53 protein-coding genes, 1 pseudogene and 1 riboswitch (2 of these 55 only partly in view) are annotated in these 55802 nt (G+C 66.8%); of the genes and pseudogenes, 24 read left to right on the top strand and 30 right to left on the bottom strand.

Annotated elements, in window-relative coordinates; translation table 11 throughout:
* Positions 1-25: the 5' end (the start) of a heavy metal translocating P-type ATPase gene (locus tag AC1DVA_RS09165; RefSeq protein ID WP_476805680.1), read on the bottom strand. The gene continues 2357 nt to the left of window position 1, outside the view; only the first 25 of its 2382 coding nucleotides appear in the window; the start codon lies at positions 23-25; its stop codon lies off the left edge, out of view.
* 248 nt (positions 26-273) lie between these two features.
* On the opposite strand from AC1DVA_RS09165, the gene AC1DVA_RS09160 reads away from it, so the two are divergent.
* A complete protein-coding gene (locus tag AC1DVA_RS09160; RefSeq protein WP_476805679.1) occupies positions 274-1467 on the top strand; it encodes a CaiB/BaiF CoA transferase family protein in 1194 nt (397 codons plus the stop codon).
* A 12-nt stretch (positions 1468-1479) separates the two neighbouring features.
* Entirely contained in the window at positions 1480-2265 is a 786-nt protein-coding gene (locus AC1DVA_RS09155) for an enoyl-CoA hydratase/isomerase family protein (RefSeq protein ID WP_476805678.1), read from the top strand.
* A gap of 24 nt (positions 2266-2289) precedes the next feature.
* On the opposite strand, the gene AC1DVA_RS09150 is transcribed toward AC1DVA_RS09155, so the two are convergent.
* On the bottom strand, positions 2290-3615 hold the full coding sequence (locus AC1DVA_RS09150; protein WP_265053667.1) for an MFS transporter: 1326 nt from the start codon (positions 3613-3615) through the stop codon (positions 2290-2292).
* Positions 3616-3815: 200 nt separating this feature from the next.
* Between AC1DVA_RS09150 and cyoA the strand changes: the two genes are divergently transcribed.
* The 5 genes from cyoA (at position 3816) to AC1DVA_RS09125 (ending at position 8901) form a co-directional block, all read left to right on the top strand.
* Positions 3816-4946, top strand: a complete 1131-nt coding sequence (cyoA, locus tag AC1DVA_RS09145; RefSeq protein ID WP_476805677.1) for a ubiquinol oxidase subunit II — start codon at positions 3816-3818, stop codon at positions 4944-4946.
* A 31-nt stretch (positions 4947-4977) separates the two neighbouring features.
* Positions 4978-6978, top strand: a complete 2001-nt coding sequence (gene cyoB, locus AC1DVA_RS09140) for a cytochrome o ubiquinol oxidase subunit I (RefSeq protein WP_476805676.1) — start codon at positions 4978-4980, stop codon at positions 6976-6978.
* 9 nt (positions 6979-6987) lie between these two features.
* Positions 6988-7623: a cytochrome o ubiquinol oxidase subunit III gene (cyoC, locus tag AC1DVA_RS09135; RefSeq protein ID WP_476805675.1), complete on the top strand. Its 636-nt coding sequence runs from the start codon at positions 6988-6990 to the stop codon at positions 7621-7623.
* Positions 7620-7997 carry a cytochrome o ubiquinol oxidase subunit IV gene (gene cyoD, locus AC1DVA_RS09130; protein ID WP_265053663.1) on the top strand — a complete coding sequence of 126 codons (378 nt, stop codon included), beginning with the start codon at positions 7620-7622 and terminating at the stop codon, positions 7995-7997. The genes cyoC and cyoD overlap by 4 nt, the downstream gene beginning before the upstream one ends.
* A gap of 154 nt (positions 7998-8151) precedes the next feature.
* The gene (locus AC1DVA_RS09125) at positions 8152-8901 is read left to right on the top strand and encodes an SURF1 family protein (RefSeq protein WP_476805674.1); all 750 of its coding nucleotides are present in this window, start codon (positions 8152-8154) and stop codon (positions 8899-8901) included.
* A 145-nt stretch (positions 8902-9046) separates the two neighbouring features.
* On the opposite strand, the gene AC1DVA_RS09120 is transcribed toward AC1DVA_RS09125, so the two are convergent.
* The 6 genes and pseudogenes from AC1DVA_RS09120 to AC1DVA_RS09095 all read right to left on the bottom strand — a co-directional run bounded on the left by AC1DVA_RS09120 (position 9047) and on the right by AC1DVA_RS09095 (position 16253).
* The gene (locus tag AC1DVA_RS09120; RefSeq protein WP_476805673.1) at positions 9047-10426 is read right to left on the bottom strand and encodes a M20/M25/M40 family metallo-hydrolase; all 1380 of its coding nucleotides are present in this window, start codon (positions 10424-10426) and stop codon (positions 9047-9049) included.
* 186 nt (positions 10427-10612) lie between these two features.
* Entirely contained in the window at positions 10613-11623 is a 1011-nt protein-coding gene (locus tag AC1DVA_RS09115) for a DUF6925 family protein (RefSeq protein ID WP_476805672.1), read from the bottom strand.
* A pseudogene (locus tag AC1DVA_RS09110) lies at positions 11613-12344 on the bottom strand (ABC transporter ATP-binding protein); the annotation flags it as partial. The gene AC1DVA_RS09115 and the pseudogene AC1DVA_RS09110, both read right to left, overlap by 11 nt.
* 65 nt (positions 12345-12409) lie before the next feature.
* On the bottom strand, positions 12410-13420 hold the full coding sequence (locus AC1DVA_RS09105; RefSeq protein WP_476805671.1) for a FecCD family ABC transporter permease: 1011 nt from the start codon (positions 13418-13420) through the stop codon (positions 12410-12412).
* Positions 13417-14280, bottom strand: coding sequence for an ABC transporter substrate-binding protein (locus tag AC1DVA_RS09100; RefSeq protein WP_476805670.1), 864 nt, complete (start codon positions 14278-14280; stop codon positions 13417-13419). The genes AC1DVA_RS09105 and AC1DVA_RS09100 overlap by 4 nt, the downstream gene beginning before the upstream one ends.
* Complete coding sequence (locus tag AC1DVA_RS09095) at positions 14277-16253, bottom strand: TonB-dependent receptor plug domain-containing protein (protein ID WP_476805669.1); 1977 nt, start codon at positions 16251-16253, stop codon at positions 14277-14279. The genes AC1DVA_RS09100 and AC1DVA_RS09095 overlap by 4 nt, the downstream gene beginning before the upstream one ends.
* Positions 16254-16341: 88 nt before the next feature.
* A riboswitch (cobalamin riboswitch) is annotated at positions 16342-16539 on the bottom strand.
* A gap of 214 nt (positions 16540-16753) precedes the next feature.
* Between AC1DVA_RS09095 and AC1DVA_RS09090 the strand changes: the two genes are divergently transcribed.
* Entirely contained in the window at positions 16754-17938 is a 1185-nt protein-coding gene (locus tag AC1DVA_RS09090; RefSeq protein WP_476805668.1) for a MalY/PatB family protein, read from the top strand.
* A gap of 143 nt (positions 17939-18081) precedes the next feature.
* A complete protein-coding gene (locus tag AC1DVA_RS09085) occupies positions 18082-19368 on the top strand; it encodes an NAD(P)/FAD-dependent oxidoreductase (protein ID WP_476805667.1) in 1287 nt (428 codons plus the stop codon).
* Positions 19369-19386: 18 nt separating this feature from the next.
* On the opposite strand, the gene AC1DVA_RS09080 is transcribed toward AC1DVA_RS09085, so the two are convergent.
* The 6 genes from AC1DVA_RS09080 to AC1DVA_RS09055 are packed head-to-tail and all read right to left on the bottom strand — an operon-like array spanning position 19387 to position 26871.
* Positions 19387-20865 carry an NAD(P)-binding domain-containing protein gene (locus AC1DVA_RS09080; protein ID WP_476805666.1) on the bottom strand — a complete coding sequence of 493 codons (1479 nt, stop codon included), beginning with the start codon at positions 20863-20865 and terminating at the stop codon, positions 19387-19389.
* Positions 20865-22499: an ABC transporter ATP-binding protein gene (locus AC1DVA_RS09075; protein ID WP_476805665.1), complete on the bottom strand. Its 1635-nt coding sequence runs from the start codon at positions 22497-22499 to the stop codon at positions 20865-20867. Before AC1DVA_RS09075 ends, AC1DVA_RS09080 begins: the two co-directional genes overlap by 1 nt.
* Positions 22496-23326 (bottom strand): ABC transporter permease, encoded by an 831-nt coding sequence (locus tag AC1DVA_RS09070; protein WP_265053651.1) that lies wholly within the window; start codon positions 23324-23326, stop codon positions 22496-22498. Before AC1DVA_RS09070 ends, AC1DVA_RS09075 begins: the two co-directional genes overlap by 4 nt.
* A gap of 4 nt (positions 23327-23330) precedes the next feature.
* Positions 23331-24305: an ABC transporter permease gene (locus AC1DVA_RS09065; protein WP_476805664.1), complete on the bottom strand. Its 975-nt coding sequence runs from the start codon at positions 24303-24305 to the stop codon at positions 23331-23333.
* A gap of 56 nt (positions 24306-24361) precedes the next feature.
* Positions 24362-25966: an ABC transporter substrate-binding protein gene (locus tag AC1DVA_RS09060; RefSeq protein ID WP_476805663.1), complete on the bottom strand. Its 1605-nt coding sequence runs from the start codon at positions 25964-25966 to the stop codon at positions 24362-24364.
* A gap of 59 nt (positions 25967-26025) precedes the next feature.
* Complete coding sequence (locus AC1DVA_RS09055) at positions 26026-26871, bottom strand: VOC family protein (RefSeq protein WP_476805662.1); 846 nt, start codon at positions 26869-26871, stop codon at positions 26026-26028.
* Positions 26872-27141: 270 nt separating this feature from the next.
* Between AC1DVA_RS09055 and AC1DVA_RS09050 the strand changes: the two genes are divergently transcribed.
* From AC1DVA_RS09050 to AC1DVA_RS09040, 3 genes are read left to right on the top strand one after another with little or no spacing between them, the layout of a single operon-like run.
* Complete coding sequence (locus AC1DVA_RS09050; protein WP_476805661.1) at positions 27142-27504, top strand: MarR family winged helix-turn-helix transcriptional regulator; 363 nt, start codon at positions 27142-27144, stop codon at positions 27502-27504.
* A gap of 45 nt (positions 27505-27549) precedes the next feature.
* Complete coding sequence (locus AC1DVA_RS09045) at positions 27550-28866, top strand: MFS transporter (protein WP_265053646.1); 1317 nt, start codon at positions 27550-27552, stop codon at positions 28864-28866.
* Positions 28867-28909: 43 nt separating this feature from the next.
* A complete protein-coding gene (locus AC1DVA_RS09040; protein ID WP_476805660.1) occupies positions 28910-30379 on the top strand; it encodes a protein adenylyltransferase SelO in 1470 nt (489 codons plus the stop codon).
* Between the two features lie 46 nt (positions 30380-30425).
* Here AC1DVA_RS09040 and AC1DVA_RS09035 read toward each other — a convergent pair whose 3' ends face one another.
* The gene (locus AC1DVA_RS09035) at positions 30426-31685 is read right to left on the bottom strand and encodes a flavin monoamine oxidase family protein (protein ID WP_476805659.1); all 1260 of its coding nucleotides are present in this window, start codon (positions 31683-31685) and stop codon (positions 30426-30428) included.
* Entirely contained in the window at positions 31682-33226 is a 1545-nt protein-coding gene (locus AC1DVA_RS09030; protein WP_476805658.1) for a cation:proton antiporter, read from the bottom strand. The genes AC1DVA_RS09035 and AC1DVA_RS09030 overlap by 4 nt, the downstream gene beginning before the upstream one ends.
* A gap of 152 nt (positions 33227-33378) precedes the next feature.
* Between AC1DVA_RS09030 and AC1DVA_RS09025 the strand changes: the two genes are divergently transcribed.
* The 8 genes from AC1DVA_RS09025 (at position 33379) to AC1DVA_RS08990 (ending at position 39444) form a co-directional block, all read left to right on the top strand.
* The gene (locus tag AC1DVA_RS09025) at positions 33379-34128 is read left to right on the top strand and encodes a FadR/GntR family transcriptional regulator (protein WP_476805657.1); all 750 of its coding nucleotides are present in this window, start codon (positions 33379-33381) and stop codon (positions 34126-34128) included.
* A 41-nt stretch (positions 34129-34169) separates the two neighbouring features.
* Positions 34170-35063 carry an NAD(P)-dependent oxidoreductase gene (locus tag AC1DVA_RS09020; RefSeq protein WP_476805656.1) on the top strand — a complete coding sequence of 298 codons (894 nt, stop codon included), beginning with the start codon at positions 34170-34172 and terminating at the stop codon, positions 35061-35063.
* 8 nt (positions 35064-35071) lie between these two features.
* Positions 35072-35755: an amino acid ABC transporter permease gene (locus tag AC1DVA_RS09015; protein ID WP_476805655.1), complete on the top strand. Its 684-nt coding sequence runs from the start codon at positions 35072-35074 to the stop codon at positions 35753-35755.
* A gap of 9 nt (positions 35756-35764) precedes the next feature.
* Positions 35765-36433, top strand: coding sequence for an amino acid ABC transporter permease (locus AC1DVA_RS09010; protein WP_265053639.1), 669 nt, complete (start codon positions 35765-35767; stop codon positions 36431-36433).
* Positions 36434-36448: 15 nt separating this feature from the next.
* Positions 36449-37201 carry an amino acid ABC transporter ATP-binding protein gene (locus AC1DVA_RS09005; RefSeq protein WP_476805654.1) on the top strand — a complete coding sequence of 251 codons (753 nt, stop codon included), beginning with the start codon at positions 36449-36451 and terminating at the stop codon, positions 37199-37201.
* Between the two features lie 27 nt (positions 37202-37228).
* Complete coding sequence (locus AC1DVA_RS09000) at positions 37229-38017, top strand: transporter substrate-binding domain-containing protein (protein WP_476805653.1); 789 nt, start codon at positions 37229-37231, stop codon at positions 38015-38017.
* A 65-nt stretch (positions 38018-38082) separates the two neighbouring features.
* Positions 38083-38529 (top strand): ribose 5-phosphate isomerase B, encoded by a 447-nt coding sequence (rpiB, locus tag AC1DVA_RS08995; RefSeq protein ID WP_149128891.1) that lies wholly within the window; start codon positions 38083-38085, stop codon positions 38527-38529.
* Positions 38530-38547: 18 nt separating this feature from the next.
* A complete protein-coding gene (locus AC1DVA_RS08990) occupies positions 38548-39444 on the top strand; it encodes a ribokinase (protein WP_476805652.1) in 897 nt (298 codons plus the stop codon).
* Positions 39445-39454: 10 nt separating this feature from the next.
* Here AC1DVA_RS08990 and AC1DVA_RS08985 read toward each other — a convergent pair whose 3' ends face one another.
* Complete coding sequence (locus AC1DVA_RS08985) at positions 39455-39760, bottom strand: hypothetical protein (RefSeq protein ID WP_265053635.1); 306 nt, start codon at positions 39758-39760, stop codon at positions 39455-39457.
* A gap of 120 nt (positions 39761-39880) precedes the next feature.
* Here AC1DVA_RS08985 and AC1DVA_RS08980 point away from each other — a divergent pair, with 120 nt between their 5' ends.
* Positions 39881-40039, top strand: coding sequence for a hypothetical protein (locus AC1DVA_RS08980; protein ID WP_265053634.1), 159 nt, complete (start codon positions 39881-39883; stop codon positions 40037-40039).
* A gap of 8 nt (positions 40040-40047) precedes the next feature.
* The gene (locus tag AC1DVA_RS08975) at positions 40048-40260 is read left to right on the top strand and encodes a hypothetical protein (RefSeq protein WP_265053633.1); all 213 of its coding nucleotides are present in this window, start codon (positions 40048-40050) and stop codon (positions 40258-40260) included.
* Positions 40261-40265: 5 nt separating this feature from the next.
* Here AC1DVA_RS08975 and AC1DVA_RS08970 read toward each other — a convergent pair whose 3' ends face one another.
* The 8 genes from AC1DVA_RS08970 to AC1DVA_RS08935 all read right to left on the bottom strand — a co-directional run bounded on the left by AC1DVA_RS08970 (position 40266) and on the right by AC1DVA_RS08935 (position 48486).
* Entirely contained in the window at positions 40266-40703 is a 438-nt protein-coding gene (locus AC1DVA_RS08970; RefSeq protein WP_476805651.1) for an MgtC/SapB family protein, read from the bottom strand.
* A 163-nt stretch (positions 40704-40866) separates the two neighbouring features.
* Positions 40867-41889, bottom strand: coding sequence for an amino acid ABC transporter substrate-binding protein (locus AC1DVA_RS08965; protein WP_476805650.1), 1023 nt, complete (start codon positions 41887-41889; stop codon positions 40867-40869).
* A 94-nt stretch (positions 41890-41983) separates the two neighbouring features.
* Positions 41984-43168 carry a cystathionine beta-lyase gene (gene metC / locus AC1DVA_RS08960; RefSeq protein ID WP_476805649.1) on the bottom strand — a complete coding sequence of 395 codons (1185 nt, stop codon included), beginning with the start codon at positions 43166-43168 and terminating at the stop codon, positions 41984-41986.
* 124 nt (positions 43169-43292) lie between these two features.
* Positions 43293-44171 (bottom strand): LysR substrate-binding domain-containing protein, encoded by an 879-nt coding sequence (locus AC1DVA_RS08955; RefSeq protein WP_476805648.1) that lies wholly within the window; start codon positions 44169-44171, stop codon positions 43293-43295.
* A 142-nt stretch (positions 44172-44313) separates the two neighbouring features.
* Positions 44314-45267, bottom strand: coding sequence for an HAD family hydrolase (locus tag AC1DVA_RS08950; protein ID WP_476805726.1), 954 nt, complete (start codon positions 45265-45267; stop codon positions 44314-44316).
* A 192-nt stretch (positions 45268-45459) separates the two neighbouring features.
* Positions 45460-46527, bottom strand: coding sequence for a histidine kinase dimerization/phosphoacceptor domain -containing protein (locus AC1DVA_RS08945; protein ID WP_476805647.1), 1068 nt, complete (start codon positions 46525-46527; stop codon positions 45460-45462).
* Between the two features lie 22 nt (positions 46528-46549).
* Positions 46550-46963, bottom strand: coding sequence for a response regulator (locus AC1DVA_RS08940; RefSeq protein WP_476805725.1), 414 nt, complete (start codon positions 46961-46963; stop codon positions 46550-46552).
* 26 nt (positions 46964-46989) lie between these two features.
* Positions 46990-48486 carry a sensor histidine kinase gene (locus tag AC1DVA_RS08935; RefSeq protein ID WP_476805646.1) on the bottom strand — a complete coding sequence of 499 codons (1497 nt, stop codon included), beginning with the start codon at positions 48484-48486 and terminating at the stop codon, positions 46990-46992.
* A 252-nt stretch (positions 48487-48738) separates the two neighbouring features.
* Here AC1DVA_RS08935 and AC1DVA_RS08930 point away from each other — a divergent pair, with 252 nt between their 5' ends.
* Positions 48739-51288, top strand: a complete 2550-nt coding sequence (locus tag AC1DVA_RS08930; RefSeq protein WP_476805645.1) for a bifunctional acetate--CoA ligase family protein/GNAT family N-acetyltransferase — start codon at positions 48739-48741, stop codon at positions 51286-51288.
* 63 nt (positions 51289-51351) lie between these two features.
* Here AC1DVA_RS08930 and AC1DVA_RS08925 read toward each other — a convergent pair whose 3' ends face one another.
* The 4 genes from AC1DVA_RS08925 to AC1DVA_RS08910 all read right to left on the bottom strand — a co-directional run bounded on the left by AC1DVA_RS08925 (position 51352) and on the right by AC1DVA_RS08910 (position 54175).
* The gene (locus AC1DVA_RS08925; RefSeq protein ID WP_476805644.1) at positions 51352-51981 is read right to left on the bottom strand and encodes an outer membrane protein; all 630 of its coding nucleotides are present in this window, start codon (positions 51979-51981) and stop codon (positions 51352-51354) included.
* Between the two features lie 159 nt (positions 51982-52140).
* Positions 52141-53046: a sensor histidine kinase gene (locus AC1DVA_RS08920; protein WP_476805643.1), complete on the bottom strand. Its 906-nt coding sequence runs from the start codon at positions 53044-53046 to the stop codon at positions 52141-52143.
* Positions 53043-53504 (bottom strand): hypothetical protein, encoded by a 462-nt coding sequence (locus AC1DVA_RS08915; protein ID WP_476805642.1) that lies wholly within the window; start codon positions 53502-53504, stop codon positions 53043-53045. The genes AC1DVA_RS08920 and AC1DVA_RS08915 overlap by 4 nt, the downstream gene beginning before the upstream one ends.
* On the bottom strand, positions 53501-54175 hold the full coding sequence (locus AC1DVA_RS08910; protein WP_476805641.1) for a response regulator transcription factor: 675 nt from the start codon (positions 54173-54175) through the stop codon (positions 53501-53503). Before AC1DVA_RS08910 ends, AC1DVA_RS08915 begins: the two co-directional genes overlap by 4 nt.
* Before the next feature lie 359 nt (positions 54176-54534).
* Between AC1DVA_RS08910 and AC1DVA_RS08905 the strand changes: the two genes are divergently transcribed.
* Complete coding sequence (locus tag AC1DVA_RS08905; RefSeq protein WP_476805640.1) at positions 54535-55509, top strand: aldo/keto reductase; 975 nt, start codon at positions 54535-54537, stop codon at positions 55507-55509.
* A gap of 33 nt (positions 55510-55542) precedes the next feature.
* Here AC1DVA_RS08905 and AC1DVA_RS08900 read toward each other — a convergent pair whose 3' ends face one another.
* Positions 55543-55802: the 3' portion of a YcbK family protein gene (locus AC1DVA_RS08900; RefSeq protein WP_476805639.1), read on the bottom strand. Its footprint extends 451 nt past the window's final position; the window shows 260 of its 711 coding nt (coding positions 452-711); its start codon lies beyond the right edge, outside the window; the stop codon is at positions 55543-55545.

The following is a 55802-nucleotide window of genomic DNA, read 5'->3' as shown; positions in this document are numbered from 1 at the left end:
GCTCGGTCTCGGGATGGGCGGCCATGGCGTGTCTCCGTCTCGCTTCGCTACGGACACACTCTCTACAAGCTGTAGCCACTTCAGGTTCAAGAGGGAAATTTGGGTTTTTGCATGAGACTGGTTCGGGGCTGGTGAGAGGAAATGCGGCGTAGGTCGACACGCTTGACGCACGCTCCGCCATGCGCCTCATGACTGCATGCAGTATGCAAGTGATGATTGACGGTCCGGGCGAGGGGGCCGGATAGTTCGCTCCGGGGAAGGAGCGAACAAGAGATGGCACAGCCACGAGCGTCCACCGCCCTGGCAGGGCTCAAGGTGCTGGATCTGACGCGTGTGCGGGCCGGGCCGACCTGTGTGCGCGTCTTCGCCGATTTCGGAGCCGACGTGATCAAGGTCGAGAGCCCGCCTGGGCTCGACCCGAACGAGAACATGAGCGGGCCGCGCCTCGGCTACGACATGCAGAATCTGCATCGCAACAAGCGCTCGCTGGCGATCAACCTGAAGACGCCCGAAGGCAAGGCGATCCTGATGAAGCTGGTCGACGAGGCCGATCTGCTCGTCGAGAACTTCCGGCCGGACGTGAAGGAGCGGCTCGGCCTCGATTTCGAGACGCTACATGCGCGCAACCCGCGGCTGATCCTGGTCTCGATCTCCGGCTTCGGCCAGTCCGGTCCGTACCGGACGCGCGCCGGCTTCGACCAGATCGCGCAGGGCATGGGCGGGATGATGTCGGTGACCGGCCTTCCGGGGCAGGGGCCGGTCAGGGCCGGCATCGCGCTCGCCGATTCCTCGGCCGGGCTCTATGGCGCCGTCGGCGCGCTGGTCGCGCTGCAGGAGCGCGCCGTCTCCGGCAAGGGACAGTGGGTGCAGACCTCGCTGCTCGAAGCCCAGATCGCGATGATGGATTTCCAGGCGGCGCGCTATCTCGTCGAGGGCTCGGTGCCGCCGCAGGCCGGCAACGACCACCCCTACCAGACGCCGATGGGCGTCTACCGGACGCGGGACGGCGCGATCAATCTCGGGGTCGGCGGCGAGGAGCAATGGCGCTCCTTCTGCCGGGCGATCGAACGGCCCGAATGGGGCACGGATGCCCGCTACGACAGCACGGAGAAGCGCTTCGAGCGCCGGCCGGAGCTGCGCGAGCTGATCGAGGAGCGGCTTGGCGAGGCTGACAGTGCCGACTGGCTGGCCGTGATGGAGCGCCACAGCGTGCCGGCCGGGCCGATCTATGCGGTCGACGAGATGTTCGAGGATCCCCAGGTCTGCCATCTCGGCATCGCCAAACCGGTGAAGCATCCGGAACTCGGCGATATCCGCCTCGTCGGTCAGCCGGTGACGCTCTCGCGCACGCCGGCCGACGTCGTGACGCCGACGCCGGCGGCCGGCGCGCATAACGACGAGATCCTGGCCGAACTCGGCTATGACGAAGCGGGGCTCGCGCATCTGCGGGCCGCAGGCGTGATCTGACGGAGGCCCGGAGTGAGCGACGACGAAATCCTGTATGCGGTCGAGAACGGGGTCGGGACGATCACGCTCAACCGGCCGCAGGCGCGCAATGCGCTGACCTTCGCCATGTATGAGCGCATCGCCGAGATCTGCCGGAAGCCGGCTGATCATGGCGACCCGCGCGTGATCATCATGACCGGGGCAGGGGAAAAGGCCTTCGGCGCCGGCACCGACATCTCGCAGTTCCGCGCTTTCGAGAGCGCCGAGGATGCGCTCGCCTATGAGGAGCGCATCGAGACGGTGATCGGGACGATCGAGCGCTGTGCGGTGCCGACTCTTGCCGCGATTTCCGGTGCGGTGACCGGCGGCGGGGCGGCGATCGCTCTGGCTTGCGATCTTCGGATCGCGAGCGTGACGGCGCGTTTCGGCTTCCCGATCGCGCGCACGCTCGGCAATTGCCTGTCGATGGAGAATTATGCGCGGCTCTACGCCATGCTCGGTCCGGCGCGGGTCAAGGACATCGTGTTCACGGCGCGGCTGGTCGAGGCGGAGGAGGGGCAGCGCTTCGGCCTCTACAGCGAATTGCTGCCGGACCATGCCGCGCTGATGCGGCGGGCTGGCGAGCTGGCGCAAATCATCGCCGGCCACGCGCCGCTGACGATGCGCGCGACGAAGGAGGCGATGCGCCGCCTGACCGCTGCTGCCGCCGACGGCTTGGAGGGCAAGGATCTCGTGACGCTCTGCTATACGAGCGCCGATTTCCGCGAGGGCATGGAAGCCTTCCTCGCCAAGCGCACGCCCAACTGGACGGGGCGCTGATCAGAGAAAACGGGCCGCTACGGTTCAGCCGTAGCGGCTCTCCAGCCTGCGATCGAGCGACAATGCGACCAGCGTGCAGAGCGCGCCGGACAGCAGGTAGACGCCGACCCAGGCGAGGCCGAAGGTGCTCGATACCGTGAGCGCCACCAGCGGCGCGAAACCGGCGCCGAGCAACCAGGCGAGGTCGGAGGTCAGCGCCGCGCCGGTGTAGCGGTACTGCGTGCCGAAGCTCGACGCCACGGCGCCGGCCGTCTGGCCGTAGGAGAGGCCGAGCAGGCCGAAGCCGATGATGACGTAGATCGTCTGGCCGGCGAGGCTGTCGCCGAAGAGCAGCGGCGCGACGATGCTCGACAGGCTGAACAGGGCGATCATCGCGCCCGAGAGGAGCAGCGTGTTGCGACGCCCGATCTGGTCGGCGATCAGGCCGGAGGTGACGATCGCGCCGGCGCCGACCACGCCACCGGCGGCCTGCACCAGCAGGAACTCCGAGACCGAGCGATCGGTGAAGAGATTGATCCAGCTCACCGGGAAGATGGTGACGAGGTGGAAGAGCGCGAAGCTTGCCAGCGGCACGAATGCGCCGAGGACGAGCGCACCGCCGCGGGCGCGGATGAGTTCGAGAACCGGAATCGGCACGAGCTCGCGGGTTTCCATGAGCTCTGCGAATTCCTGGGTGGCGACCATCCGCAGCCGCGCGAACAGCGCGACGACATTGATCGTCAGCGCGACGAAGAAGGGATAGCGCCAGCCCCAGCCGAGGAAATCCTCGTTCGACAGAGCGCCCTCGAAATAGGCGAACAGCCCGGCAGCGAGGATGAAGCCGAAGGGCGCGCCGAGCTGCGGCAGCATCGCATACCAGCCGCGCCGGTTGGGCGGAGCGTTGAGCGCCAGCAGCGAGGACAGCCCGTCCCAGGCGCCGCCGAGTGCGATGCCCTGCAGCAGGCGGAAGCCGGCGAGGATGACGACGGACCAGATGCCGAGCGTCGCATAGCCCGGCAGGAAGGCGATGGCAGCCGTCGATCCGCCAAGCAGGAAGAGCGCGACGGTGAGCTTGGTCGCCCGGCCATACCGGCGGTCGATCCCGAAGAACAGCACCGAGCCGATCGGGCGCGTGACGAAAGCGAGCGCGAAGATGCCGAAGGCGTAGAGCGTGCCCGTCAGCCGGTCGGCGAAGGGGAAGACCAGCTCGGGGAAGACCAGCACGCAGCCGAGGCCGAAGACGAAGAAGTCGAAATATTCCGACGTTCGCCCGATGATGACGCCCAGCGCGATATCGGCAGGCGTGACATGGTCGCGGCCGTGCTCGTCCGTCAGATGCCCCGATGAATGGTTCGCCGCGTCAGCGCTCATGACCGCGAATTCCTAGCTCTCTGTCCTGTCGCATTCTCTTCACGCGAACCGGTGTCCGCTTCGCTCGAAAATGCTCGAGGCTGGCGGGGTTGCCGGAGCGACCGGACTTGCCCGCGCCTCATACAAATGGATACGGTGGATAGAAGCTACCCGTCAAACCATCGCAATGGGACAGATTGTCCGATGTGCGGTGCGAAAGAATGGGAATAGGAGAGGGCTGTTCCCGGATTAGGGAGGTCTTGAGTCTCTTGCGGATCTATCGATTTCTAGCGGCTTTGCCGGCTTTCGTGCTGCTCGGCGGCTGTCAGATGGTGCTGTTGGCGCCCTCCGGCGATGTTGCGCTGCAACAGCGCAACCTCATGCTGGCCTCGGTCGCGCTGATGCTGCTCGTCATCATCCCGGTGATGGCGCTGACGATCTTCTTCGCCTGGCGCTACCGCGCCTCGGCGGAGGCCACCTACCATCCGAACTGGAATCACTCGCTGCCGCTCGAGGTAGTGATCTGGTCGGTGCCGCTGCTGATCATCGTCGTTCTCGGCGCGATGACCTGGATGGGCACGCATCTGCTCGACCCCTACAGGCCGCTCAACCGCATCAGCGCTTCCAAGCCGAGCGTCGAGGCGAAGGCGGGCGGGAACGGGGTCGCGAAGCAGCCGCTGGTGATCCAGGTGGTCGCGCTCGACTGGAAATGGCTGTTCCTCTACCCGGGACAGGGCATCGCCTCGCTCAACGAGGTGGTGGCGCCGGTCGACCAGCCGATCGAGTTCCGCATCACCTCCTCCTCGGTGATGAACTCGCTCTTCATCCCCGCGCTGGCCGGCCAGATCTACGCCATGCCCGGGATGCAGACGAAGCTTCATGCCGTGATCAACCATGCCGGCGACTTCGAGGGCTTCTCCGCGAATTACAGCGGCGCCGGCTTCTCCGACATGCGTTTCCGCTTCCGCGGCGTCGACGAGAAGGCGTTCGGGGATTGGGTGCAGGGTGCCATCGGCAAGGGCAGCCCGCTCGGGCGCGACGAATATCTCGTGCTGGAGAAGCCGAGCGAACGCGAGCCGGTAAGACAGTTCCGTGACGTCCCGCCCGATCTCTTCGGGGCCATCCTCAACATGTGCGTCGACCGGGCCAAGATGTGCACGCGCGACATGATGGCGATGGACGCCAAGGGCGGCGGCGGCAAGGAAGGCATCCATATCGTCGCGCAGCTCGAATACGACAAGAGCGTGCGCCGGGGCGGGCAGCCGATGCCGCCGCGCCCGTTCGTGACGGCGATCTGCACCCCTACCGACGTCTACGGCACCGCGGGCGTGACCGCCCGCATCGCCAACTGAAGCGCTTCCGCGCTAGCGAGACGAGGAACCCATGACCTCCTATCCCGAATGGTGGAAGCTCGTATTCGGACGCTTCACGCTCGAGGCGATCCCCTATCACGAGCCGATCCTGATCGGGACCTTCGCGGCTGTCGCGCTCGGCGGCCTGGCACTCGTCGCGCTTGTCACCCGGCTGAAGCTCTGGGGCTATCTCTGGCACGAGTGGTTTACCAGCGTGGACCACAAGAAGATCGGGATCATGTACATGATCCTGGGCGTGATCATGCTGCTGCGCGGCTTCGCCGACGCGCTGATGATGCGCGGCCAGCAGGCGATCGCCTTCGCCGGCAATGAGGGTTACCTGCCGCCGCACCATTACGACCAGATCTTCACGGCGCATGGCGTGATCATGATCTTCTTCGTGGCGATGCCCTTCGTCACCGGGCTGATGAACTATGTCGTGCCGCTGCAGATCGGCGCGCGCGACGTCGCCTTCCCCTTCCTCAACAATTTCAGCTTCTGGATGACGGTCGGCGGCGCCGTGCTGGTGATGGCCTCGCTCTTCGTCGGCGAGTTCGCCAAGGTGGGCTGGCTGGCCTATCCGCCGCTCTCAGGGGCGGCCTACTCGCCCGGGGTGGGCATGGACTACTACCTCTGGGCCCTGCAGATCGCGGGCGTGGGCACGACGCTGTCGGGCGTCAACCTGATCGCGACCATCGTGAAGATGCGGGCGCCCGGCATGGACATGATGAAGATGCCGGTCTTCACCTGGACGTCGCTGTGCACCAACGTGCTGATCGTCGCGACCTTCCCGATCCTGGCGGCGACGCTCGCGCTTTTGACGCTCGACCGCTATGTCGGCACCAACTTCTTCACGAACGATCTCGGCGGCAACCCGATGATGTACGTGAACCTGATCTGGATCTGGGGGCACCCCGAGGTCTACATCCTGATCCTGCCAATCTTCGGCGTCTATTCGGAGGTGGCCTCGACCTTCTGCGGCAAGCGCCTCTTCGGCTACGCCTCGATGGTCTATGCGACGGTGGTCATCACCATCCTCTCCTACCTCGTCTGGCTGCACCACTTCTTCACGATGGGCTCCGGCGCCAGCGTGAACTCCTTCTTCGGCATCACGACGATGATCATCTCGATCCCGACGGGGGCGAAGATCTTCAACTGGCTGTTCACAATGTATCGCGGGCGCATCCGCTTCGAGCTGCCGATGATGTGGCTGCTGGCGTTCATGCTGACCTTCGTCATCGGCGGCATGACCGGCGTGATGCTCGCCGTGCCGCCGGCCGATTTCGTGCTGCACAACAGCCTGTTCCTGATCGCCCACTTCCACAACGTCATCATCGGCGGCGTGGTCTTCGGCGTCTTCGCCGGCATCGCCTACTGGTTCCCGAAGGCCTTCGGCTTCAAGCTCGACCGTTTCTGGGGCGTGCTCTCGTTCTGGTTCTGGGTCATCGGCTTCTATGTCGCCTTCATGCCGCTCTACGTGCTCGGCCTGATGGGCGTGACGCGGCGCCTCAGCCGCTTCGAGGACCCTTCGCTGCAGATCTGGTTCGTGGTCGCGGCGTTCGGCGCGGTGCTGATCGCCCTCGGCATCCTGTGCTTCCTGATCCAGATCGTCGTCAGCATCCTGCGCCGCGAAGAGCTGCGCGACACGACCGGCGACCCCTGGGACGGGCGCACGCTGGAGTGGTCGACCTCCTCGCCGCCGCCGGCCTACAACTTTGCCTTCACGCCGATCGCGCATGACCTCGACGCCTGGGCCGACATGAAGAAGCGCGGCTACCGGCGCCCGCTCGGCGGGTTCCGGCCGATCCACATGCCCAGGAATACCGGCGCCGGCGTCATCATCGCGGGGCTGGCGACGATCTGTGGCTTTGCACTGATCTGGTACATCTGGTGGCTGGCGGCGCTGACCTTCGTCGGCGTGGTCGGGACGGCGATCGCGCACAGCTTCAACTACGACCGCGACTTCCACATCCCGGCCGAAGCCGTTCTGCGCGAAGAGGATTTGCGCAGCGAGCAGCTGCGTGGGGCCTGAGGGGCGATGATGGCTAAGACGAAAGCGCAGGCGCAGGCCGCGGCGAGCGTTCCGGCGTTCTACGTCACGGAAGATGAGCACGAGCATTCGGGCGGCTCGACCATGCTCGGCTTCTGGCTCTATCTGATGAGCGACTGCCTGGTTTTCGCGGTCCTCTTCGCGACCTTCGGCGTGCTCGGGCGCAACTATGCGGCCGGGCCGTCCGGCGCCGACCTGTTCGACCTCAGGCTGGTCGCGGTCAACACCGCCATGCTGCTGTTCTCCTCGATCACCTACGGCTTCGCCATGCTGGCGATGGACAAGGGCCGGCAGGCGGCGATGCAGGGCTGGCTCGTGGTGACCGGGCTCTTCGGCCTCGCCTTCCTCGCGATCGAGCTCTACGAATTCGCGCACCTCATCCATGAGGGTGCGACGCCGATGCGCAGCGCCTTCCTGTCGTCCTTCTTCACGCTGGTCGGTACGCACGGGCTGCACGTCACCTTCGGCCTGATCTGGCTGACGGTGCTGATGGTGCAGGTCTCGAAGCGCGGTTTGATCGAGGCCAACCGGCGCCGCTTGCTGTGCCTGAGCATGTTCTGGCACTTCCTCGACGTCGTCTGGATCGGCGTCTTCACCTTCGTCTACCTGATGGGCGTGCTGAAATGAGCGGTAGCCAGAACCACGCCGAGGCACATACCGACCACCATGACGGGCACGGCGCGCCGCATGGCAGCCTGCGCGGCTATGTCACCGGCTTCGTGCTCTCGGTCATCCTGACGGCGATCCCGTTCTGGCTCGTCATGAACGACGTGCTCGGCAACTCCGTGCTGACGGCGATCGTGATCATGGCCTTCGCCGCCGTGCAGATCGTCGTTCACATGATCTACTTCCTCCACATGAGCAGCCGTGCCGAAGGCGGCTGGAGCATGATGGCGCTGATCTTCACCATCATCATCGTGGTGATCGCGCTCTCGGGCTCGCTGTGGGTGATGTACCACCTCAATACCAACATGATGCCGAGCGACCTGCACAAGATGTGAGAGACTGCTTGGCACCTCTGCTGCTGCGGTCGACTGACGGCACTTTCTGGGCTTCCGGTGCTCACGTACCGAAGTACGCTCCGCTCCGGTTCTCGAAAGCACCGCCATTCGACACCCCGCAGCGAGTTGCCAAACAGTCTCCGAGGGCGCCGCGATGACGCCGCCGGAAACAGGAGCGAGGGGCCGCCCGCGCACAGAACGTTTCGTCTTCGCCGCCGCGCTCTGCCTGTGTACGCTGGTCTTCGTCGCGCTCGGGATCTGGCAGGTCCAGCGGCGGAGCTGGAAGCTCGATCTGATCGCCCGTGTCGATGCGCGCATCCATGCGCAGGCCGTGGCTGCGCCGGGGCCGGCAGAGTGGCCGGCGCTCAATCCAGCCAATGACGAATACCGCCGCGTCGCCCTGCAGGGGCGCTATCTCGATGCGCCGGAGACGCTGACGATGGCCGTGACCGAACTTGGCCCCGGCTTCTGGGTCCTGGCGCCGTTCCGGGCCGATGCCGGCTTCACCGTCCTCGTCAATCGCGGTTTCGTGCCGGAGGATCGGCGCGGGCCTGACGAGCGGCGCAAGGTTGCCGGCGAGGCGAGGGTGGTCGGGCTGCTGCGGCCGAGCGAGCCCGGAGGCGGCTTCCTACGCGCCAACGACGCGGCTGCCGGGCGCTGGTACTCGCGCGACGTGGCGGCGATCGCCGGGGCGGGGAGCCTTGGTGCTGTCGCGCCTTATTTCGTCGATGCCGACGCCACTTCGGAGCCCGGTCCGCTGCCGCAGGGCGGCATGACCCAGGTCAGCTTCCGCAACACGCATCTGGTCTATGCGCTGACCTGGTTCTGCCTGGCTCTGATGAGCGCCGGGGCGGTGGTCTTCCTGTTGAGGGGCAAGGCCGACGAGGGATCGTCGGCCGCATAGGTTCGGCGTGGTTCCCGCATGATTCAGAAACACGCCGTCATTCCGGGCTTGACCCGGAATCCATCGTAGAGCGCCCAGACCTCCGATGGATTCCGGATCGGCGCCGCTTCGCGGCTTGTCCGGAATGACGAGTTTTAGGCCAGGCTCAGCCCTCGTTCTGCAACTGCCCAAGCTCGTGCAGCAGCGCCGCGCCCGTCCTGATGCCGCTCTGGAAGCAATCCAGCGTCATGTTCTCGTTGGGCGCGTGGTTGGCCTCGTCATGGTTGGCATAGGGCGTGACATAGGCGGGGATGCCGAGGATTTTGGTGAACACGTAATTCGGCAGGCTGCCGAAGCCGGCGGGGATCAGCAACGGCTCCTCGCCATGGGCCGCGACGAAGGCGCGGCGCAGCGGCGCGGTATAGGCCGAGGCGATCTGCGTCTTGGAGGGCTGCATGCCCGTCTCCTCGACGATGAACTCGACCTCCGGCGCGTGCTTGGCGACATGGGCCGCGATCTTGCGCAGGATGTCCTGCGGGTCCTGCGCCTCGATGAGGCGGATGTCGCATTTCACCAGCGCCTCGTTCGGCAGCACGGTCTTGGTGCCCGGCCCGCCATAACCGCCGTGGAAGCCGTTGATCGTCAGCGTCGGCTGGAAGCAGAGGCGGTCGTAGAAGGGCCGGTCGAGCGGCGCATCGAGACGGGTGAGGCCGAGCCCCTGCTTGAACGCGTCGATATCGAGCGGCAGGTGCTTGATCGCCTCGATATCCTCGGCCGTCGGTGGCTCGACTGCATCGTGCAGGCCCTCGATGGTGATCTCGCCGGCCTCGTTCTTCATGGTGGCGAGCAGGTGGACCAGCGTCCAGATCGGGTTCGGCACGACGCCGCCGAAATTGCCGGAATGGACGTCGCGGCTGGCATGGCGGCAGCGCAGATCGAAGGAGACGACGCCGCGCGAGCCGAACTTGATGGTCGGCGCGCCGCTGGCATGGCGTGGGCCGTCGGCGGTAACGGCGAGGTCGGCCTGCAGCAATTCCTTGTTGGCGCGCACGAAGCCCGCGATGCGGGGGCTGCCGATCTCCTCCTCGCCCTCCAGCAGCAGGATGACGTTGCATGGCAGTTCGCCATGGACCTTGAGATGGGATTCGATGGCGAGGATCTGGGCGAAATGCTGGCCCTTGTTGTCGCCGACGCCGCGCGCATAGAGCCGACCGTCACGGATGGTGGGCTCGAAGGGCGGCGAAATCCACTTCTCGAGCGGGTCCGGCGGCTGCACGTCATAATGGCCGTAGAGCAGCACGGTCGGCTTGCCTGGCGCCTTTTCCCAGCGCGCGACGACCATGGGATGGCCCTTGGTCTGGATGAGGCTGGTTTCCAGTCCGATCTCGGTCAGCATCTCGACCAGCAGCGCACCGACCTCGGCGATACCGATGTTCTCGGCGCTGATGCTTGGATGGCGCAGATAGGCGATCAGCCGGTCGAGGAAGGCGCTGCGGTTGGCTTCGATGTGATCGAAGACCGGAGCCAATGCGTCGGAGGAAGCCATTTCGGTGCACGCCTTTGCGAGGAAGCGTTGAGATCGTGAATCAGGGAGCAGGCCCTCATGACGGGCCGGCTCCCAGGGGCGACCAGCCTAGGGGGTGATACCGCGCCTCTCAACGGCTGCGCCTCTCCATTCCCGCCGCAGCGGCCATGCGGCAAGATCAGGCCGGGAGACCAAGTTGAGCCCAGTTCAATGCGCATAAGGGTCCGCTTCCGTCTCCCCGCCACGCTCGCGGGCCTCGTGCCAGGCGAGCCAGTCCGCCAGCTGCGGTGTCTCCGGCGCAACGGCGGCGATCTGGCGCAGCGCGACGCGCAAGGCGTGGCGCCCGAACTTGGTCGCCGGCACGGCAAAGGCTTCCGGCGAACCCCCTTTGTCGACGGCCTCGCGCAGCGCCTGTTTCACCGTGGCGATTGCCGGGTCGCCGAAATGGGCAAGCAGGCTTTCGAAGCCTTGGTGGGCAGCGGCGTCGAAGGAGCGCGGGTGCCCCATCGCGTCGCGGACCGGATGGGTCGGAACGAGATGGGCGCAAGGCACGTAGCCCTCTGGCACGGGCTCAGTCGCGGCATGGGTGCGGCCGCTGCGCAGCAACTGCGGCAGCACATGGGTATGCGGACCCTCGGGGCTCTTGCCACCGGCCGGCGGGATCGGCTGGTAGACCTCGCAGCGGCCGATCCGGGCGAGGAAGACACGATGCGGCCCGGCAGCGACGATCGCCGGCATTGCCGGATTGCCGGGCTCGAACAGCGAGCGGCCAGCCTGGGCGCGCAGCAGCGCGATCAGTTCGGGATCACCGGTGCGGATGCAGATGTCGGTCTGCAGGGTGCCGAGCCCCATGTCGAACAGGATCGCGTTGGCATCCTCGGTGCGCAGCGCTTGGGCATCCGGGCCGAGTTCGGTGAGAACGGTGCGCCGGTTCATAGCGCAGGCGTCTTCCAGCAGGCAGAGCGAGACGCGGTGGCTCCAGCTCGTGCCGACGGCGCTTTCCGAGGCGAAGAGGCGGGCGCCGTCGAGATCGTCGAAGCCGATGCCGCCGCGCGCGGTCGTGGCGGAGAGGCGGGAGGGCTCGTCGACGATCGCGACCTCCTCGTCGGGATCGCGCATGAACTCGGCGATCGCGCCGAAGGTGCCGAGATTCCACTGGCTCGATGCGTCATGGATGTGCTCGCGCAGCACGGCGCGGATGGTTTCGCTATCGCTCATCGTTGGATCTTCCGTGGCTCAGGGCCCGCCAGGGCAGGAGGAAGGGCTCGTCGTCATGGCTGCCGCGCAGGGCGCTGACGCCGAAGACGCTGCGCAGGCGCGCGTCGTCGAGGACGGCTGCCGGCTCGCCCTCGGCGACCAGCCGGCCGTTGTCGAGCAAGGCGAGCCGGTCGCAGAAGCGGGTTGCCAGCGTCAGATCGTGCAGCACGACCACGACGCCGGCGCCGCGTCGCGCGGTCTGCCGCAGCAGCTCCATCACTTCGAGCTGGTGCAGCGGGTCGAGGCCGGCGAGCGGCTCGTCGGCGAGTAGATAGGGCGCTTCGACCGCGAGGGCGCGGGCCAGCAGGACGCGGCGGCGCTCGCCACCCGAGAGCGTACCCATGGTGCGATCGACGAAACCCGCGACGTCGCAATGGTCGAGCGCTGTGGCGATGGCCGCCCTGTCGGCTTCCGAGAGGCCGCCGAAGGGGCGGCGGTGCGGCAGGCGGCCAAGCCCGACCACGGTCTCGACCGAGAGCGGCCAGGAGGTATCGCCGCCCTGGGCCAGGAACGAGACGCGCCGGGCCAGCGCCTGCCGGCCGAGCGCGCGGGCGCTCTCGCCGTCATAGTGGACGGCGCCCCGCGCCGGGGCGAGCAGGCCGGCCATGACGCGCAGCAGCGTCGTCTTGCCGGCGCCGTTGGGGCCGACGAGGCCGAGGAGTTCTCCGGGTCGAACAGTGAGATCGGCTTCTTGGATTATCGCTTTGCCGCCGAGCTCGACGGTGATGCCGTGCGCTTCGATGGCCATCACGCCTCCCGCCGCATGCGATTGACGAGGCTGAAGAGGAAGGGTGCACCGATCAGCGCCGTGACCACGCCGAGCTTCAGTTCCGGCCGGATCGGGGCGAGCCTGAGCGCGGTATCAGCCAGCAGGACGAGGATGGCGCCGCCGAAGCCGCTGACCAGCAGCAGCCGGCCGGGGCGGTTGCCGACCAGCGGGCGCAGCAGATGCGGCACGACGAGGCCGACGAAGCCGATCGCGCCGGTGACCGCGACCGCGCTGCCGACGGCGAGCGCCGTGCCGCCGATCAGGCGGGCGCGCAGCCAGGTGAGATCGAACCCAAGGCTGGCGGCCGTGTCCTCGCCCAGCGTCAGCGCGTCGAGGGCCGGTGCGGTCGAGAGCAGCAGCGCCCAGCCGACGAGCATCAGGGGCAGGGCGAGCAGGACATGGTTCAGGCTGCGGTCGGCGAGCGAGCCCATCAACCAGAACACGATCTCCAGTGCCGCATAGGGGTTGGGCGCAAGGTTCAGTGCCAGCGAGGTGGCGGCACCGGCGAAGCTGTTGAGGGCGACGCCGGCGAGGATCAGCGTCGTGGTGCCGGCGCCGCGTCCGAGCAGGATGAACAGCAGGAGCGTGGCGACGATGGCACCGGCGATGCCGCCGAGCGGCAGGGCGAGCGCGACGCTGGCTGAAAGCCCGCTGTAGAAGGCGACGACTGCGCCGAAGGCGGCGGCGCTCGAAATGCCGACGACACCGGGCTCGGCCAGCGGATTGCGCAGCAGGCCCTGCATGGCGGCGCCCGACAGGCCGAGGCTGAAGCCGACCAGCGCGCCAAGGATCGCGCGCGGCAGGCGCAGCTCCGTCAGTACGAGTGCGGGCAGGCTCTGTCGCCCAGCCAGACAGTCGCGGATCGCCGCGCCGAGATCGAGCGGGGCGTAGCCGACCGCCGTCGAGAGAGCAAAGACGGCGAGCGTCGCGAGCGCGAGCAGCGCGATGAGAAGCGCCAGCGATGGCGGCTGGAAGGGCAAGGTCTTCATCGGTCCTCTTCGGCAGCGCGCGCGAGCAACTCGATGGCGTCGAGCACGCTCGGACCGGCGCAGGTCCATAATCGTGAGGGCAGGGCGACCAGCTTCAGGCGCTCGCGGAGCCTCTCGATCAGCGGATGCTGCAGCACCTCATGGGCGAGCGAGGGCGGGCCGCCCGGCGTATCGTTGAGGATCAGCATCTGCGCGCCGCCGAGCGCCACCGTCTCCAGCGCGATCTGGCCATAGCTGTCGATGCCGAGGCCGGCGGCGATGTTGTCGAGCCCGGCCAGCGTCAGGATCTCGTCGACCAGCGAGCCGCGCCCGACCGTGAAGCCGTTCGGCCGGAGCACGATGGCGCGGCGGCGCTCAGTCGGACGCTTCGCTGCGAGAACGGCGAGGCGCGCGTCGATGTCGGCAACGAGCGCCGCGCCGCGTTCCTCCTCGCCGAGCAGCGCCGCCATCTCCGCGATCTGCGCGCGCATTTCGGCGATGTTGCGGGGCACGCCGAACTCGCGCACGCGCATGCCGACCCGCTTGAGCAGGCCGACGGTCGCGCGGGTGGTGTAGGCGCCGGCGATGACGAGGTCGGGCCGGGAGGCGAGCACCTGCTCGACGAGGCCGTGATTGACCGGGATCGCGCGTGCCGCCTCTGCCATATTGGCGTTGCGCGGATCGCGCGAGAGCCAGGTGATCGAAGCGATGTGCTCGGGCGGCGCGAGGCGCAGGACGAGTTCGTCCGTGCACATGTTGAGCGAGACGATCCGCGCCGGCTTCGCCGCCGCTGGCGACGCGCCAAACGCCATGGCGGCGAAGGCCGCGATGGCGAGAGCGCACAAGCCGGTCAGCCAATGCCTGGCGCGGAACGGCGTCATCCGCCGATCGCCACCTTGATGCCGCCATAGGCGCCGAAGCCCGGGACGAGGAAGCCGACGGGGTTCTCCCAGCGCTTGTCGAAGAGATTGTCGATCCGCCCGAACACGCTGACCTTGTCGGTCGCCTTGTACTCGGCGGCGAGATTGACCAGCGTCGCGCCCTTCGCGTTCATGCGCGGGACCGAGAAGTCGCGATTGCCGTCGACCCATGAGCCGACATAGAGCAGCGTCGCCGAGAAGGTGAGCTTATCGGTGGGCGTCCAGGTCGCGGTGGCGCTCGCCTTGTGGCGTGGGCGGCGCAGCAATTCCTGCCGCGCGATCTCGTCCTTGGCGAGGGTGAAGGTGTAGTCGGCGCGGATGCGGAACTGCGGCGAGATCTCCAGGGCGGCGAAGGCTTCGACGCCCTTGGTCTGCGCCTTGCCGATATTGGCGTAGGAGTTGCGTGCCGTGTTGGTGACGATCAGGTTGTCGATGTCGTTCTGGAACCAGGTCCCGCCGAACTGCAGTTGCTTGTCGAAGAGCGGCTGCTCGAAGCCGATATCCCAGCCGCGGCTTTCTTCCGGGCTCAGGTTCGGGTTGCCGAAGAAATTGAAGCCGGGGCGATAGTCGATGAAGAGCTCGCTCAGCGTCGGCGCCTTGAAGCCGGTGCCGTAGCTCGCCTTCAGCTTGGTCTCGATGCCCGGGACGATCACCGCGGGCGCGATGCGATAGGTGGTGTGGCCGCCATAGCTGTCGTCATTATCGTGGCGGATGTTGGCCGCCAGGAAATAGCGGTCCTGAATATTGCCCTGATATTCGAGGTAGGCGGCCTTGTTGCCGTTGGAAGCGACGAGGCTCGCGGTGTCCAAGCGCTCGCGCTCGTATTGCAGGCCCATGATCAGGTTGTGGCCCTTGGTGATCTCGAGGTTGCCGCGCCAGTCGACCTTGGTGCGCTCGCCCAGGTTTTCGTTGGGCAGGCCGAGGATGCCGGTCGTGCCGTTGGCCGTTCGCGTCGCCCGGTCCTGGTTGGTGTAGGAAACGCCGAAGGTGTTGACGAAACGTCCGGCGAACGGATCCCAGACGACCTCGCCGCGTGTGAAGGCCTGTGCGTAGTTCTGCAGGGAGCGATAAGGGGCGGGGCGGCTCGGGAAGCCGGTGTCGCCGGTATAGCGCAACTGCCCGTCCTGATAGCGGCCGACCCAGTTGAGCGTCAGCGTGTCGCCGAGCGCGACGCCGATGCGGCCGGAATAGCTGTAGTTGTCGAAGGCATTCGGATTGATGCGGCGGCCGGGCGGGACGAGGTTCGGCGGCGTGACGTCGGTCGCATCGGTGCGGAAATGCGCGACGTTGAAGGCATAGTTGAAACGATCGTCGCCACCGCTGAAACCGGCGGACTGGTTGAAGGTGCCGTGGGAACCGGCTTCGACCCGCGCGGTCGCCCTGGGCGGCCCCTCACCGCGTTTCGTGGTGACCGAGATGACGCCGCCGATCGCATTGGCGCCGTACAGGCCGCTCTGCGGGCCACGCAGCACCTCGATGCGCTCGATGTCGTCGGTCAGCATCGAGCCGAAATCGAAGGAGCGGTTGGGCGTCGAGGGGTCGTTCGCCTCGATGCCGTCGATCAGAACCTTGACGTGATTGGAGTTGGTGCCGCGCATGAAGACCGAGGTCAGGCCGCCCGGTCCGCCTGTCTGGACGATGTTGAGGCCGGGCACGGTGGCGAGAGCCTGGGGCAGGGTGCGGCGCTGCTGCTGCTCGATCTCCCTGGCGGTGATGACGGTGACGGAGCTCGCGATCTCGCGCGCCGGGGTCGGCGTGCCGGTCGCGCTGACAACGATCTCGTCGAGCGCGAGCGGGGCGGGTGCGTTCTGGGCGAGTGTCGGGGCGGAGCAGGCCAGTGCGAGGAAGGAAACGCATAGCAGCAGGCGGCCGCGTTCTGCGGCTGGAAGGGCGGGGATCACGATGGAGACCTCGGGCGTTGACGTCAGTGGCACGTCACCGCGAACGCGATCTCCCATCGCCGCGCAAAAGGCGGCAAACAGTCAAATCAGCGATCGGCGCACCCCGTCCGAACGTGTTCGCGTGTGACCACGGCTGACGGCAGGTCTCCTGGCTCGCGGGTCCATGCCCTTCGCCGCCTTCCCAGGTCCGAGGTCCCAGTGGCGTATGGCGAAAGGCTCGCCGCTTACAGTTGCGGGGGCAGCCGCGGCATGGGGTGGCTGGCCACCCGCACCGCGTTCCCTTTTGATCCCGTGAGGGAACCGTCCCGGTGACGATTACGGCGGAAAAGTGTCGTCGTCAAATAGGTTTAACCAAAGGTAAGGACGGGGGCGGGAGATCGCGCGCCATGTCGTATCCGGAGGCCAGCCGTCGCGATCGCGCCGGTTTACGCCCGCGAGCCGGCGCGGCAGAACAGAAGCCACGGGCCGGGTCGGAATCACCATCTCTCGGCGCTTTCCGCGGCTTGGCCGCTCTGCTGTTGCCGAGGATGACGATGCTTAGGTTGCCGGACTTCGACGAGCAGATCGACCGCCGCGGGACCCATTCGGCCAAATGGGACACGATGGAGAAGTATTATGGCGTTGCCGCTTCAGACGGCATTGCCATGTGGGTGGCCGATATGGATTTTCGGCCGCCGCCTTGCGTCCAGCAGGCGGTCGAGCGCATGGCGGCCCACGGCGTCTATGGCTATTTCGGCGACGACCGCACCAATAGCGACGCCATCCGCTGGTGGATGAAGACCCGCCATGGCTGGGACGTGGCGTCGGAAGCGATCTTCACCACCCATGGCCTCGTCAATGGCACGGCGCTCTGCGTCGATGCCTTCACCGCGCCGGGCGATGGCGTCGTGCTGATGACGCCGGTCTACCACGCCTTCGCCCGCATCATCCGCTCGGCCGGCCGGGAGGTCGTGGAGTGCCGGCTGCCGATCGAGGAGGGCCGCTACGTCCTCGACATCGCCGGCTGGGATGCGCAGATGACCGGCCGCGAGCGGATGCTGATGCTGTGCTCGCCGCACAATCCGGGCGGGCGCGTCTGGACATGCGACGAACTCCGCGAGATCGCGGCCTTCTGCAAGCGCCACGACCTGATCCTCGTCGCCGACGAGATCCATCATGATCTGGTCATGCCGGGCGCCAGGCACACCGTCATGCCGCTGGCTGCGCCTGAAATCGCGGACCGCCTCGTGATGATGACGGCGACCACCAAGACCTTCAACATCGCGGGCGCCCATGTCGGCAACGTCATCATTCCCGACGAGCCGCTGCGCGAGCGGTTCCGCGCCCGGATGAACGCCCATGGCATCTCGCCCAATTCCTTCGGCATGGCGATGGCGACCGCCGCCTACAGCCCCGAAGGTGCGGCCTGGGTCGACCGGCTCGTGGCCTATCTCGACGGCAACAGGAAGCTGTTCGACGACGGGGTGAACGCCATTCCCGGCCTGCGTTCGATGCCGCTCGAGGCGACCTATCTCGCCTGGGTCGATTTCGGCGGGGCTGGCATGGAGCCGGCGGAATTCACCGCCCGCGTCGAGAAGCAGGCGAAGATCGCGGTGAACCATGGCGCGAGCTTCGGGGCGGGGGGCGACAGCTTCCTGCGCTTCAACCTCGCCACGCCGCGCGCCACCGTGATCGAGGCCGTCGAGCGGCTGAAGGAAGCGTTCCGCGATCTGCAATAGCGCCGAATGCGGGACGGTTCTGTCGTCCCGCGCCATCTCCCCGCTTCTCGCAAAGGCGGCACTGGCTTATTGGTGAAGCGGGAGAACTCATGAGACGCATCTCCAGATATCGCCGTCGCAGCCTGTTTCAGGTTGGGTAGCCCATGACGGCCGGCACGCCCCATCACATCGTCATCGTGGGAGCCGGCTTTGGCGGGCTGGAGGCGGCGCGAAATCTCGCCGGCGAGCCGGTCAGGATCACGCTCATCGACCGGCGTAACCATCACCTCTTCCAGCCTTTGCTCTATCAGGTCGCGACGGCGTCGCTGCCGACCTCCGAAATCGCCTGGCCGGCCCGTTCGCTGCTGCGGCGATACAAGAACGTCACCACGCTGCTGGGCAGCGTCGTCGGCGTCGATGCGGGGGTGAAGACGGTGCTGATCGAGGGCGAGCCGCCGCTTGCCTTCGACAGCCTGATCCTGGCGACCGGGGCACGACACTCCTATTTCGGCCATGACGAGTGGGAGCCCTACGCACCCGGGCTGAAGACGCTCGAAGACGCGACGAAGATCAGGCGGCGTATTCTCTCGGCCTTCGAGCAGGCAGAATGGGAGACGGACGCTGCCCGGCGCGCCGAGCTCCTCACCTTCGTGATCATCGGCGCAGGTCCGACCGGGGTGGAGCTTGCCGGCACGATCGCCGAGCTGGCGCATGACACGTTGCGCGGCGATTTCCGCAACTTCGATACGCGCTCCGCACGCGTCATCCTGGTCGAGGCCGGCCCGCGCATCCTGGCTGGCTTCACCGAGGACCTCTCGGCCTATGCGGAGCGGGCGCTGATCGGGCTCGGCGTCGAGATCAAGCTCGGTCACGCTGTCTCGAACTGCACCGCGGACGGGATCGAACTCGGCGGCGCCTTCCTGCCGGCCAGGACGATCCTCTGGGCGGCGGGCGTCGCTGCTTCGCCTGCGGCGGAGTGGCTCGGCGCGCCGGCCGACAGGGCCGGGCGGGTGATGGTCGAGCCCGACCTCACGGTACCCGGCCAGCGCGATATCTTCGTCGTCGGCGACACGGCCCATGTCGTCTCGGCCGACGGCAAGCCGGTGCCCGGCGTCGCGCCAGCGGCCAAGCAGGAGGGGCGCTACGTCGCCGGAGTGATCAAGGCGCGGCTGAAGGGCGAGGCCGCGCCGCCGCCCTTCGCCTACAGCAATGCCGGCAATCTCGCGACGATCGGCAAGCGCGCGGCGATCGTCGATTTCGGCTGGATCAAGCTGAAGGGGCGCATCGCCTGGTGGACCTGGGGCGTCGCGCACATCTTCTTCCTGATCGGCCTGCGGAACCGCCTCGCCGTCGCGCTGAACTGGCTGTGGATCTATGTCAGCGGCCACCGCAGCGCCCGCCTGATCACGCAAGGGCAGGCGAAGAGCGGCGAAGCCGACGCGCCCCGCTGATCGCGTTTCTGTCCCGCATCAGGAGCGCGCGAAATCCTCCGGCCGGAAGAAGGGCGTGTCCTTCAGTTCGGCCTCCTCGAAGGCTTCGAGATCGCGCCTGATTGTGGCGCTGTCTTCCCTGAAGAAGGCGGCGGCGAGGGCCTGCGCGACACGCTCGCCGGCGATCGCGACGCCCGGAATGTCGCTCGCGATCGCGCCATGGCTGACATTGGCTCCGTGGTTGACGAGATGGATGCGGGAGAGTTCGGCCGGCGCGGTGGCATCCCTGGGCAGGAGCTCGAATCCCGGTCCGAGATAGGGCGCCTGCGCCAATGTCGGGCGTGCAAGCTCGGCCGGCGGCGTATAGCGGTCGCTCCAGCGCGCGATATGTCCGGCGAATTCCGACAGTTCCTGAATACGCGCCGCGTCGACCTGAAAACCCGTGGCGACGATGAGGAAGTCGTGGCGGCGCTCGATGCGGCCCTCGGGCATGTCGATGTCGAGCACGACCTGCCCGGACTCGCGTCTGACCGAAGCGACGCGATGCCGGAAGCGGATGCCAAGCCCACTGGATTTCAGCGCACGCAGCACGGTCTCGTGCGGTGGCGGCGCGAGCATGTCGTCGAGATAGGCGGCGAGTGCCCAGCGGTCGGCGTCGGTGAGGGTGCTCCAGCCGTGGAAGAAGCCCTGGGTCGCCGAGCCGCGGCCCTTGTTGATCTGCGGCAGATGCGACCGGCGCAGATACATCTCTACGTTCGCCGCGCCTTGCTCGAGAGCGGTGGCAGCATTGTCCCAGGCCGAGGCGCTGCCGCCGATGACGCCGATCGACTTACCGCGCAGTCGCTCGAAATCGATCGGGTCGTTGCTGTGGGCCGCGAAAGCGGGTTTGAGGTCGCGCGGGACGATATCCGGCCAGAGATCGCCGCCCGCACCGCCGCGCCCGGTGGCGAGGACGACATGGCGGGCGAATACGGTCTTCGTTCCCTCGGCGGTCTTCAGATCGAGTGCAAGCAGGCGGTCATGCGGGCGCAGCTTCGTCAGCGCCGTGCGGTGCTGCACAGGCAGGGCGAGCACCCGCTGGAGCCAGCTGAGGTAATCGACCCAGACGGCGTTCGGGATCTTGTAGAGCGCCTCCCAGGCCGCTTCGCCGAAGCTGGCGTTGTACCAGGCGGCGAAGGTCAGCGCCGGCATGCCGAGCGCCGGCCCGGTCAGCGTCTTGGGAGAGCGCAGCGTGTCCATGCGCGCATAGCTGTTCCACGGGCCTTCGCGGCCGGGCTCGTTGGCATCGAATAGGCTGATGTTGACGATGCCCTTGGCCAGCAGGGCCGAGGCGGCGGCGATGCCGTTCATGCCGGCGCCGATGATGGCGACGTCGAGGACCGGCTCGCCGTCTGCCATCGCCTTGGGATGAAGCCAGGGCTTGGCCGGGATGCCGAGCAAGGCTAGGTCACGCTTCACCCGCGCTTCGTGGCGGGCAAGACCGTCGGCGATCGGCACTGGCGTTGCGATGCGCTTCATCACGAAACCTCCGCCGACTCGCGGGTGGCTTCGGTCGTGCCGAAGCCTTGCCCGGGGATCGAGGCGAGCAGGGCCTGCGTATAGGGGTGCCGGCGTTGGCCGAAGACCTCGGCCACCGTCCCGGCCTCGACGACCTCGCCGTTCTTCATCACCGCGATCAGATCGCAGACCTGCGCGGCGACACGCAGGTCGTGCGTGATGAGGACGATGGAGAGGCCGAGCCTTTCGCGCAGGTCTGCGAGCAGCTTCAGCACCTGCGCCTGCACGGAGACATCGAGCGCCGAGACCGGCTCGTCGGCGACGAGGACATCGGGTTCGAGCGCCAGAGCACGCGCCAGGCCGATGCGCTGGCGCTGGCCGCCGGAGAACTCGTGCGGGTAGCGGTCGACCGCAGCGGGATCGAGCCCGACGAGGCCGAAGAGTTCGCGGGCGCGTTCGAGCGCCTGCCTACGCGGCATGCCGTTGACGACGAGCCCCTGCGCGACGAGATCGCCGGCCTTGCGGCGCGGGTTAAGCGAGGCGAAGGGGTCCTGGAACACCATCTGGATATGCCGGCTGCGCGCGCGCATCTCGGCGCGGGACAGCTTGGTCAGATCCTCGCCCTGGAGCCGGATCGCGCCCGTGTCGGGGTCGATCAGCCGGATGATGCAGCGCGCCAGCGTCGACTTGCCGGAACCGGATTCGCCGACGATGCCGAGCGTCGCGCCCTTCGGCAGGGTGAGCGTGACGTCCTTGACCGCGTGGGTGACGCGCTGGCCACGGCCGAGGAAGCCGCCGGTGCGATAGGTCTTCGAGACGTTTTCGATCGTCAGGATCGCCTCGTCCGAAAGCGGGCGCGGCGGCGGCGGCTTCAGGGCCGGAACGGCGGCGATGAGCTGGCGCGTATAGGGGTGGGCGGGGTGGTTCAGGACGGTCTCGGGCTCGCCTTGCTCGACGACGAGGCCGCGTTGCATCACCATGACGCGATCCGCGATCTCGGCGACGACGCCGAAATCATGCGTGATGAAGAGCACTGCGGTGCCCTTGCGCGCCTGCAACTCGCGGATGAGCTTCAGGATTTGCGCCTGGGTGGTGACGTCGAGCGCCGTCGTCGGCTCGTCGGCGATCAGCACCTTCGGATCCAGCGCGAGCGCCATCGCGATCATGGCGCGCTGACGCTGGCCGCCCGAGAGCTCATGCGGATAGGCCTTCGCCGCACGCTCCGGCTCGGGGATTTGCACCTCCACGAGCAGTTCCTGAACGCGGGCCGCGATCGCGCGCTTGCCGAGATCGGTATGGATGCCAAGCATCTCGCCGATCTGGTCGCCGATGCTGCGCAGCGGGTTCAGCGCCGTCATCGGCTCCTGGAAGATCATGGCGATGCCGGCGCCGCGAATCCTGCGCATCTCCGCTTCGCTGGCGGTCGCGATATCGCGGCCCTCGAAGAGGATGCGGCCGCGCTCTATCGCAACGCCTGTAGGGAGCAGGCGCATGATGGCATTGGCCGTCATCGACTTGCCGGAGCCGGATTCGCCGACGACGCAGACGATCTCGCCCGCATTCAGCTCCAGCGAGACATCCTGCATCGCATGCGGCCGGTCAGCGCCCCTGGGCAGGCCGACTGTCAGTCCGTCGAGGGTAAGGATCGCGCTCATCGTCCCTTGAGCCTCGGGTTGAGGGCGTCGTTCAAGCCCTGGCCGACGAGCGAGACGCCGAGCACGGTGAGCAGGATCGCCACGCCGGGAATGGCCGAGACGTACCACTGCACGCGCAGCACATCGCGGCCGAGCCCGATCAGATTGCCCCAGGAGGCGACGTTGGGATCGGAGAGCTTGAGAAAGGCGAGCGAGCTTTCGAGCAGGATCGCGACCGCCATGACGACGCTGGCATACACGATCACCGGCGGCAGGGCGTTGGGCAGGATCTCGCCGAAGATCAGCTTGATGTCGGGCAGGCCGATAGTGCGGCCGGCCTGCACGAATTCGCGGTTGCGCAGCGACAGGAACTCGGCGCGGGTGAGCCGGGCGGGAGCCGGCCAGGAGACGATGCCGATCGCCACCATCACGGTCGTCAGCGTCGAGCCGAAGACCACGACCAGCACCAGCAGCAGCAGGAAGTTCGGCAGGGTCTGGAAGGCCTCGGTGATGCGCATCAGCACGGTATCGACCTTGCCGCCGTAGAAGCCGGCGAGCGCGCCGATGACGATGCCGATCGCGACTGCGATGACGGTGGCGACGATGCCGATCAGCAGCGAGATGCGCGCGCCGTAAAAAATCTGGGCGGCGATGTCGCGGCCGGAATTGTCGGTCCCGAGCAGGAAGCGCGGATTGGCGAGCGGCCATTGCAGCGGCCGGCCGGCGAGCGCGAGGGGATCGCGCGGGAAGAGCCAGCCGGCGCTCGCCGCCATCGCGATGACGATCAGCAGGAGGATGAGTCCAATCACGGCGGCCGGGCTGCGGAGATAGCGCTTGAGGATATCCATCGCCTCAACCCTCCGGCGCGATGCGCGGGTCGAGCCGCGCATAGAGCAGGTCGACGATGAAGTTCACGACTATGACCAGCAGCGCCGAGACGAAGACGATGCCGAGCAGCGTGTTGAGGTCGCGCTGGATCACGGATTCATAGGCGAGGCGGCCGAGCCCCGGCAGCGAGAAGACGCTCTCGACGACCACGGAGCCGCCGAGCATCGTGCCGGCCTGCAAGCCGATGAGCGTCACCATCGGCAGCAAGGCGTTGCGCAGGACGTGGCGGGTGATGACGCGGGTCTCGTCGAGGCCCTTCGAGCGGGCGGTGCGGACGAAGTCGAGGTTGAGCACCTCAAGCATCGCACCGCGCATCAGCCGCAGATAGATGGCGAGGTAGATCAGCCCAAGCGTCAGCGTCGGCAGGACGAGATGGCGCGCGATGTCGAGCGTGCGGGCGAAGCCCGTCAGCCCGGCGCCGATATCCTCGAAATCGCCGGCCGGCAGCCATTGGAGATGGACGGAGAAAACGATCGCCATCAGCCCGAACCAGAAGGAGGGGGTGGCGTAGAAGATCAGGCCGAGCGTCGAGATCAGCGTGTCCTGCCAGCGATTGACGTCGCGCGCCGCGAGCACGCCGAGCACGATGCCGGCGAAGAAGGCGAAGGAGAGGGCGGAAACCATCAGCAGCAGCGTCGCCGGCAGGCGCTCGGCGATGACGCTGGCGACCGGCTTGCCGTAGATGGCGGAGTGGCCGAGGTCGAAGCGGATCAGCCGCCAGAGATACTGTCCGAGCCGCTCGGCGGTCGAGAGGTCGAGCCCGTAAAAGCGGCGCAGTTCCTGCGCGAGCTTGGCGTCGCCGCCGCCCATCTGCGCCATCATGGCGTCGACGGTATCGCCGGGTGCGAACTGCAGCAGCAGGAAGATGCCGATCAGGATCAGCAACAGGGTCGGGATCGAGGCGGCGAGCCGCCGCCCCGCAAGGGTCAAGATACGCATGATCGACGCGCCGTGTTGTCGCGGGCTGTGCGAAAAGCCGGCCCGCTCTCCTGTTCTTATTCGGCCAACCAAAGGTCGTGCCAGCTCGATGAGCCCCAGCGCGGGGTGTTCGAGTGGTTACGGGCCTTGGCACTGATCGTGGTGACGAAGATCTGCTCGATCGGTGTCCAGATCGGCAGTTCCGTGTTCACCTTGCGGACGAAGTCGCCATAGAGCGCCTTGCGCTTGGCCGGATCGACCTCGGTCGCTGCGTCGTCGATGATCTTGTCGACGGCCTCGTCCTTCCAGTCCCACTGGTTGGTCCAGGGCGCACCTTTGGGCTGGCCCGAACGGTACCAGACCGTGGTCGAGACGGCCGGGTCGTTGCGGTACTGGTGCCAGCCGGTGGCGAGGTCGAAATCCCAATCGTTGTAGACGCTCTTCAGGAAGCCGCCGCCGTCGACGCGGACGATGTCGACCTTGATGCCGACCTGGGCCAGCGACTGCTGGATGAAGGTCGAGAACAGCGAGATGTCCTCGCCCCACGGCGCGGGCGTCAGCCGGAGCGAGAAGCGCGTGCCGCCGGCACCGGGCTTGTAGCCGGCCTCGTCCAGCAGCTTGACCGCGAGCGCCTTGTCGAACGGGTATTGCGGGCCGTTGTCGGCCGGGTAGAAATCGGTCGAGACCGAGGGGATAGGCCCGGTGCCGCGCTTGGCGAAATCGCCGAGGAAGTTCTCGATGAAGAACGGGATGTCGAGCGCATGCGCGATGGCGCGGCGCACCCGGATATCGGCGAGTTCCTTGCGGCGGAAATTGAATTCGATCGTGTTGGTGCGGGCGTTGCCCTCATTGCCCTTGGTCGAGACGATGAAGCGCTTGTCCTTGGACAGGCGGGCCATGTCCGAGATCGTCAGGCCCGAGAACGGGCTGTAGTGGAGCTGGCCGGCTTCGAGCTGGGCGGCGGCGGCCGAGCGGTCGGTGATCACGCGCCAGATGATGCGATCGAGATAGGGCGCATTCTCGCGCCAGTAGTTCGGGTTGCGATCGGCGATGACATGCTGGCCGCGCTCGTAGGAGACGAACTTGAACGGCCCCGTGCCGATCGGCGCGAGGTTGACCGGGTTGTTCCGGATGTCGCCCTTGCCCTCGTAGAGGTGGCGCGGCGAGACGTAGCCGAGATCGGGCAGGGCGCGCAGCAGCAGGTTGAGCGGCATCGGCCGCTCGTAGCGGAAGACCGCGGTCAGCGGATCGGGCGTATCGACGGCGGTGAGGAAGAGCTGCAGCGTGGTGCCGTAGTTCAGGATCTTCTTCCACATCTCCATCGCGGTGAACTGGACGTCCGCCGAGGTGAAGGGCTGGCCGTCATGCCAGGTCACGCCCTTGCGCAGCTTGAAGGTGATGGTCTTGCCGTCGGGCGTGCTTTCCCAGCTCTCGGCGAGGACGCCGACCGGGTTGCCGTTGGCATCGAGATCGACCAGCGGCTCCTGGATCTTGCCGCCGATAATGTAGACGCCGGTCGAGGCCTGCAGGCTCGGGTTGAGCTGGCGCTGTTCGGCGCCGTAATGCACGCCGAAGACGCCGCCCTTGCGCGGGGTCTCCTGCGCGAAGGCCTTGAACGGGTTGACGACATTGGCCGCGATGGCGGCGGAGGTCATCAGGATTGAGCGACGGGTGGAGTCCATGGGGATCCTCGACGATCTGAGCTCGGAGGCTGAAAGACGGAATGCAGAAGTCGTGCCGGTCAGGCCGGCACGAAGCTGAGCACCGAGCCGGAAGCCCGGGCGGCGGGAACGCTGGCTACTTCGCCGTGGCGGATCGCCCCGGAGGCCGTGGCGGCGGCGTCGAGATCTCGCGTGGCGAGCACGAGCGCCGCGACGCCTTGGCTTGCGGCGCCTTCGCGCACGGCGTCGGGATAGCGCTCGGCGAAGGTCTCGGCGGTGTAGAACAGGATGTCGGCGCGCGAGCGTCCGGAGGCGACGCGCCAGACCGCGCCTTCCTGCTGCGCCGGCTCGTCGATCAGCCGCGAGAAATGCGCCGCGGCAGCCTGCGGATCGGCGGACAGGATCTCGACGCGACGCAGCGCGACGGCGCCGTTGGCGTGCTGCTGGAGAACCGGAATCCAGACGTTCTCACGCGTCAGGTGCTGGCAGGCGAAGATGCGGATGCCACCGGGCTGCTCGTCGAGCGGCCAGCGGAAGACGTTGAACTTGGCATCGGCCTCGCCGCCGCCGGGAAGCGGCACCGGCCGGCCGAAATGCACAGGGCCGATCGCCGGAAAGCCCCGCGCAGTGATCTCGGCCGCGCCGGCCGCGGCGTCGTCCGTGGTGAAGGCGATGCGCTCGATGCCTTCGTGCTTCGTCAGGAAATCGCGCGTCGGCTTGTTCTGGTCGGTGTCGGAGACGATCCCGAGCAGCTCGAGATAGTCGTCCTGCAGCATGATCGTGTGGTTGGCCGAGCCCATATGCGACGAATGAAGGCCGCGCGGCGAGACGGTGAAGCCGAGCTCTTCCCAGGTCTTGGCCGAGAGAGCGAGATCGCGAACGGCGACGACGACATGGTCGACGCCGAGAATATGATTGAGAGACATTCAGCCGGTCCGAGATAATGCCGCTTGCGGCGGCTCAGGCGAAGAATTTCCTTCTTCGGTCGGCAATCTAGTCGGGCAATATGGGGAATGTCCTTATCGTTATTTTCCGTTTTTGGAGATGAATGATCTCCTTTTCGTGGTCGGCATTATGCGGGCCGGCTGTAGTGGATAGGTCGCGGCGCGGTGATTGGATCGTGCTTGATTTCCGATCGAAGCGGGCATATACCCGCAACTATGTCCATTGCCTGCTACTGCACGCGCCTGAAGACCGTGACCCGCAAGATCGCGGGGCTTTATGACGTCGCCTTGGCGCCGGTGGGGATCAACATCGCCCAGTTCGCCATCCTCAGAAACGTCCGCAGGTACCAGCCGGTCAGCCTGACGGAGCTGGGCCGGCTTCTGGAACTCGATCGATCGACCATGGGGCGCAATATCCGCGTGGTCGAGAAGATGGGCCTCGTATCGCTCGGGCGCGGCGAAGATCAGCGGGAGCTGGTCGTGTCGCTGAGCTCTCAAGGAGAAGCGGTTCTGGAAGAGGCGTCGCCGCTCTGGGAGACGTGCCAGCAGGACATCACCGGGCGCCTTGGCGTCGAGCGTCTCAAGGCTCTCAACGAACTGAGCGACCTTCTCTGATCGTTTAATCTTAAACGGGTATATACCTATAAATTGGATGCTCTCATGTCGCAGATAGCCGCCTCCGCCGACAATTCGGCGCTTCCACGCTTTTTTGCTCGACGCGGCATCCACTATGGCTGGGTGGTCGCGGCGGTCACCTTCCTGACCATGCTGGTCACGGCCGGCGCCGTCGGAGCGCCGGGCGTGCTGATCGGCCCCCTGCATCAGGAATTCGGCTGGTCGACCTCGGAGATTTCCTCCGCCTTCGCGATCCGGCTGGTGCTGTTCGGGCTGATCGGGCCGTTCGCCGCTGCGTTCATGAACCGCTTCGGCGTCAGGCGCGTCGCGGCCGTGGCCTTGACGCTGATCGCAGCCGGCGTGCTCGGCTCATTCGTCATGACGACGCTGTGGCAGCTCATGCTGTTCCTGGGCGTCGTCGTCGGCTTCGGCACGGGGCTGACCGCCATGGTGCTGGGCGCGACGGTGGCGACACGCTGGTTCTCGGCACGGCGCGGCCTCGTGATCGGCCTGCTCACGGCCAGCACGGCGACAGGCCAGCTCGTTTTCCTGCCTCTGCTCGCCTCGCTGACGGAGACGCTTGGTTGGCGCAGCGCGCTCACGGTCGTGCTGGTGATGCTGCTGCTCGCCGCGATCGCGGTGCTGGTGCTGATGCGGGACCGGCCTTCCGACATTGGGCTTGCCCCCTATGGCGCGACCGCCCCGGCAGCCGCGCCGCCGGCGGCGCCCGCGACGTTCCGCGCCATGCTGGCCTCGCCGCTGATCGCGCTGAAGGACGCCTCGCGCTCCGGCATCTTCTGGGCGCTGTTCGGCACGTTCTTCGTCTGCGGCGCCAGCACGAACGGCCTGGTGCAGACCCATTTCGTTTCGCTCTGCGGCGATTTCGGCATGGCGCCGGTGGCTGCGGCCGGCATGCTCGCGGTCATCGGCATCTTCGACTTCGCCGGCACGGTCGGCTCGGGCTGGCTGTCCGACCGTTTCGACAGCCGCAAGCTGCTGTTCTGGTATTATGGCCTGCGTGGGCTCTCCCTGATCTATCTGCCCTTCACCAGCTTCAGCTTCTACGAGCTGTCGATCTTCGCCGTGTTCTATGGGCTCGACTGGGTCGCCACCGTGCCGCCGACCGTCAAGCTCGCGGCCGACCGCTTCGGCGAGCGCGCCAATCTCGTCTTCGGCTGGATCTTCGCGGGGCACCAGCTCGGCGCCGCCACCGCGGCCTGGGGGGCGGGCTTCAGCCGCACGGTCTATGCGAGCTATCTGCCGGCCTTCTTCATCGCCGGCGTGCTCTGCCTGATCGCCGCGGTCGCGATCGTCGCGGTGCGCGAGCCCCGCGAGCGGGACCTCGTGCCGGCGGCGGCCTGATCGCCTGTGTTGCGACATCGCGGCTTATGCCTATCTACAAGCCATGACCGCGATTCCGTTCGACAACTCCTATGCGCGCCTGCCCGAGCGGTTCTATGCCGCGGTCGATCCGACCGCGGTCGCCGCGCCACGGCTTATCAAACTGAACGAGACGCTGGCCTCTGAGCTTGGCCTCGATCCGGATTGGCTGAAGGGACCGGATGGCCTTGCGATGCTGGCTGGCAACAGCATCGCCGATGGGGCGAGCCCGATCGCGACGGCCTATGCGGGCCACCAGTTCGGTGGCTTCAGCCCACAGCTCGGGGATGGTCGCGCGATCCTGCTCGGAGAGGTGGTGGATCGCGAGGGCCGGCGACGCGACATCCAGCTCAAAGGCTCCGGTCCGACGCCGTTCTCGCGCCGGGGGGATGGCAGGGCAGCGGTCGGCCCGGTTCTGCGCGAATACATCGTCAGCGAGGCGATGGCCGCGCTTGGCGTGCCGACGACGCGCGCACTTGCCGCCGTTCTGACCGGCGAGGTCGTCAGGCGCGAGACGCTCCTGCCGGGCGCGATCTTCACCCGCGTCGCTTCCAGCCATATCCGGATCGGGACCTTCCAGTTCTTTGCGGCCCGCCGCGATGTCGAGGCCCTTCGCCTCCTGGCCGACCACGTCATCACCCGGCATTATCCGGGTGTGGCCGGCAGCGAAGCGCCGTATCTCGCCTTGCTGGAAGCCGTCATCGCCGCGCAGGCGGATCTCATCGCGCGCTGGATGCTGATCGGCTTCATCCATGGGGTGATGAACACGGACAACATGTCGATCGCCGGTGAGACGATCGACTACGGGCCTTGCGCTTTCATGGACAGCTACGATCCCGCGACCGTGTTCAGCTCCATCGACGAACATGGCCGCTACGCCTATGGCAACCAGCCGCCGATCGCGCTGTGGAACCTGACTCGCCTCGCCGAGGCGCTGCTGCCGCTGCTGTCCGACGACCAGGAGAGGGCGGTGACGATCGCGCAGGACGCGCTCAACCGATTCAACGATCTGTTCCAGAGCCGACTGGTTGCCGGTTTCCGCCGCAAGCTCGGCCTCGTCAGCGAGGCGCCCGACGATGTGCTGCTCATCAAGGCGCTGCTCGAGACGATGCAACGAGGACAGGCCGATTTCACATTGACGTTCCGGCGGCTCGGAGACGACCTCCTTGAGGGCGGGCGGCGCTGTCGCGAGCTGTTTGCCAACGCAGGCGAATTCGACGGCTGGCTGAGCCGCTGGCATGAGCGCCTACAGCAGGAGACCTTGTCCGCGGAGGAGCGGCAGCGCCTGATGCACGGCGTCAATCCGCTGTTCATTCCCAGGAACCATCGAATCGAGGCGGTGATCCAGGCCGCCGTGGAGCGCGACGATCTGGCGCCGTTCGAGGAGCTGCTGACCGTTCTGGCGAACCCCTATGACGATCAGCCCGGGCGAGAGGCCTACACGCTGCCGCCCGCCGCTCACGAGCGTGTGCTGGCGACCTTCTGCGGCACCTAGGGCGTTTCAGTTTTGCGGCATGGCTGACGTCCGTCTGCCTGCGACCTCAGCCGGCAGCTGTGCCGCCGGCATTGCTGCGCGTATCGCGTTGCAGGGACAGGATGGCGTCGGCAACATCGAGACCCGTCCGATAGGCGCCGTGCGCGGTCGAGAAGTCCTGCGCGGAGCAGGCCTCGCCCGCGAAGAAGATGCGTTCGTCCCAGGGACGCGCCAGAACGGAACGGGCCGTGGCATGGCCCGGGAGGGCGTGGCTGTACGAACCGCGCGCGAAGGGCTGCCGGGCCCAGCGCGATTGAGCGACCGGCTTCAGCTTGAGCCTCATTCCGGAGCCGAACAGGCCTGAAAGCTCATCCAGCGCGAAGGCGGCCATCGCGCCGTCCTCTTCGAGTTCGCGCGCCGTGGCGCCGCCCAGGAAACCCTCGACCAGCGGGCGGCCGAACGGGCGCAAATGGTAGCTCGCGGTACTGGACAGATGAGGATTGCCGAGGACCTGGGTGTCCGGTTCCAGATCGTTCGGTTCGTCGATATGGAAGACGATCTTGTCGGCAAGCCCCAGAGGCAGCCGGCTTGCGGCCTCCATCCAGTCGTCGAGTGCGTGGGGCAGCTCGATGACGCCGGCCGCCAGCACGTCGGTGGGTACGGAGACAATCGCTGTCCGGGCCCGGATGGTGCCGGTTTCCGTGACGATCGCGAGCCACTGTGCATCCGCCCGGATCGCGGTGACGGGGGTGCCGAGCGCGATCGGCAGCTCTGCGGCAGCCGCGGCGATGAGGCGGCCATAGCCCTTGACGACCCGCCAGTTCACGCCGGTATCGGCGTCGACATAGGCGAGGTAGTCGCGGATCGACAGCGCCTCCAATTCCACGCCGTTGACGTAGCTGCTGAGGGCTTCGAGATAGGGCTTCCATGGATGTCCGGCCGCCAGCAGATCGGCCGCCCGGTCGGTTTCGACAGGAGCATGCCGTAGATCGGCTTCGAAGCGGGCCGAGGCGGCCCGTGCTGCTGCCTGCTCGGCTTCGGTGAAGCCGAGATTGCGGAACTGGCGGCCCCAGGGCGGGAGCGTTCGATCGACCGCGAAGCCGAGGGTCGGGGCAAGCGCGGCCCAGGGGTTACGGTCGGCCGAATGCAGCCAGCCACAACCGAGATCGATCGGCAGCCCGTCGTGATGGATCGTCCAGGCGCGGCCACCGATCCGGTTCTCGGCTTCGACGACGAGAACGGAAAGCCGCGCCTGCGCAAGCCGCCGGGCGGCGGCGATGCCGGCGGCTCCGGCCCCGATCACGACGACATCATATTCGCTGTTCATTCCACCGCCCTCGGCGCCGCGCCGAGCTCCAGCCAATCGAGTTCTTCCTCGAGCCGATGGAACGCATCGTCTCCGATGGTGCCGTCGCGCCGCAGCGCCAGCGCCGTGTCGCGCGCCGCGGCGAGGGCGTCACGCCGGAAGCGGTTCTGCGCGGTGTCGAATTCCACGCCTTCGCGCGTCTGCTCGAGCATGGCGCCGTATTCCCGGCGTATCGCCTCGGCGACCTCTGACGGAGCGTCGCCGATCGTTGCGATCGCCGCCTTGAGCGCGAGCTTGCGGGCCATGCGGAATTCGCGCTCGACCGTCCGGTCCTCCACCGGGGCGAGCCGCTTGAGCAGCAGCGGCAAGGTGAGGCCCTGGATCAGAAGCGTGCCGACCACGACGACGAAGGCGCACATCAGGATCAGGTCGCGATAGGGAAAACCTATGGGAAGGGCATAGGCCGTCGCCAAAGTGACGATGCCGCGCATGCCGCACCAGGCGATGATCAGGCCGTCGCTCAGCGTCGAGGTTCGGGGCGCCTCCTCGCCGGCCGAGTGGGCGACGGCGCGGCCCGCCTGCTTCGCGACGACCTGATAGGCCATCACCCAGCTCAGGCGCACGACGATCACCGTCGCCAGCACGGCCAGCGCGATGCCGACATAGGCGGCACTTCGCTGCGGGCCGAGATCGGCGAGGATCGGCCGCAATTGCAGGCCGACCAGCACGAAGGCCATGGTCTGAAGCACGAACACGGTGGTCTCCCACACCGCATAGGATGGAATGCGCAGACGGGCGCTCGTGCGGGCAGGGGCCGTGCGCGCCAGCACCATGGCGTAGACCACGATGGTGATGATGCCTGAGAGATGGAGCTTCTCGGCGAGGATCCAGACGCCGAAGGTGGTGATGAACTGGAGGATGATCGCGCTCGGCGGATCGTTGAAGCGCCCGAGGAAACGGACGAAGAACGAGCCGAGCAGCGCGCCGAGGACGAGGCTTCCGACGACCACGAGGCCGAAGGTCGGCAGGGCGGAAGCCGGCGAGAAGCTGCCGGCGATCATAGCGGCGACCGCAACCCGGTAGATCAGCAGCGCCGTGGCGTCGTTGAGGAGACTTTCCCCCTCCAGGATGACGACGAGGCGATGCGGCGGGCGCACGCGCCGCAGGATGGCGGTCGCGGCGACGGCATCGGGAGGGGCGACGATCGCGCCCAGCGCCACCGCTGCCGCCCAGGGCAGATCCGGCAGGAACCATCTGGCGACGGCGGCAACGGCGATCGTCGTCACGCCCACGGCGACGACGACCAGGCTCCCGACAGTCCGCCATCTCTTGCGAAGATCCCGCACGGAGGTGTCGAAGGCGGCGTCGAGCAGGATCGGCGCGACGAAGAGCGCAAGCACCAGCTCCGGGTCGAGCGCGATCTCGGGCGCGTTGGGTATGAAGGCGATGCCCGTTCCCGCCACCGCCAGCACGACCGGATAGGGAATGCCGACCCGGCGCGAGGCCGCCGAGAGCAGGACGGCGGCCAGCATGATGATCAGGATCGATTCGAACAGGACCATCGTCGGCCGTTCCATTGGGGCGAGCCGGCACCTTAGCGAAGCCGCTGCGGGATCGCGACCGGTTTGCTCACAGGGCAGAGCCAGCTCCAGATTGACCTTTCGCTCTGGTCATCGTACTGGTCTTACCAGAACAAAAAACGATGGTTCAGGGAATGGAAGCTCAGGGTTCCGACAGCGCGTCGGGTTTCGAGCGCGTCTTCGCCTACCTGCAGGAGCGGTTGCTCGACGGCACGCTGAGGCAGGGCGAGCGGCTGATGGCCGAACGCGAACTCGCTACTCAGCTCGGCGTCGGCCGGCCGGTCGTGCGCGAGGCGCTGCGGGCGCTGCACATGCTCGGCATCGTCGAAATCCGCGAGCGCGTCGGCACCATCGTGAAGCGGCCGGACGCCTCGATGCTGCGGGATTTCTTTACCCTCGCGCTGGCCCAGCAGGCCGAGCTCATCGACGACGTGATGGAAGCGCGCATCGCGATCGAGTGCCAAGCCGTGCGCCTGGCCTGCGAGCGCGCCACCATCGCCGATTTCGAGCGCTTGCAGCGCGCGCTGGTCCGGATCGGCGAGACGATCGACGATGCCGATGCGGGCGGCTCCGCCGACTTCGACTTCCACCGTGCCATCGTGCTGGCGTCGCGCTCGCCGACGCTCGCGGTGCTGCATGAATCCATGTCGACGCTGCTGGCGCGCTCGCACCGCAGCCGCCGCGAGCTGGTCCAGCAGTTCAGCTCGATGAAGAGCTACCTGATCGACGACCACAAGCGCGTCTTCGACACCATCGTCGCACGCGATCCCGATCGCGCCGAGGTGACGCTGCGGCGCCATTTCGCAATCGGCGACGAATACCGGCGCCGCGCCGTTACCGGCGAGGGCGACAGGCCGGAGACGCTGAGCGCACAGGGAGCCTGAGGGCTCCGGATTCACCAGAAAAGATGCCGAGAGAGCAGAACATGGCAGGGAACGAAAAAGGCAGCGTCGGCTTCATCGGCCTCGGCACGATGGGGCGCGAAATGGCGCGCAACCTGATGAAGGCGGGGCATCCCGTCGTCGTCTTCGACATCATCGGCGATGCGGTCGCCGCATTGGTAGCAGAGGGTGCGAAGCCGGCGAAGAGTCCGGCCGAGGCGGCGGCGAGCGCCGATATCGCGATCACCATGCTGCCCGATACACCGCAGGTCGAGGATGTCATCTATGGCGAGGGCGGGCTGCTGGCTGCGCCGCCACGCGGGCGTCTCATCGTCGACATGAGCACGATCTCGCCTGTCGCCGTCCGCAGGATGCATGCCGATCTCAAGGCTGCCCGGACCGATTTCATCGATGCGCCGGTTTCGGGCGGACCGCTCGGCGCCAAGAACGCGACGCTCACGATCATGGCCGGCGGCGAGGCCGCGGCCTTCGCCAAGGCAGAGCCGTTCTTCCGCGGCATGGGCACGACGATCACCCATGTCGGGGCGCCCGGCGCCGGCCAGGCGGTCAAGCTCTGCAACCAGCTGATCTGTGGCATCAACATCCAGGCCGTCTGCGAGGCGATCGCGCTCGGCCGGGCCTCTGGCGTGGATCTGGAGCAGATGCGCAGCGTGCTGCTCGGCGGCTCGGCGGCATCCTGGATGCTCGACAAGCTCGGCCCGGCGATGATCGCGGGCGATGCCGGGGCCGGCTTCCGCATCGACCTGATGCTGAAGGATCTGCGCCTCGTGCAGGAGCAGGCGCAGGCGCTCTCGGTGCCGCTGCCGGGCACCGCGCTCGTCACCAGCCAGTACATCGAAGCACGGGCTCATGGCGAAGGCGGCAACGGCAATCAGGCGCTGTTCAGGGTCTATGACCGCATGACGAACCGGGCCTGACCGCGGCCATGGGTCTCAATCTCGACTTCTCCGTCGTTCTGGAGCGCTGGCCGCTCTTCCTCGACGGCGCGGTGATGACGCTGCAGCTCGCTTTCATGGCGATCCTGATCGGCGGCGCGATCGGCACGTTCTGTGCCATCGGCCGCGGCAGCAGCAATCGCTTCATCGCGGCGCTCTGCGCCGGCTATGTCGAGACGATCCGCAACACGCCGCTGCTCGTCCAGATCTTCCTGGTTTATTTCGGTCTCGCCAGCATCGGCCTCAAATTCTCGGCCTTCTCTGTGGCGGCGGCGGCGCTCGCGATCAATGTCGGCGCCTATACCGCCGAGATCATGCGGGCGGGCTTCGAAGCAATTCCGCCCGGCCAGATCGAGGCGGCGGAAGGCCTCGCCCTCTCGCGCTTCCAGATCTACTGGCACGTCATCCTGCTGCCGGCGGTCGAGAAGGTCTATCCGTCGCTGACCAGCCAGTTCGTGCTGCTGATGCTGGCGTCTTCCGTCACCTCGCAGATATCGGCCGAGGAGCTGACCGCGGTCGCCAACTACGTGCAATCCGACACCTATCGTGCCTTCGAGACCTATATCCTCGTCGCGCTCGCCTATATCGCGCTCTCGCTCGTCCTGCGCGCCGGCTTCTGGGCGCTGGGGCTCGTGTTCTTCCCGCGCCGCCGGCGCCTCGGCACGTCGCTCTAGAGGTCGATGATGGGCGGCTCCCTCAACGCGAACCATCTCCTCTTCCTCGGTCAGGGCGCGCTGTGGACCATCGGGCTGTCGGCCATTGCGCTGATCGGCGGCGGCCTCGTCGGATTCCTGATCGCGCTCGCCCGGGTGTCCCCGAGCAAGGCCGTGCGACTGCTCAGCGGCGCCTATGTGCAGCTCATCCAGGGCACGCCGCTGCTGGTGATCATGTTCCTCGGCTATTTCGGGCTCTCGGCGCTCGGCTTCTCGATCACGCCGCTCTGGGCCGCGGGGGCATCGCTGACGATCTATGTCGGGGCCTATTTCGGCGAGATCTGGCGCGGCTGCATCCAGGCCGTGCCGCGCCCGCAATGGGAGGCGGCCGAGGGGCTGGGGCTCAGCCGCACTCAGCGCATGCTCAAGGTCATCCTGCCGCAGGCCATGCGCATCGCCACGCCGCCGACCGTCGGATTCATGGTGCAGATCATCAAGAACACCTCGCTGGCCTCGGTCGTCGGCTTCGTCGAGCTCGCCCGCTCCGGCCAGATCATCAACAACTCGCTGTTCGAGCCCTTCCTGATCTACGCGATCATCGCCCTGATCTACTTCGCGCTCTGCTTCCCGATCTCGCTCCTCAGCCGGCGTCTCGAGCGCCGCATGGGCGTCGGCCGCGCGAAGCTGATGCCGGCCTGACGAGATGTGAAAGCCATGAGCCAGGAACTTCCCATCATCGAACGCCCCATCGTCGTCCTCGACAAGGTCCATAAGAGCTTCGGCCCGCTCAAGGTGCTGGACGGGGTCAGCTTCACCGTCGCGCGCGGCGATGTGCTGGTGCTGATCGGCCGCTCCGGCTCCGGCAAGAGCACGGCGCTGCGCTGCATCGACCGCTTCGAGAAGATCGATTCAGGCGAGATCCGCGTCTGCGAACACCGCGTCGACGCCGCCGATATCGACCTGCGCGCCCTGCGGCAGGATGTCGGTATCGTCTTCCAGAGCTACAACCTGTTTCCGCACCTGACGATCGAGCAGAACATCACGCTGGCGCCGGTCTCGGTGAAGGGCATCAAGAGGGCCGAGGCCCGCGAGCTCGCCAAGGCGATGCTCGCCAAGGTCGGGCTGTCCGAGAAGCTCGACGCCTATCCCGAGCAGCTTTCCGGCGGCCAGCAGCAGCGCGCGGCGATCGCCCGCTCGCTCGCCATGCAGCCCAAGGTGATGCTGTTCGACGAGGTCACCTCCGCGCTCGATCCGGAGCTGACCGGCGAGGTGCTCAAGGTCATCGAGCAGCTCGCTGCCGATGGCATGACCATGGTCATGGTCACCCATGAGATGGGGTTTGCACGGGGCATCGCCGACCAGGTGGTGTTCATGCACGCCGGAAGGGTCCACGAGGCCGGAAGTGCCTCGATCCTTTCCGCACCGGCGACGCCGGAACTCGCCCAGTTCGTCGGAACCGGGCTCTAACAACCAAAAACGGGAAGGACACCAAGGATGAAACGTTTTCTCGCCATCGCCGTGCTCGGCACGACGGCTCTCGTGGGCGCCGGCCAGGCCGCCCGCGCCGACATGCTCGACGACATCACCAAGGCCGGCAAGATCCGCATCGCGACCGATCTGGCGATCCCGCCCTCGGGCATGATCGACGGCGCCATGAAGCCGACGGGCTCGGATGTCGAGACCGCAGAGCTGCTCGCCAAGGATTGGGGGCTGCAGCTCGAATTCGTGCAGACCACGGGTGCCACCCGCATCCCCAACGTCCAGACCAACAAGGCCGACATCATCATCTCGACGCTGTCGGTCACGCCGGATCGCGCCAAGGTCATCGACTTCTCCAAGCCCTATGCGGCGCTGCAATCGGTCGTCGGCTGCCTGAAGTCGCTCGATGTGAAGGGTTGGGACGACCTGAAGGGCAAGACGATCGCCGTCTCGCGCGGCACCACGCAGGATACGACTCTGACCAACATGAAGGAGCGCGACCTCAAGCTTGCCCGCTTCGAGGACGACGCGACGATGGTCACCGCCGCCATCTCGGGCCAGGCCGACTGCGTCGCGACCTCGGCGACGATCGTCTCGCAGATCGGCGTCAAGGCGCCGGCGCGCGCCTTCGAGCCCAAGGTCTCGATCACCAATTTTGACCTCGCCATCGGCGTGAAGAAGGGCGAGCCCAAGCTGCTGGAGAAGCTCGACGCCTGGGTCGAACAGAACCTCAAGAACGGCAAGCTCAACGCGATCTACAAGAAGTTCCACGGCACCGAGCTGCCCGCGAACATGCGCGGCTGATCGCTCCTCAAGCCGGCGCCCGCTCCGGGCGCCGGCTCCTTGCTCCAACCACAACAGGAAAAACCATGCGTCTCGTCATCGGCTCCGACCATGCCGGCTGGTCCCTCAAGCAGCACGTCATCGACCACATCAAATCGCTGGGTCATGAGGTCGTCGATGTCGGCTCCCATGACGACAAGCCGGTCGATTTCCCCGATATCGCCCGCGAGGTCGCCCGCAAGGTCACCTCCGGCGAGGCCGAGCGCGGCATCATGGTCTGCGGCACCGGCGTCGGCGCCTCGATCGCCGCCAACAAGATGAAGGGCATACGCGCCGCCGTCTGCCACGACATCCACTCCGCCCATCAGAGCGTCGAGCATGACGACGTCAACGTGATGTGCATCGGTGCCAAGATCGTCGGCCCCTGGCTCGCCAGCGACCTGATTTCGTCCTATCTCTCGGCCGAATTCTCGACCGACGAGGACTTCCGACGCCGCGTCGAGAAGCTGCATCAGATGGATGCCGAAGGCTGAGCAGAGGATGGGCGCTCGATGATCCTGGTCTTCGGATCGATCAATGTCGATCTGGTCGCGAGGGTCGCGACCATTCCGGGGCCGGGCAAGACGGTGCTCGCCCCGTCCTATGAGCGCCATTTCGGCGGCAAGGGCGCGAACCAGGCCGTCGCGGCCGCGCGCCTCGCCCCGCCCGGCCGGGTCGCGATGGCGGCCTGTGTTGGCGATGACGGCTTCGGCCGGGAGTCGATCGACAACCTCGCCGCCAACGGCGTCGGGATCGAGCTGGTCCGGGCGGACGCTTCTCCGACCGGCTGCGCCTTCATCACCGTCGATGCGCGGGCGGAGAATGCGATCACGGTTGCCAGCGGCGCCAATCTTTCTCCGAAGGCGGAGGATGTGCCGGACGCGCTGCTGACCTCCGGCATGACGCTCGTGCTGCAGATGGAAGTGCCCTTCGCGCAGTCGCTTGCGCTCGCACGGCGCACGCGGCAGGCCGGCGGCCGGGTCGTCTGGAATTGCGCGCCGGTGCCTGATGGTTTCAGTACGGCGGATGCCAGCGCGCTGCTTGCCGCCAGCGATGTCCTGATCGTCAACGAGCACGAGGCGGCCGACGTCGCCGCCATCCTTGGCGAGCCGGACGCCGGGATCGCCCGCTTCATCGCGGGAACCACGACGGGCTGCATCGTCACGGCCGGCGCCGACGGCGCCTTCGCTCACCCACCCGACGGCGAGACTTTTCATGTTCCGGCGCCGCGCATCGAACCCGTCGATACGACGGGAGCCGGCGACACCTTCGTCGGTGCCGTCGCCGCTGCGCTCGACGAGGGGCTCGGCCTCCGGCAGGCGCTCGACCTCGGTTGCCGCGCCGCCGCGCTATCCTGCCTCGCCCCGGGCGCGCAGGGCGGCATGCCACGCCGAAGCGCGCTCGGCTGACAATGACGCGCTAGGATTCCGCGCGCCGCCTGCGCCTTTCCAGCCAATCCAGGATTCGGGTGACCAGCCGCGCCATCGGGCGCTGCAGGAACGGCGTGTCCATCGCCAGCAGCAGGAGGCCCAACGGCAGCATCCAGAGCCCGAGGACCGGGAGGATCGACAGGCATCCGCCGATGATGAGCAGCGCTCCCGCAGGCAGTCGCACCCACCGCGACGCCGGGTGGCGAAGCCACCGCATCCAGGCCGCCAGACGCGGCGGCAGTTCGCGATCCAGGCGCTTGAACGCGCGCCGCAATTCTTGCTGTCCCAGGTTCATGAGGGAACGATGACGCCCGAGTGGGGCGGGAATGCAGATGGAACTCTCTCGCTGACGCATGGGAGGGATCAAAGATCGTGGGTTGCGCGTTCATCCGTCATCGAGACGAACGGTCGAACCATGACGATCGAGACGGAAGAACAGTACCGAGAGGCTGTCGAGCGATTGGAAGCCTTGGCGGAGACGCCCGACGAGGCGCGGGACGAAGCCGCATTTCTCGACCTGTCCGCCGCCATGCTGGCCTATGAGATGCGGCCGGCCTCGGTCCCGAAGGAATAGGAGGCGACATGTTTTCATTCTTCTCCTCCAACCCCTGGCGCGAAGCGAATCCCGGGCGCGCCATCGTCCGCTGCGAGGATGATTACGAGCGCGCGGTCCAGCGAGTCGCCGAACTGGGAAATCCTGCTGCCGGTTCGCCGGAGGAGCTCGAGCTGATCGGTCTCCTCGAAGCGATCGAGAAATGGGAAGCCCGCCACGACGACGATGACGACTGGTCCTAGGAGGTTCAGCCCGCGTCGCGCCCGGCCCAGCGCTCGACGGAATGGTTGATCGCCAGCAGCAGGATGGCGAGAGCCGTTGCCGAGAGGACGATCGCATGATCGCCGAGGCCGGCCGCGCAGCCCAGCGCTGCCGTGACCCAGACGGCCGCGGCTGTGGTCAGGCCCCTCGGCGCCTCATCGCCCTTCCGCAAGACGATGACGCCCGCGCCGAGGAAGCCGATACCGGTCAGCAATCCTTGCACGACCCGGCTCGCGGCGTCCGCCTCATGCGGTTCGCTGAAGATCGTGGCGGCCGCGGCCGTGCCGAGGCCGACAAGCCCGAAGGTGCGGATGCCGGCAGCCCGCTGCTTGATGGTTCGTTCCCAGCCGACGACGATGCCCGCCGCCATGCCAGCGAGCAGCCGCAGCACGAGATCGACTTCGCCCCAGACATCGAAATTCATCATCATTCTCCGCGGTTGCTCGGTGCGGAGAGTGCAACGCGCCTGGCGTGATTCCGTTCGATGGACGCTGGGAAGAGGAGCTGCGCGCGATGAAACGAGCGCCGCCTTGAGAGCGCGTTCGCTTCTCGCACCTCAGCCTGAGGCCGCCATATGCCGGCGCGCCTTACCGGAACGGCGGCGAGTATTGCAGCCCGCCTTGCGTCCAGAGTGCATTGGGGCCGCGCTGCAGCTTCATCGGCGAGCTCATGCCGAGATTGTGTTCGAAGCTCTCGCCGTAATTGCCGATCGTGGCGATGATCCGCACCGCCCAGTCGTTGGTGACGCCGAGCCCCTCGCCATATTTGCCGTCCTTGCCGAGGAAGCGGCGGATCTCCGGATTGGTCGAGGTTTCGGCGAGCTCCCTGACATTGGCCTTGGTCACGCCGAGCTCCTCGGCATTGATCAGGGCGAACAGCGTCCAGCGGACGAGATTGAACCAGCTGTCGTCGCCGCTGCGTACCCAGGGGCCGAGCAGCTCCTTCGAGATCACCTCCGGCAGCACGACATGCTCTTCCGGGTCGCGGAACTTGAGCAGGTTCGCCGAGAGTGCCGAGACGTCCGTGGTGTAGGCGTCGCAGCGGCCGGACTCATAGGCCTTGAGGGCATCCTCCGCCGTGCCGAAGGCGGCGACCTCGTATTTCATCCTGGTACGGCGGAAATAGTCGGCGAGGTTGAGTTCGCTCGTCGTGCCCTGCGCGACGCAGATCGAGGCGCCGTCGAGCTTGCTGGCACTGGCGACGCCGAGCTTCTTCGGCACCATGAAGCCCTGGCCGTCATAGTAGTTCACCCCGGTGAAGGTGACGCCCTGGCCGGTGTTGCGCGCCAACGTCCAGGTGGTGGTGCGCGGCAGGACGTCGACCTCGCCGGCCTGCAGGGCGATCAGACGGTCCTTCGAGGTCAGCGGGACGAAAGCGGCCTTCTCCGTATCGTTGAAGAGCACGACGGCGAGCGCGCGGCAGATGTCGATGTCGAAGCCCTGCCAGCGGCCGTTGGCGTCCTGCGTCGAGAAGCCGGCGACCCCGGTGCTGGTGCCGCAGATGATCTTGCCGCGGTCGCGGATCGTCTTGAGCGTGTCGGCCGACGCGGCTGTCGTTGCCAGGCCCGCCGCGGCCAGAGCGATCCCAAATCCGGTGATGATGGTCTTCATCAGACTTCCCCTTTTTATGGTTGGTTTTCGACAAAGCAGTTCCTGCGCGGCGGGAACGGCCCGCCGCGTTCGCTTTCCTTTTCTGTCGTTGGCTTCAGGCGGCGCTGGCCGCCGGCACCCTTTCCAGCTTCACGAGCAGGGCATCGAGGTCGTTCCAGAGGTCGTCGGGATCCTCCAGTCCGATGCTGATGCGCAGGACCGTGCCCTCGTAGGTCCAGGGATTGACCGTGCGGTCGCCAGCCACGGCCATCGGGGCGATGAGGCTGCGCGTGCCGCCCCATGAGGCGCCGATGGCGAAGACCTTGAGCGCGGTCAGCGCCGCCTCGAGCGTCGCCTCCGCGACCGGCCTCAGCACGGCGCTGAACACGCCCGAGGAGCGGCCCATGTCGCGCTTCCAGATATCGTGGCCGGGGCAGGAGGGCAGGGCGGGATGCAGCACGGTCTCGACCGCGGGCGATTTCGTCAGCCGGCGCGCGAAATCCTCCGAGATCTTGCCCATATGCGCGACGCGCAGGCCCATGGTCTCGATGCCGCGCAGAGCGAGCTGGCATTCGTCGGGCGAGACGCCGACGCCAAAGGCGCGCAGCGTCTCCTTCATCTTTTCGCGCAACGCCATGTCCTTGACCGTGACCGAGCCGAGCAGCAGATCGGAATGGCCGCCGACATATTTGGTCAGCGCCTCGCAGGCGAAATCGGCGCCATGCTCCAGCGGCTTGAAGATCAGCGGCGTCGCCCAGGTGTTGTCGCAGCCGACCAGCGCGCCCTTCGCCTTGGCCGCTGCGACAATGGCCGGAACGTCCTGCACCTCCATCGTGCCGGAGCCGGGCGACTCGACCCAGACCAGCTTGACGGTCTCGTCGATGAGATCGGCGATCCCTGAGCCGATCAGCGGATCATAGACGCCATAGGCGATGCCGCGCGGCGCCAGATATTCGGCACAGAAGCTGCGCACCGGCGGGTAGACATGATCGGGGATCAGCACCTTGTCGCCCGGCATCAGCACCGAGAGCATGACGATGGTGACGGCAGCTTGGCCCGAGGGGACGAGCACCGTGCGCACGCCGCCATGGAGCGCGGTGAGCTGCGCCTCCAGCGTCCGGGTCGTCGGGGTGCCGTGCAGCCCATAGGTATAGCCGTCGAAGCCGCGATATTTGCGCGCGGCGAAAGTCTTGGCGTCGGGATAGACGATGGTCGACGCGCGGTGCGTCGGCACGGCGAGGCTGGCGTAGCCGTTCTCGTTGACGCGGGGGTGATGAACGCAAAGTGTCAGGTCGTGCATGGTCGTTTCCCCTGCCGGGCGGTGTCGTCGCGCGTCTTGAGCGCGTTCAGGCAAAGGGTAGCGGCGCAGCAGCGCGTTACAATTCGAGCCAGGGCATAGCTCGATACCCGGTCATTATACCTCGTCAGCGGGCTTCCATGAGGCAGTCGATGAAATCGCGCACGAGCTGCGACTTCGGCCTGTCGGGAGGGAGAATGAGCAGGCTGCGGCTCTGCACTGCCGGTTCGAAGGGCCGCAGGACGAGGCGGCGCTGGTCATGGCCGGCGATCGCATAGGGGCTGACCAGCCCGACGCCGACGCCCTCCGACACCAACGCACAGACCGTCGCGGCGTAGATCGTCTCGACGACCACGCGGGGTGGCGCCGCGCCTGCCTCCGACATGATCATGTCGAAGCGCTGGCGCGCGCGATCCTCCGGCACATAGGCGACGAAGTCGACGCCCGACAGGTCATGCGGGCCGATCGTCTCCCGCTCCGCCAAGGGGTGGCCGAGCGGGATAGCGCAGAGAGCACGCGGCTGGACGAAGGGCTGATGCACCACGCCGGTCACATCGATCTCGTCGGCGGCGAGGCCCACGTCGAAGGTGCCTGCGGCGATGCCGTCCCTGACGTCGCGCGAGGGCAGAACCATGAGCGTCACCGTGGCGTCCGGGCGCAGATGGCGGAAGCGCAGCACGGCATTCGGCACGATCGAGGAACTCAGGGCCGACAGGGTGGCGACGCGCAGTTGCCCGGCGCCGTAGTCCCGGATACGGGCGGCGCTCGCCCGCAGCCTGTCCATGCCCCGGAAATTGGCTTCGACTTCCGCGAAGAAGGTTCGCCCTTCCGGCGTCGGCACGATCCGGTTGCGCACGCGGTCGAACAGCGCGAAGCCCAGCGATCTTTCAAGCTCTGCGATCACCCGGCTGATACCGGGCTGGGTGACCCCGAGGATCTCGGCCGCGCGCGAGATGGTCCCCGCCTTCATCACGGCGGCGAAGACCTCGATCTGGCGGCTATTCATCCTGATGGCCCCGAAACTTTCGCCGAGGCCACTCTTAGCCGCATCGAGGCGCCGTCACCAAGATGCAAGGAGGTCCTGCGCCGAGGTCGACGTGCGTCCGCATCTCCATTCGGTATCGTCGCTGGACCGTTTCGGGTGGCGCTTACGGGCCGTAGACCGTCTTCCAGTCGTTCTTCATATCGACGACCAGCCAGCCCCTCGACGGAGCTTCGTCCAAGGCCTTGTCGAGCTTTCCGATATGGGATTGGCGATCATAGGCATATTCGCGCTCGGCGTCGGTGTGGTGAACGATGAGCGCGAAGCGCGGGCCGGTGTTGAGGGTCGTCCACTGCAGCATCTGCAGATCGCCGTCGGAGTTGCCGGCGGCGAAGACCGGTCGCCGGCCGATGAATTTGGCGATGCCGACGGGCTTGCCCGGGCCGTCGTCGACAAAGTCGACCTCGGGCAGCCGTTGCAGGGCCGGCTTGTCGCCGGAGAGCTCGTATTTGAGCTTGATGCTCGACCCGACGACCTGTTCGGGTGGGATGCCGTAGGCGGCCTCGACCCAGGGGCGCATGAACTCCAGCCCGCCGCCGGACACGATATAGGTCTTGAAGCCGTTTGCCCTGAGATAGGCGAGCAGCTCGACCATCGGCTTGTAGACGAGCTGGTTGTAGGGCCGGTTGAACTTCGGATGCCTTGCGTTCGCCATCCACTCCCTGACGATCCGCTCGAACTCGGCGCTGTCCATGCCGGCATGGGTCGCCATGAGGAGTTCTTCGATGCCCTTGACGCCGGTGGCGGCGACTCCCTTCAGATTCCCGGCAAGCAGCGACTTGAAGGGCTCCTGCGTCTGCCATTCCGGCTTGCCGGGCGCCAGCGCCTTGACCCGGTCGACCAGGAACATGCCCTGGAAGTAGTTCGGCTGCTCCGACCAGAGCGTTCCGTCATTGTCGAAGGTCGCGATGCGCTCTGCCACCGGAACGAAGTCCGGGCCGCCTTCCTTGGTGACCTTCTCGACGAAGGCCTTGATCGCCTGCTTGGCGCTGCCCTCGTTCCAGGATGGAAGCGGATCGGCCTGCGCCGCGACGGGGCCGACGCCGAAGGCAAGCCCCATGGACACGAAAGCGGCTGCGGCAAGGGTTTTCCGTCTCGTGACGGGCACTGGAGATGAGACGGATTGATCCATGATGTGCCTCGCCGCATGTGTCATCGCGACGGACATCGAACTACATCCGGCTCTGGTCAGAAAGCTTGTAACTGTTACGGAGCGCTTGAGGGCTTGCCCCCGCTTGGGACAGCCGTCCGCTCAATCCGCTTCGGCGGGGGCAGGGGCAATCTCGGCCAGCGACAGCTCCATGACGGCCTGCGTGCCGCGGCCGCCGGTGTCGTCGTAGCGAAGCTCGGTGCCCAGGCTTTTCGCCATCGCGCGGACGATCTTGCTGCCGAGACCCGTTCCCTTCACCGTGCCCGAGCCGTTCCAGCCGATCCCGTCATCGAGCACCTTCAGCGTGGCTCTGTCAGCCGTGGAGGACAGGCTCACGCGCACTTCGCCCTCGCCGTTCGGATAGGCGTATTTGAGCGCATTGGTGACGAGCTCGGTCGCGATCAGCCCGATCGAGATCGCCTTGTCGGTCTTCACCAGCACCGGCTCGGCGTCGAACCGGATGGTCGGCATCTGGCCGGAGCTGCCCAGCGACTGGGCGAATTCGTCAAGCAACGAACGGAGATAGCCGGCGAGATCGACCGCCCGGACATCATCCGAGGTGTAGAGGCTGCGGTGCAGGTTGCCGATCGCGGTGATGCGAGCCTGCGTCTCGGCGAGGGCGGCCTTGGCGCCGGGGTCCTCCACGGAATTGGCCTGCATCCTGACGAGCGAGCCGACGAGCGACAGGCTGTTGGCGACGCGATGGTTGACCTCGGCCAGCAGCATGACGGCGCGGTCACGCGCCGCGCGGACATCCCGCTCGGCCTGCTCGCGCGCCCGCGTCAGGCGGGCCTTGGCGACGGCATGCTCCAGCGCCGAGGTCAGCAGGATCTCGAAATCCTCGCCGACCGTCTTGACGACGTAGTCCATCGCGCCCGCCTTCAGGGCGGTGACAGCGATCGACAGCTCCGAAGATGCCGTCACATAGATCACGGGCAGGGGTGCTTCGCTGGTCGCGAGTGCCGCCAGAACGTCGAGGCCCGAGGCCGTGCCGAGGTCGTGGTCGAGGATGACCACGTCCAGCTCTCCTGCAGCGGCGCGAGCAAGGCCGGCCTCGGCCGTCTCGACATGCTCGACGACGTAGCTATGGCGCGCCAGCATGCGCTGCACGAGCCGTCCGAGCGTGGCGTCGTCGTCGATATACAGAACATTGATGGGCCGATTCGGCATCAGCAGCGGCCACGCAAGGTGGTCATGGTGTTTCCGGGACCTGAATGACGGCGAAAAACAGCCCGAGCTGGCGGATCGCATGGGCGAAGCCGTCATAGTCGACGGGCTTGGTGATGTAGACGTTGGCGCCGAGATCGTAGCAGCGCTGGATTTCGCGGCTGTCGTCCGTCGTGGTCAGCACGACGACGGGGGAGCGCTTGGTGTGGATGTTCGCCTTGACCTTCTCCAGGATGTCGACGCCGCCCATGTCGGGCAGGTTCAGGTCGAGCAGGATCAGCAACTGGCGGCCGGCGCTGACGCTGCCGGAGCCGTCCGGACCCAGCAGATAATTCAGCGCATCCGTTCCGTTGGCGAAGGGGATGATCTCGTTGCTGACCCCCGCCCGGCGAATGTTCTTCTCGATGAGGCGGGCATGGCCCTCGTCATCCTCGATCATGACGATCGATACGGGTTTTCCGTTGGTCACGCTTCGGCACTCCGTTTGTAGGCCGCAAGGTCCGGCGGCAGGGTGACCGTAAAGGTCGTGCCCTTTCCAAGTTCTGAGCGCACGCCGATGTCGCCGCCCAGATTGCGCACCAACGTCCGCACATGGGCGAGGCCGATGCCCTCGCCGGCGGTGTTCTGGACGCCGGACCGGCGGAACAGCTCGAAAATGCGCTCGCGGTCGCTGGCCGCGATGCCGCGGCCATTGTCCTCGATCTCGATTCTGACCCAGCCGCCGCGGTCGCGCCGCGTCCGGACGGATATCTGGATCGGCCGCTCCGGCGCCCGATACTTGATGGCGTTGTCGAGGAGATTGCCCATGATCTGGTCGAGCGAAAGGCGGTCGCTGACGATGCGCGGCGCCTGGGAGTCGATCGTGATTCCGCCGCCGTCCTCGTCGCTCGCCTGATGATGGACCGCTGCGGCTGCCGCCTCGATCAGCGCCGTAAGATCGACGCTTTCGATACGCAGCTCCCTGCGCCCTTCGCGCGAAATCTTGAGGATGGCGTTGATCAGCCCGTCCATCTTGCGGGTCGAGGACCGGATGAAGCCGATCGCCTCGGTCACGTCGACGCGCAGCGCTTCCTCGGCTTCGGCCTTCTGTTCGGGAGAGGCGGCTGGGCCGGCGGCGACATAGGTGTCGATCGGCTTGAACATTGCCTCCAGCTCGCTGGTAAAGCCCATGATGTTGACGAGCGGCGCCCGCAGATCATGCGTCACGATATAGGCGAAGCGTTGGACCTCCTCATTCGCCTTCACGAGCGCATCGGTGCGCTGGCGAACCCGCTCCTCTAGGCCGACATTCAGCGTCTCGACCTCGCGGCGGGTGGCGACCAGCTCGCGCGTGTAGCTGATGATCGTCCAGCTTGCCGCGCCTGCCATCGCCAGGATCAGGATGGCGCCGATGATCGTCGTCCAGCGCAGCCGGGTGGAGGCCGTGATCTGGGCGTCCATCGCCTCCCGTAGTTCCGCTTCGGACTTGTTCAGGATCGCCGCGAGGTCGGTCCGGATCTCGTCCATCAGCTGCTTGCCGGCTCCGGTTCCGACCACGGCGAGTGCCGCTTCGAAATCGCCGTTGCGCGCCGGCGCGAGCGTCGATGCGAGCTCTGCCATCTTCTGGTCTAGTCGGCTCGACAGCCGCTTTACGTTCGGCTCGACCTCGCGCAGGTTTGCAACCGCCCGTTCAAGCCGCGCCTTGTTATCCGGCAGATTGGCGACTGCCGCCGTATAGGGCTCGAGATAACTCTCGTCGCGGGTGAGCAGATAGCCGCGTTGTCCCGTCTCGGCATCCTGAACGCGCGAAAGCAGATCGGCAGAAGCGCTGCGAACCGCGCGCGCCGCCGTGACCTCGCCGAAATAGCGCTCGCTGGCGGTCGTAAGCCACAGCGAGGTCGAAACGATGATGACCAGTACGGCGATGCCGACGGCCAACAGAAAGGCGTTCGAGCGTCGGAAGAACGCCTGGGAAATCGGCATCGAGCAAACCAGTGGGGGATCGTTCCGGTGTCTTGGCCAATTGCGCAGCGCAGGGCAATAGCAAATGACATTGCGCAGGCGGACCCGGCGTGCAGTGCAGAATGCGCGGGGCCGATTCTGCGGGCGATGCGTCGTCTCGCCCTCGTCAGCGACGAAAACAGCTCCGGTTCGCATGGAATCCGTTGAGAACGGCTTGGCCGAACCGGCCGGGATCGTGTCAGATGGCGGAACCGCAACGGACGTGGTCGACCGATGACGCTCGCCTTGATCAAGCGCCTTCTCGAGCCCGCCACGACGACCGTGATCGGCGGGTCTGCCGAAACGGATGAGCTGGCGAGGCAAATCCGTGCCGGGGGATATCGCGGCAATCTGGTCGTGCTCGCGGGGGTGGACGAGCTGCCATCGATGCCCCCGACCGATCTCGTCATCGCCTCCAGCGAGGCTGCGGAGAGGACCTTGGCCGCGGCGACACAACGCGGATGCGCTGGTTTGCTTGTACCAGACGGGGAGGCTGCCGACCGCGCCCGCCTGCGCGTGGCCGCCCGCGCGGCCGGCATGAGACTGGTCGGGCCGTCATCTCTCGGCATCGCCGCGCCCCGCCTCGGCCTCAACGCGACCGCGGTGCCCGTACAGCTTTCCGCGGGAACGCTCGCGCTGGTCGCGCAGTCCAACTCCGTGGCTGCGGGCATCCTGGCCTGGGCCGCGCGGCGCGAGATCGGCCTGTCCGGAGCCGTGGTGGTGGGCGAGGGGGCCGATGTCGATATCGCCGACTGCCTCGATCATTTCGCGGCGGATCCGGTGACGCGCACCATCCTGCTGGCCATCGACGACGTCACCGATGCCGGGCGCTTCCTGTCCTCGGCGCGGGCTGCCGCGCGAATCAAGCCCGTGCTCGTGCTGCGACCGCCGCGCCTGGAGGTTGCGTCGTCTGCCCTGACCCATGCCGGGTTGATCGTCACGAGCGATGGCGCGCATGACGCGGCCTTTCATCGGGCCGGACTGCTGCGTGTGAACGATCTCGACGAGCTCTTCGCGGCGGCGGAGACGCTCGGGCGTACGCGTGCGGCCGCTGCCGGCCGGCTCGCCATCGTGAGCAACGGCGAAGGACTTGCAGCCCTCGCCGCCGGCCGATTCCGTCAGGCCGGAGGCGCGCAGCTACCGCGCGCGGAGCCCGAGATCGTCCGCAGCGCGCAGGATTATCACGACGCGGTCTCTCGCCTGCTGGCGGAAGAGACGGTCGATGCGGTGCTCGCGCTCAACGCGCCGGTTGCTCCCGCCGATCCGCTGGATTGCGCCCGCGCGGTCGCCAGCGCTCGCGGCACCTCTCGGACCAAACCCGTCCTCGCGGCATGGATCGGCGCGGGCGAAAGCGCTGCAGCGATCTTCGCCGCAGCCGGGATTCCCTCATTCTCCACGGAACAGGAAGCAGTGGTGGGGTTCCAGCATCTCACCCGCCACGCCCGGCTGATCAAGGAGCTGATGGCGACTCCGCCATCGATCGACGAACAATATCTGCCCGATGTCGCCGCCGCGGAGGCGATCATCGAGCGGGCGCTCGGAGAACATCGGAGCTGGCTCGAACCGGACGAGGTCGCGCGGCTGCTCACGCTGTTCCGGATTCCCATGCTCGATCTCGTCATTGCTCCGGATGTCGAGGCGGCCGTCGCGGCGGCAGAGGTGCAATTCGGTGCAGGGCGGACGGTCGCTCTCAAGATCGTCTCTCCCGACATTCCGCATAAATCCGATATCGGCGGCGTCGAACTGGACCTGGCCAATGTCGGCGCGGTCCGTGCGGCCGCAGAGAATATGACAGAGCGTCTCCGCCGGCTGCGACCGGAGGCTGACTTGGCCGGCTTCATGGTGCAGCCGATGGCCCATCGCGCCAAGGCACGGGAGCTGATCGCCGGCTTCGCCACGGATGCCTGCTTCGGGCCGGTGATCGTCTTCGGCCGTGGCGGCACGGCGGCCGAGCTGATCGCCGATACGCATGTCGCGCTGCCGCCGCTTGATCTCGCTTCGGCCGAGAGCCTGATCTCGCGCACGCGGGTTTCGCGCATCCTGGCGGCCTATCGCGACGTGCCTGCCGCTGACCGGCGGGCGGTCGCCACCGTGCTGGTCGCGCTGGGGCAGATGGCGTCCGAGCTGCCGCAGATTCGGGAGCTCGATCTCAACCCGGTGCTTGCCGATGCGAACGGCGCCATCGCGGTCGATGCCCGCATCGCGCTCGAACCAGACCCCACACGCCGCCGCCGCCCGGCGATCCGTCCGTATCCTGCCGCCTGGACAAGGCGGCTGATGCTGGGTGACCGCAGCTTTTCGGTGCGCCCGATCAAGCCGGAGGACGAACTCCTGATCGGCGCGATGCTGAACCGGGTCACCCCGGAGGACCTGAGGCTACGGTTCTTCGCGCCGCTGAAATCCTTCAGCCACACGTTCCTGGCGCGCCTGACCCAGCTCGACTATGCGCGGGAAATGGCGTTCCTCGCCATCGAGGACGAGAACGGCGAGGCGGCCGGCGCGGTCCGGCTGCATGCCGACCCCGGTCATGTCGAGGCCGAATACGCGATCCTGCTTCGCTCGGACCTGAAAGGCATGGGCCTCGGCCGCGCATTGATGCTGTTGATGATCGACTGGGCCAGAGCCGAAGGCATCCGGCGCGTTCATAGCCAGGTGCTGGCGGAGAACGGGCCGATGCTGACGCTCTGCCAGAGCCTCGGCTTCGAGATCGCCTTCGACCCGGATGACATATCGGTCAAGCGCGTCACCCTGCGCCTGGATACGCCCGGTCGTTCCGATGGGTGAAAGCCTGTCAGCCTGAGCCTATCGCTTCGCCCCTCCTCGGGAGGAGGGGCCGAGTTCCGGACATCAGAAGCGATAGTTGAGGCCCGCCTTGAGCACATGGCCGCCATTGGAGCCTTCCGAACGGCCGAAGGGCAGGATCGCCTTGACCCCGTTCGAGCTGACGTAGTTGTACTCGGCCTTTGCCGAAAGACCGCCCGCAAAGGCCTGCTCGAGACCGGCGCCGACGAGATAGCCGCCTTTCCACCCGTCCGAGACGCCGGAGCCGCTCGGCGCTTCGAACTCCGTCATGGCATAGCCGGCCGTGGCGTAGAGCAAGGTTCGATCGAAGCTGAGACCGAGCCGCCCCTTGCCGGCAATGCGCCAGTTCTGCTCGACGCGGGCTCCGTCGATGAGCCGCTCGGAGCCGCCCATGTACGAGCCCTCGACCTCGACGCCCGCGACGGCCGGACCGAACTGCATGTTGTAGCCGCCCTGAAGACCGCCGACGAAGCCGTTGCGGTCGGACGAGAAGCTGAAGCTCTTGCCGAAGGCGAGGCCGCCATGGGCGCCGAGATAGAAGCCCTGCCAGCGATAGGCGGGTTGCTCATAGTATTCCGCGGGCGGGTTTTGATAACGGCCGCGAAAATCGGCGGCGCTGGCCGTCAGCGGCAACAGGCCGCCGACCATGGCGAAGGCAAACAGGGAACGAAACATCGAACTCTCCATGACGATCCCGGCGCGTGGAGGAGATATGTTTACGCGCCGTCGATGCATTCATGGTCGAGCCGCTGCATTGCAGCTAAATTGGACGCCCTGAGTATTTACATGATTATTGTGAATTTATTTTAGATAAAATGCCGTTCTTGTTAGTATTTATTTAGTCTTTTGTTTTGTCGTGTCGACGAGAGGCAGTGTCAACCTGAAGCATGCTCCACCGAGCGGGCTTTCGACGACCGAAACCTGGCCTGCATGCCGATGCACGATCTCGCGGACGAGGTTGAGTCCCAGCCCGGCGCCATGGTCGCGTGGCTGCAGGCGGTGAAACGGTTCAAAGATCGCGTCGCGTTCAGCTTCCGGAACGCCTGGCCCCTCGTCCATGACTTCGACGGTGCCGGCGGCTTCGACATTCACGAGGATCCGGCCGCGACCGCCGCCATGCTCGATCGAATTCTGGATCAGGTTGGTGACGACGCGCTCGAGAGAGCCTGAATCGCCTTCGACGACAACGGGGGCATCGGCCCCTTCGAGGGAGAGTTCGTAGCCGCCGGCGATCGCCAGCGGGGCGAGGTCGGCGACGACGGTTCGGCACAAGGCCACGAGATCGAGATGGCGAAAGCGCGTCTCGTCATGGCTGAGGCGCTGCATGTCCAGCAACTGTTCGGCAAGGCCGGCGATCCGGGCCGTATCCGTCTGCAATCTCGTCCTGAGCGCGTCCGGGGGCATCGAGTCCAGCCGGGTCTGCAGAATGGCGATCGGGGTCCTCAGTTCGTGGGCGGCATCGAGGATGAAGCGGCGCTGGCGCTCGTAGCCTTCGTCGAGCCGCTGCAATGCGCCATTGATCGCGCTGACCAGAGGGTGGATTTCCGTCGGCACGTCGGCCCTGGGCAGACGATAGCCACGCCGGTCGACATCGATGAACTCGGCCGCCTTCGCAACCACGGCGACGCGGGAGAAAGCGCGGCTGACGATCCAGGGGATGACGATGACCGTCACGATCACGAGGAGGATGAGGATCGGGATCATCAGCAGATTCGACAGGAGCAGGACGGCGAAAGTCATGCTGAAGACAGGGCCTTGCCGAGCACCGTGAAGTCGCCGGCCGGTCCCGAGGCGCGCCGCGCCACGGCGAGATAGGTGAAGGGCGGCTGGCTGTCGCGAATGTCGACGAAGTAGATGCTGTCGAGGTGGCGCGCCATCGTCCGGTAGATCGCCGGGACTTCTCCGGTCTCGACGATTTCCCCACGGCTGCTGCGTGCCACGAACCAGAACTCCGGCGCCGTGCGGCGCAGCTCGACCATTTCGCCGGTTTCCTGCAGGCGCAGGGTGCCGTCCGGTTCACGCACGATCGCCCGGGCTGCCGCCTCGGCGAATTGGGGATTGATCAGGAACACGCCTTCGCCGACCTGCAGGATGTAGGCGACGAAGGCGGTGCCGAAGGCGAACAGCACGGCGATCTGGAACAGCAGGAGCTGGACGATCAGCCTGCGGCGCAGCGAGCGCGGCCAGCCCAGTTTCATGCGCAGGGTCGCAGCAGATATCCGACGCCGCGGATGCCATGGATCTCGACGCCGGCTTCCGCGTCGGCGAGCTTTTTGCGCAGGCGAGAGATGTGCGAATCCAAGGCGTTGGAGGCGATTTCGTCGTCGTAGCTGTAGACGGCGTCCTCAAGCGCGCTGCGCAGCACCGTACGCCCCTGGCGGCGCACCAGCGCCTCGAGCGCGAGCAATTCCCGGCGCCGCAGATCGAGCGGCGCCTCGCCGATCCGTGCTTCGCGCCCGTCGAGATCGAAGACGAGCCGGCCGATCCGGATATGCATGGGCTGGCGTTGCGCCGGCCGCCTGGGCACCGCACGGATACGGGCGAGCAGTTCCTCCACGGCGAATGGCTTGGCGATGTAGTCGTCCGCGCCGTGATCGAGCCCGTCGACACGTTCCGGCAGGGAGCCACGCGCTGTCAGGACGATGACCGGCACGTTGCTGGCGCGCGCTCTCACATGCCGGATGAGGCCGATGCCATCGCCATCCGGGAGCTGGCGGTCGAGTATCACGACGTCATAAACCCGGTCGTCGACCGCCGCCATGGCGAGACCCAACGTCGCGACATGGTCGATCACGGCGTCATGCCGTTGGAGCGCAGCCGTCAAGGCGGCCGCCAACTCCGGTTCGTCTTCCACCAGCAGCAGGCGCATCAGGTACCCATAAACCGAAACGATCTCGTCTCGACAATCTCTCCCTTAGCTTGTGCGAACATTACGGCGGGAAAGATATGAGGCCCGGCGTCATCGCGGACGCTGGGGTTGGCTAAGAGAGGATGATGCCGAGAGAGGCTTTACCTCGGRCATTTTTGCTTGCTGAAAGCGCCTTGCTCCGCAAAGGTAATCGGAGTCTTGAGCCGTTTCATTGGAGAATGGATGACGATGATCCGGGGTGTGGCGCTGCTGGCGGATGTTTCGGCCATCGCATCGGCGGCACTGCCGAAGCTCCCGGTAGAGGCGCAATGACCGAGAGCCCCGCTAGCACCGTTCCTCCCGGACGGCCGATCGCCGGGATGACGCCCAGCCTCATCGGCTTCGGCGGTGCGCCGCTTGGCGATCTCTATGCCCATCTTGACGAGGCCACGGCACAGGCGACGGTCGCTGCCGCGCTCGCGGCGGGTATCAATCTCGTCGACACCTCGCCGCTCTACGGGCACGGCCTGTCTGAACACCGCATCGGCGCGGCGCTGCGCACGGTTCCGCGCGAGAGCGTCATCCTCTCGACCAAGGTCGGGCGCTGGATGCAGCCCGGCGGGCCGAAGCATGACGGTTCGGGCTATCGCGGCGGCCTGCCGCATCCGACCGTGATCGACTATTCCTATGATGGTGCGATGCGCTCGCTGGAGCAGTCGCTCCTGCGTCTCGGCACCGACCATGTCGACATCCTGCTGATCCACGACGTCGATGTCTGGACGCATGGCGACATGATGGAGCAGCGCTTCGCCGAGACGATGGAGGGCGCCTACAAGGCGCTGGAAAAGCTGCGCGCGACAGGCGCGGTCAAGGCCATCGGAGTCGGCGTCAACGAAGCCGAGATGTGCGAGCGTTTCGCCCGCGCCGGGGATTTCGACGTGATGATGCTGGCAGGGCGCTACACGCTGCTGGAGCAGGGCGCGCTCGATGGCTTCCTGCCGCTGGCTCTGGAAAAGAAGATCGCCGTGATGCTGGCCGGCGTCTTCAATTCGGGCATCCTCGCCACCGGTGCCCGCGAAGGAGCGTATTACAACTATCAGCCGGCGCCGCCCGCGATCCTCGCCAGGGTCTCCCGGATCGAGGCGGTCTGTGCCGCGCATGGTGTGGCGCTGCCGCAAGCGGCTCTCGCCTTCGTCGCTGCCCATCCGGCCGTCGCCAGCATCGTGCTCGGCGCCGTGACGCCGGCCGAGATCGCGCGCAATCTCGATCTGGTCGCCATGCCGGTGCCGGCCGGCCTGTGGAGCGACCTCCAGGCCGAAGGGCTGGTCCCCGGCCATGCGCCTCTGCCGATATGACCGGAGTGGAGCGCTGAAGCGCGCCGTCGCTCGCTACCAGGGCCGGCGCGGGCCGGTGTCGATGTGGATCAGCCCGTTCCAGTAGACATGGTGCCCACCGACCTCCGGCAGGTTGCGGGCCCATTCCAGCACGACGCGCGGCCGCACGCCCGGGACGCGGAAGTCCATGGCCTGGCAGCCCTTGTGATAGGAGCCGCGTCTCGCCCGCCAGGGCGGCCGCCAGGTCGAGGTCACCTTCACCGCGCCGTAGCGGTCGACGATCTTCACGAGGATCTGCTTCAGCGGGGCGGGCA

The sequence above is a fragment of the Allobosea sp. P4_C6 genome (assembly GCF_056402015.1).
The sequence above is the reverse complement of the archived record's forward strand: the minus strand, read 5'-3'. Positions and strand labels throughout refer to the sequence as shown.

Excerpts from the sequence above, each read along its gene's own strand:
- AC1DVA_RS08975 (WP_265053633.1), top strand. The coding sequence starts at position 40,048 with ATGTTTTCATTCTTCTCCTCCAACCCCTGGCGCGAAGCGAATCCCGGG.
- AC1DVA_RS09150 (WP_265053667.1), bottom strand. The coding sequence starts at position 3,615 with ATGAGCGCTGACGCGGCGAACCATTCATCGGGGCATCTGACGGACGAG.
- AC1DVA_RS08970 (WP_476805651.1), bottom strand. The coding sequence starts at position 40,703 with ATGAATTTCGATGTCTGGGGCGAAGTCGATCTCGTGCTGCGGCTGCTC.
- AC1DVA_RS08990 (WP_476805652.1), top strand. The coding sequence starts at position 38,548 with ATGATCCTGGTCTTCGGATCGATCAATGTCGATCTGGTCGCGAGGGTC.
- AC1DVA_RS08920 (WP_476805643.1), bottom strand. The coding sequence starts at position 53,046 with ATGACTTTCGCCGTCCTGCTCCTGTCGAATCTGCTGATGATCCCGATC.
- AC1DVA_RS08925 (WP_476805644.1), bottom strand. The coding sequence starts at position 51,981 with ATGTTTCGTTCCCTGTTTGCCTTCGCCATGGTCGGCGGCCTGTTGCCG.
- AC1DVA_RS09040 (WP_476805660.1), top strand. The coding sequence starts at position 28,910 with ATGACCGCGATTCCGTTCGACAACTCCTATGCGCGCCTGCCCGAGCGG.
- AC1DVA_RS09045 (WP_265053646.1), top strand. The coding sequence starts at position 27,550 with ATGTCGCAGATAGCCGCCTCCGCCGACAATTCGGCGCTTCCACGCTTT.
- AC1DVA_RS08950 (WP_476805726.1), bottom strand. The coding sequence starts at position 45,267 with ATGGGGCTTGCCTTCGGCGTCGGCCCCGTCGCGGCGCAGGCCGATCCG.
- AC1DVA_RS09115 (WP_476805672.1), bottom strand. The coding sequence starts at position 11,623 with ATGAGCGATAGCGAAACCATCCGCGCCGTGCTGCGCGAGCACATCCAT.
- AC1DVA_RS08915 (WP_476805642.1), bottom strand. The coding sequence starts at position 53,504 with ATGAAACTGGGCTGGCCGCGCTCGCTGCGCCGCAGGCTGATCGTCCAG.
- AC1DVA_RS09015 (WP_476805655.1), top strand. The coding sequence starts at position 35,072 with ATGGGTCTCAATCTCGACTTCTCCGTCGTTCTGGAGCGCTGGCCGCTC.
- AC1DVA_RS09000 (WP_476805653.1), top strand. The coding sequence starts at position 37,229 with ATGAAACGTTTTCTCGCCATCGCCGTGCTCGGCACGACGGCTCTCGTG.
- AC1DVA_RS09020 (WP_476805656.1), top strand. The coding sequence starts at position 34,170 with ATGGCAGGGAACGAAAAAGGCAGCGTCGGCTTCATCGGCCTCGGCACG.
- AC1DVA_RS09085 (WP_476805667.1), top strand. The coding sequence starts at position 18,082 with ATGACGGCCGGCACGCCCCATCACATCGTCATCGTGGGAGCCGGCTTT.
- metC (WP_476805649.1), bottom strand. The coding sequence starts at position 43,168 with ATGCACGACCTGACACTTTGCGTTCATCACCCCCGCGTCAACGAGAAC.
- AC1DVA_RS08930 (WP_476805645.1), top strand. The coding sequence starts at position 48,739 with ATGACGCTCGCCTTGATCAAGCGCCTTCTCGAGCCCGCCACGACGACC.
- AC1DVA_RS09080 (WP_476805666.1), bottom strand. The coding sequence starts at position 20,865 with ATGAAGCGCATCGCAACGCCAGTGCCGATCGCCGACGGTCTTGCCCGC.
- cyoD (WP_265053663.1), top strand. The coding sequence starts at position 7,620 with ATGAGCGGTAGCCAGAACCACGCCGAGGCACATACCGACCACCATGAC.
- AC1DVA_RS08935 (WP_476805646.1), bottom strand. The coding sequence starts at position 48,486 with ATGCCGATTTCCCAGGCGTTCTTCCGACGCTCGAACGCCTTTCTGTTG.
- AC1DVA_RS09160 (WP_476805679.1), top strand. The coding sequence starts at position 274 with ATGGCACAGCCACGAGCGTCCACCGCCCTGGCAGGGCTCAAGGTGCTG.
- AC1DVA_RS09070 (WP_265053651.1), bottom strand. The coding sequence starts at position 23,326 with ATGGATATCCTCAAGCGCTATCTCCGCAGCCCGGCCGCCGTGATTGGA.
- AC1DVA_RS09105 (WP_476805671.1), bottom strand. The coding sequence starts at position 13,420 with ATGAAGACCTTGCCCTTCCAGCCGCCATCGCTGGCGCTTCTCATCGCG.
- AC1DVA_RS09090 (WP_476805668.1), top strand. The coding sequence starts at position 16,754 with ATGCTTAGGTTGCCGGACTTCGACGAGCAGATCGACCGCCGCGGGACC.
- AC1DVA_RS09005 (WP_476805654.1), top strand. The coding sequence starts at position 36,449 with ATGAGCCAGGAACTTCCCATCATCGAACGCCCCATCGTCGTCCTCGAC.
- AC1DVA_RS08955 (WP_476805648.1), bottom strand. The coding sequence starts at position 44,171 with ATGAATAGCCGCCAGATCGAGGTCTTCGCCGCCGTGATGAAGGCGGGG.
- AC1DVA_RS09120 (WP_476805673.1), bottom strand. The coding sequence starts at position 10,426 with ATGGCTTCCTCCGACGCATTGGCTCCGGTCTTCGATCACATCGAAGCC.
- AC1DVA_RS09125 (WP_476805674.1), top strand. The coding sequence starts at position 8,152 with ATGACGCCGCCGGAAACAGGAGCGAGGGGCCGCCCGCGCACAGAACGT.
- AC1DVA_RS08980 (WP_265053634.1), top strand. The coding sequence starts at position 39,881 with ATGACGATCGAGACGGAAGAACAGTACCGAGAGGCTGTCGAGCGATTG.
- AC1DVA_RS09010 (WP_265053639.1), top strand. The coding sequence starts at position 35,765 with ATGGGCGGCTCCCTCAACGCGAACCATCTCCTCTTCCTCGGTCAGGGC.
- cyoB (WP_476805676.1), top strand. The coding sequence starts at position 4,978 with ATGACCTCCTATCCCGAATGGTGGAAGCTCGTATTCGGACGCTTCACG.
- AC1DVA_RS09035 (WP_476805659.1), bottom strand. The coding sequence starts at position 31,685 with ATGAACAGCGAATATGATGTCGTCGTGATCGGGGCCGGAGCCGCCGGC.
- AC1DVA_RS08985 (WP_265053635.1), bottom strand. The coding sequence starts at position 39,760 with ATGAACCTGGGACAGCAAGAATTGCGGCGCGCGTTCAAGCGCCTGGAT.
- cyoC (WP_476805675.1), top strand. The coding sequence starts at position 6,988 with ATGGCTAAGACGAAAGCGCAGGCGCAGGCCGCGGCGAGCGTTCCGGCG.
- cyoA (WP_476805677.1), top strand. The coding sequence starts at position 3,816 with ATGGGAATAGGAGAGGGCTGTTCCCGGATTAGGGAGGTCTTGAGTCTC.
- AC1DVA_RS09065 (WP_476805664.1), bottom strand. The coding sequence starts at position 24,305 with ATGCGTATCTTGACCCTTGCGGGGCGGCGGCTCGCCGCCTCGATCCCG.
- AC1DVA_RS09100 (WP_476805670.1), bottom strand. The coding sequence starts at position 14,280 with ATGACGCCGTTCCGCGCCAGGCATTGGCTGACCGGCTTGTGCGCTCTC.
- AC1DVA_RS09055 (WP_476805662.1), bottom strand. The coding sequence starts at position 26,871 with ATGTCTCTCAATCATATTCTCGGCGTCGACCATGTCGTCGTCGCCGTT.
- AC1DVA_RS08905 (WP_476805640.1), top strand. The coding sequence starts at position 54,535 with ATGACGCCCAGCCTCATCGGCTTCGGCGGTGCGCCGCTTGGCGATCTC.
- AC1DVA_RS08940 (WP_476805725.1), bottom strand. The coding sequence starts at position 46,963 with ATGATCGAGGATGACGAGGGCCATGCCCGCCTCATCGAGAAGAACATT.
- AC1DVA_RS09060 (WP_476805663.1), bottom strand. The coding sequence starts at position 25,966 with ATGGACTCCACCCGTCGCTCAATCCTGATGACCTCCGCCGCCATCGCG.
- AC1DVA_RS09025 (WP_476805657.1), top strand. The coding sequence starts at position 33,379 with ATGGAAGCTCAGGGTTCCGACAGCGCGTCGGGTTTCGAGCGCGTCTTC.
- AC1DVA_RS08965 (WP_476805650.1), bottom strand. The coding sequence starts at position 41,889 with ATGAAGACCATCATCACCGGATTTGGGATCGCTCTGGCCGCGGCGGGC.
- AC1DVA_RS09030 (WP_476805658.1), bottom strand. The coding sequence starts at position 33,226 with ATGGTCCTGTTCGAATCGATCCTGATCATCATGCTGGCCGCCGTCCTG.
- rpiB (WP_149128891.1), top strand. The coding sequence starts at position 38,083 with ATGCGTCTCGTCATCGGCTCCGACCATGCCGGCTGGTCCCTCAAGCAG.
- AC1DVA_RS08945 (WP_476805647.1), bottom strand. The coding sequence starts at position 46,527 with ATGCCGAATCGGCCCATCAATGTTCTGTATATCGACGACGACGCCACG.
- AC1DVA_RS08910 (WP_476805641.1), bottom strand. The coding sequence starts at position 54,175 with ATGCGCCTGCTGCTGGTGGAAGACGAACCGGAGTTGGCGGCCGCCTTG.
- AC1DVA_RS09075 (WP_476805665.1), bottom strand. The coding sequence starts at position 22,499 with ATGAGCGCGATCCTTACCCTCGACGGACTGACAGTCGGCCTGCCCAGG.